The organism is Mesorhizobium sp. BHbdii (assembly GCF_053848045.1).
Genome location: NZ_JBSPKX010000004.1, coordinates 228,423 through 284,068, shown reverse-complemented (window position 1 = coordinate 284,068; position 55,646 = coordinate 228,423). Strand labels below are relative to the sequence as shown.

Below are 55,646 nucleotides of genomic sequence, written 5' to 3'. Positions count from 1 at the left end.
CGACGGCGCCGGGCCTTATCGGCTAAAACTGTCGCTGGCCGAATCCCGCCTGGTCTTCGCAGTGACGCGCGAGGACGGCGCTGCCGTGGTCACCCACATCCTGTCGCTGACGCCGCTCAGGCGCATCGTCAAGGACTATTACATGATCTGCGAAAGCTATTACGACGCCATCCGCACCTCGACCCCCAGCCAGATCGAGGCGATCGACATGGGCCGGCGCGGGCTGCACAATGAGGGCTCACAGACCTTGATGGACCGGCTGGCCGGCAAGATCGAAATCGATTTCGACACGGCGCGCCGGCTGTTCACGCTGGTCTGCGTGCTGCACTGGCGAGGCTGAACTGCCAGCCCCTCTGCCCCGCTCGATCCTGCCCCGCTCGATCCTGTTTGTCTGCGGCATGAACGCGGTGCGCTCGCCGATGGCCGAACTGCTGGCGCGCCAGGTGCTTCCGGCCACCACCTTCGTGGCGTCGGCCGGGGTGCGCGGCGGCGAACGCGACCCGTTCGTCGACGCCGTGCTGGCCGAGGACGGGCTTTCGCTGGGTGAGCGGCACCCGAGGACACTGGACGATCTCGAGGACGACTATTTCGATCTGATCGTCACACTGTCGCCGGAAGCGCATCACACCGCGCTCGAGCTTACCCGCTCGCTTGCCGTCGATGTCGAATATTGGCCGATGCCGGACCCGACTGGCGTCAGCGGCACGCGTGAGCAGATCATGGCCGCCTATCGCGAGGTGCGCGAACGGCTAAGGGCGCGAATCGGCCGCCGTTTCCTAGAGCCGGAAGCAAAAAACGGCGCTGATTAAGCGTGTTCACAAGCGCACGATTATCATATAGGTTCCGCGCAAATTCCGGCCGGGCGCTGGGAATCCCATCCAAGCAAAGGTATCGAATGCCGAAGGAAGAAGTCCTCGAGTTTCCGGGTGTCGTCACGGAATTGTTGCCCAACGCGATGTTCAGGGTGAAGCTCGAAAACGAACACGAAATCATCGCCCACACGGCCGGCCGCATGCGCAAGAACCGCATCCGCGTGCTCACCGGCGACAAGGTCCTGGTCGAGATGACACCCTACGACCTGACCAAGGGCCGCATCACGTACCGTTTCAAGTAAAATCGTCAGAGTTCGGCCGGGATCGCGATGAGCATTTTGCAGAAGCTCGTGCTTGCCTCGGGTTCGCCGCGCCGGATCGAACTGTTGCAGCAGGCCGGCATTGAGCCGGACCGCGTGCTGCCGGCCGGTGTCGACGAGACGCCGCTGCGCGCCGAGCATCCGCGTTCGCTGGCCAAGCGCCTGTCGAAGGAAAAGGCCGAGAAGGCAATGGCCTCGCTGCAGGCGGAAGAGGACTATGTGCCCAGCTTCGTGCTGGCCGCCGACACGGTGGTCGCAGTCGGCCGGCGCATCCTGCCCAAGGCCGAAACGTTCGACGACGTCGCCAATTGCCTCGGCCTGCTTTCCGGCCGTTCGCACCGGGTCTATTCCGGCATCTGCCTGATCACGCCGGGGGGCAAGCTGCGCCAGCGGCTGGTCGAGACCAGGGTGCGTTTCAAGCGGCTGCCGCGCGCCGAGATCGACGCCTATGTCGCCTCGGGAGAATGGCGCGGAAAGGCCGGCGGCTATGCCGTCCAGGGGCTGGCCGGCGCTTTCGTGGTCAAGCTTGTCGGCTCCTACACCAACGTCGTCGGCCTGCCGCTCTATGAGACGGTGGCGCTGCTGACCGGCGAGGGTTTCAAGGTTTATGCCAAATGGCAGTCAGCTCGGCCATGAGTTCGGTGCGGTCATGAGCTCGGACGACAAGGTAACGCCGCTGCGCCCCAAGCGGCCCTGCCCCGAATGCGGAAAGCCGTCGGCGCGTGAGACCTACCCGTTCTGCTCGGTGCGCTGCAAAGAGATCGACCTCAACCGCTGGCTCAAGGGCGCCTACGTCATTCCGGCCCGCGACGACGAGGACGAACCCGACAACGACCCTGCCAAATGAGGCTGTGCAGAGCAGCCTGCGGGCCTCGACCGCGTCCCATGAATCCGCCTATCGGGCAACTGTTCGTTTCCCGCTTGAAATCAACGCTTAAGCGCTGGACAGGCCGGATTCCCGTGCTATAACCCACGCGCTTTCAAGGGGCGCCTGCGGCGCTTTCGAGAAATCCGGCGTGCAGAACTGCCCGCGTGCCGGAACAGGCCCAGATAGCTCAGTTGGTAGAGCAGCGGACTGAAAATCCGCGTGTCGGTGGTTCGAATCCGCCTCTGGGCACCATTTTCCATGGCAATTGCTTAACGGTCCGACAGACGTTTCGTTGGACTTTGCCGGAAAATGCACGAGGGCGCAGATAAAATTCGACTTGGTCCAGGACACGGAAGGATAGTCGTGCCTTTTTGGAAATCGCACAAGAAATATAGCGCAGGAACGTGGGACGATCGGCTCGATGGATTATTTTCATGCGGGGTAAACTACTCCGGTAAGACGATCCTTGATGTTGGCTGCAATATGGGCATCGTCGCTTATGAAATCGCCAAACGCAGACCGGCCTACATCCACGGCGTTGACGTTCTGAAGCCTCACACCCGCGTGGCGCGTTCTATCTTTCTAGGATCGAACGTAGAAAGTCGATTTGACACCATGAGTCTTGGGAGTCGAAAGCTTCAATCTGTTCTAAATGACCGTTACGATATCGTTCTTTTTCTCGCTGTGTACCAGCATGTCCGCAGAGGGTTGGGCCAAGAGAACGCCGATCGCATCTTCACCGACATCATCAGCCGCGCACAAACCATTGTGGCGCGAGTTCCCGACGAAGACGACATCCGTCTTCAGTCTCTAATCGAGGGTGCCGGGTTCACCTTTTCTGATCGCCACAAGTCGCCACGCGGCAGTACAGTTCTGGCTTATCATCGCCACTAGGCCGGGCGGACGGCGATTACCTGCGCGACTCACGCACCAGACGCATTTCCCGCGCCTATCGGCAAAATCACGTGACCTGAGCACATCACGGCGGCTTCGCCCCGCGAAACGTCTTTGCTCGCGTCGGGCGGATGACGGATTTGATTTGCTTGGTGATCCTCTTATCCTTAGGGCAAACTGCCTGCTGGGGCTCTAGGAGGCGAAATGAGAGCACGCGCAGCAACGGTTGGAGATCTGGAAGCTCTTTTCCGTGATCTGTCCAAGCGGATATCGGACGAATACGCCGCGGCCGGCAAGGACAGCAAGATCGCCTACGACAATCTGATGATGAACTTGAAAGAAGGCCGTGCTCACGCGCTTGTCCAGGGCGAAAAGACCGTGGCGATCATTGCGTGGCACGAGCATAGCGACGCTGCTGATACGCTGTTCGCCGCACAGGAGGATTTCTTCAGTGCCGCGACCGTTCGCTTCTGCAAGCGGCACATCCGCCATATCCAGGCGCTCGCCGGCAACCTCCCCATTCATTCGCGCAGCTGGCTCCAGAGACCGGACGTCGCAAAATGGTTTCGGATAATCGGCTATGTCGAGCGAGGCCAGGAGAATGGCGCCAACCTGTTCGAACTGCCGCCGGCTCCGGCCGCATAAGAAATCCAGGCGTGTTGCAAAACGCTGCCTTTGAGTTCCGGCGGTGCCGCGCTCACGACGGTGTGCCAAAAAGGCCCGCCGCTCCATTTGCGAAGCGGCGAGGCCCCATATTTGGGGACAACTTCCGGGCTGTTGGCCCAGCATTGCCTACCGTGCAATTCAGGTGCCAGGCGACTGACCCATAATGGGTCACCGCACCGGGAAGCGCGAACCATCCTTCCGCGATCACACCACTGCCAATACCGCGCAATTCCTGTTATATTTCCTTGCGGCGGACCTGATTTCCGCCTGGCCGGCGCCCATCAGGCAACCTACCCCAACGCCCCCCCAAAGTGGCGCCGGCCAACTTCGCCGCTGACCAATCTTCGCCACCGACAACGTCGAGCACGCCGTTGCGAGGGCGAGGCCTGCGCGCGATCGTCAGGCCCGATAGTCAGGGGCAGCGGTTCGAAGCCGCCTCCAGAGCGGCGGACTTTCAACTCGGAACGCCCGGCTGCGATTCCAATCCGACAGATCGCCTGGAATGACAGGACGATCCGACATAAATCCAAAAAACCGGTAGCAAGCTGCGGCCAGAAAGTGTTGAAGACGGTGCCGATCGCATTGAACGCGGCGCGATGCAGTTGCGCTCGGCAAGGCTTGATGATTTGTTGCCGCTTCAAGGAGAATGAATGATGCGCGAGCCTGTCGGTCAAGACGAATATGGGTCGGCCAACCCCTTCGACCCGGACGACCTGACGACGTTGAACGTGATGGGTCCGGGTGTGGCCAGCAACGATTTCGAGAAATACGCGGTCGCCGTGATCATCGTGTTCGGCGCCCTCATCATTGGCGGCTTGATGGCCGCAACCCTGGCCTTGGGCCATCGCAACGGTTTCCTGTACGCGCTTGGCGGCGCCACTGCGGCGTGGATATCCGGAAATGCGCTTCTGCTCGATCGGCCGCGTATCTATGCCTTGTTCGTCGGCATCGCAGCCGTGATGCTGATTGCGTCCACCATAACGCTGGTCATCTGATGGTCTGCCGATACTTAGATGATGCCGGCCTGCGAATGGTGGTCTCCTGCGCTTCCGGTACTCGCGTACCGAAAGTACGCTCCGTTCCGGTTCTCGGAAACCACGCAGTCTGGGTCGCTTCGCGCCCGTCTTCGACTCCGGCTCGGCCTGACCTGAATCTCAACAGACCCGGGGCGCACGAAATTTAATATCCGATCGCCTCGCCGGATGCGGCGCGGCTGTCGATAGCGCCGTTGTAGCGGGCGCCGCCGCCCTTCTCGATCTCGGCCAGGCTCTTGCCGCCGACCAGGATGCCGGCCGCCTGGCCCCAGGTCGCCTCGGTGACATCGAGGTGGTAGCCCATGCCGGCAAGCAGCTTTTCGGTATCGGGCGACAGGCCGAACGGTTCGATATAGACCGTGTCTGGCAGCCACTGGTGGTGGATGCGCGGCGCGTCGATCGCCTCCTGGATGTTCATGCCATGATCGACGACATTGACGATCGCTTCAAGCGTGATGGTGATGATGCGCGAGCCGCCGGGGCTGCCGATGACCATGAACGGCTTGCCGTCTTTGGCGACGATGGTCGGGCTCATCGACGACAGCGGCGTCTTCCTCGGCTCGATCGCATTCGCATCGCCCTGTACGAGGCCGTAGAGATTGGGCACGCCCGGTTTCTGGGTGAAATCGTCCATCTCGTTGTTGAGCAGGATACCGGTGCCGTCGGCGACGACGCCGGCGCCGAACGAACCGTTCAGCGTATAGGTTACCGCGACGGCGTTGCCGTCATTGTCGACGATCGAATAATGCGTCGTCTCCTGGCTCTCACCAAAGCCCTTCGGCATCAAGTCCTGCGACACCCCGGCCCGGAACGGATCGATCTTTTCGCGGATTTCCTTCGCATAATTCTTGTCGAGCAGTTTTTCGACCGGATTGTCGACGAAGTCGGGATCGCCGAGCGCCGAGTTGCGATCGACATAGGCATGGCGCATCGCCTCGACCATGATTTTGACGGTTTCGGCGGAACCCGCGCCAAGATAGGACAGCGGATAGAATTCCAGTACGTTGAGGATCTCGCAGATGATGGCGCCGCCCGAGCTCGGTGGCGGCGAGGAGGTGATCTCATAGCCGCGGTAATTGCAGGTCACCGGCTTGAGCTCGCGGACCGCGTAGTTCTCGAAATCCGCCTTGGCCAGAATGCCGCCCTTCTCCGCGCTGGCCCTAACGATGCCGTCGGCGATCGGTCCTTTGTAGAAGGCATCTCGACCTTGCTCCGAAATCGCTGAGAGCGACGCGGCGAGATCAGCCTGAACAAGGCGCTCGCCGATGGCATAAGGCTTGCCGTCCGGCTTCAGGAAGATGGCAGCCGCGGCCGAATCGCTGGCCAGCCGTTCGGCGCCGCCTTCGAGCGAGGCGACATCGCCCTGCTCCAGCACGAAGCCGTCCTTGGCATAGCGGATGGCCGGCGCCATCAAGTCCTGCCGCGGCAGCGAGCCGTATTTTTCCCGTGCCGTTTCAAAACCGGCCACCGAGCCCGGCACGCCGACCGCGAGATAGCCGTCAAGGCTGGCGCCCTTCACCGGCTCGCCGTCCTTGTCGAGATACATGGTCTTCGTCGAGGCGAGCGGCGCCCGCTCGCGGAAATCGAGGAAGGTCGAGCGGCCGTCCTTGAAGCGGATGGTCATGAAGCCGCCACCGCCGATATTGCCGGCGTTCGGATAGACCACAGCCAGCGCATAGCCGACGGCAACCGCCGCATCGACGGCATTGCCGCCTTTCTTCAGCACCTCTACGCCGACTCGCGATGCCAGATGCTGAGCGGTCACCACCATGCCGTGCTCGCCCTTCGCCGGCTGCGGCGAGGCGGCGAAGATGGCCGTCAGCGGCACAAAGGCGAAAGTGAGGGAAAGACCGACGGCGATTAGGGTGCGGCGGGTGGGGTGCATGGCCGTTCTCCGAGGCGTTGGATGCGCCTAGAAGACCCTGTCGGAGCGGGCGAGTCTATGGCTGTGAGTGAAAATTCGGGAATGCTGTCATTCGCCGTCGGCGAAGCTGCCGATCTCCCCCTTGCGGGGAGGATCGGATGTCGCTTCGGCTTTCGACAGCGTCCAAGGCTGAAGGGAAACAAGCTTGTTTTTGCTTTGTGCCGGCGATTATGCTAGTAATTAAAGGATGGTGCTGATTTGCGCCGCGACCCGCCGTTGGCGGGTTTTTCGTTTCAGGCCGACATCAAACGATCCCGCCGCCGCCTCTCGCAACCGCCGGCCGTTCCGCCGCGACCTTCGCCCGATAGCCGGCCGCCCGGTAGGCGGCGACCGGATCGATGGCGCCGCCCGTGTTCAGCCGCGCCATGGCGAGGATCGGCTCGACATCGGTGCGATAGGCGGCTTTCAGCGTTTGCGTCGCCATCAGCGCGTCATTGGCGTCCTGATAGGCTTCCAGTGCCTTGCGATCTACCAGCAGCGCCTGCACATAGGCGCGCTGCACCTCGACCGCGGACAGCATCAGGCTTTCGATCGGATCGGTGACGTTGTGGCTCTGGTCGAGCATGTGAGCCGGATCAAAACCTTCGGCACCGGAAAGCTCGGCATCGACCAGCTCGTTGAAGACGAGGAACAGCCGGTAAGGATCGATCGAGCCGGCGTCGAGATCGTCGTCGCCATATTTCGAATCGTTGAAATGGAAGCCGCCGAGTTTCTTGAACTGGATCAGCCGCGAGACGATCATCTCGATGTTGACGTTGGGCGCGTGGTGGCCGAGGTCGACCAGGCAGAACGCCTTGTCGCCGAGTTCGGTGGCGATGATGTAGTTGGTGCCCCAATCCTGCACGACCGTCGAATAGAAGGCCGGCTCGTACATCTTGTGCTCGGTGAACAGCTTCCAGTCGTCCGGCAGTCCGGCGTAGATCTCCTTCATCGCGTCGAGATAGCGTTCGAACGCCTTGGCGAAATTGACCTGGCCGGGAAAGTTCGAGCCGTCGCCGATCCATACGGTCAGTGCCTTCGATCCCAGCGTCTTGCCAATCTCGATGCATTCGAGATTGTGCTCGACCGCCTGCCGGCGCGTTGCGGCATCGGCATGCGACAGCGAGCCGAACTTGTAGGAAAGCGCCTGGCCCTTAGCGTCAGAGAACGTGTTCGAATTCATGGCGTCGAAGCCGAGGCCGAAGCGGGAGGCGGCCTGCTTCAGCCGGTTCGGGTCGGCCTTGTCCCATGGAATGTGCAGCGAGACGGTCGGCGTCGCCTGCGTCAACTGCCGGATAACGGCGCAGTCCTCGATCTTGTCGAAAATGTCGCGCGGCTCGCCGGCGCCGGGAAAGCGGGCAAAGCGGGTGCCGCCGGTGCCGACGCCCCAGGACGGGATCGCCACGGCGAATTTTTCGACCTTGTCGCTGATAGCGTCGATGGTGATGCCGCGACGGTCAAGACGCTCACCGAGCGAGTCGTAATCGCGCTTGAGGTCGGCCTCGCGCGCGGCGTTGTCTTTTTCGACGATGTCGGCGGAGATGATTTGTTCCATCGCCCGTCTCCGCTCAGCGCGTGAACGACTGGGCATTGCCCGCGTCGACATTGACGATATTGCCGGTCGACTTGGCCGACATGTCGGACGCGAAGAAATAGATCGCCTCGGCGATGTCTTCGGGGAACACCGAACGCTTCAGCATCGAGCGCGAGCGGTAGTGCTCCTCGAGGTCGTCGGTCGACATCTTGTAGGCGGCGGCGCGCTGTTCCTTCCACTCGCCGGTCCAGATCTTGGAGCCGCGCAGCACGGCGTCGGGATTAACGACATTGACCCTGATCTGCGCTTCCGCGCCCTCCAGCGCCAGGCAACGCGCCAGATGGATCTCGGCGGCCTTGGCCGTGCAATAGGCGGCGGCGTTGGGCGATGCTGCCAGCCCGTTCTTGGAGGCGACGAAGACGACGTTGCCGCCGATCTTTTGCGCGCGGAAAAGACGGAATGCTTCCCGCGAAACCAGGAAATAGCCTGTCGACAAGATGTCCATATTCTTGTTCCACAGCGCCAGCGTCGTCTCCTCGATCGGCGCCGAGGTTGCCAGGCCGGCATTCGACACCAGTATATCGATGCCGCCGAACTCGACCGCGGTCTCGGCGAAGCCGGAGATCACCTGGTCCTCTGACGTGACATTGATGACCAGCGGCCGAACGAAATCTTTGCCATAGGCTTTCGCCAGCTCGTCATTGGCGCTGGCAAGGGCGATCTCGTCGATGTCGGCCAGCACGACGCATGCGCCTTCGCGCAGCAGCCGGTTGGCCGTCGCCCGGCCGATGCCGCCGGCGCCGCCGGTGACCAGCGCGATCTGGCCGGCTAGAGCCTTCGGCTTCGGCAGGCGCTGCAGCTTTGCCTCTTCGAGCAGCCAGTACTCGATGTCGAAGGCTTCCTGCTCGGGCAGCCCGACATAGGTCGACACCGTCGAGGCGCCGCGCATGACATTGATGGCGTTGACGTAGAATTCGCCCGATATGCGCGCCGTCGCCTTGTCGCCGGCGAAGGTGAACATGCCGACGCCGGGCATCAGATAGACCACGGCGTTCGGATCTCGCACCGGTGGCGAATCCACGTGCTTGCAGCGGTCGTAATAAGCCTGATAGCCAACACGATACTCCGCCACATCGTCGGCGAGACGGGCGATGACGGCATCGACGTCGGGATTCCCGGGATCGAATTCGATGACCAGCGGCCGGATCTTGGTGCGCAGGAAATGGTCCGGGCAGGATGTGCCGAGCGCTGCCAGTGGACGCAAATCCTTCGAATTGACGAATTCGAGCACGGCTGGCGAATCGTCGAAATGGCCAAGCTTGTGGCTTTTCTCCGAAATCAGGCCGCGGATCCTCGGCATCAGCTTTGCCGCCGCGGCGCGACGCGCTGGCGCGTCGAGCGATTTGACGACTTCGCCACCGAAGATCGGCTTGCCTTCAGACTTGCGCTCGAACCAGTCGATCGCCTGGTTGATCACCGAGATCGTCGTCTCGTAGCATTCCTTTGGGGTGTCGCCCCAGGTGAACAGGCCATGGCTTGCCAGGACGACGCCCTTGGCCTCAGGGTTCTCGAGGCAGAATTTTTCCAGCCACAGGCCGAGTTCGAAGCCCGGACGCTTCCACGGCAGCCAGCCGACCGCGTCGCCGAAGATCTCCTTGGTCAGCGCCTTCGAATCCTTGGCGGCGGCAATGGCGATGATGGCGTCGGGATGCATGTGGTCGACATGGGGCTTCGGCACGAATGCGTGCAGCGGCGTGTCGATCGAGGCCGCGCGCGGATTGAGGTTGAAGGTGCAGTGGGGCAGATAGCCGACCATTTCGTCTTCATGCTCGACGCCGCGATAAAGACCCTTCAACGCCCTGAGCTTGTCCATATAGAGCGTGGCGAAGCCGTCGAGCTTGATCGAGGCGCTGTCGCCGCCCGAGCCCTTGACCCACAGCACTTCAATGCTCTCACCGGTGAGCGGATCCTTTTGCCAGATCTTGGAAGAGGTGTTGCCGCCGCCATAGTTGGTGACGCGCTTGTCGGAGCCAAGGACATTCGAGCGATAGACGAGACGTTCCGGCTCGCTCATTGCTTGGGCTTTCGCGTCATCCCAAAGATTGGCGAGGCGCGTGCCGGAGCGCTTGTCGAGCATAGGTAATCCTCCCGTGACGTGAGACGCGCAAACGATGCGGTCAATTGCCACCGCATTGCGGGTCAGCTTTGCTCGAATGTCCACGCAAGCGGCGGCGTTGTCAATCACAAACGATCAAGATTGATCATATTGCACTGCACAATGAAATTATATGATCGGAAATGATTGACACTGCGCGTTTTGGGTGCCTAGATGCTCGACAGGGAGGAACCATGCACGAGAAAGAGCGCCACAGGATCATTTTGTCCGCCGTCCAGGAAAAGCCTGTGGTGACGGTGCAGGAGATGGTCGACCTGACGGACTCGTCCGAGGCGACGATCCGGCGCGACATCGCCGCATTGCATGTGCAAAAGCGCCTGCGCCGCGTGCGCGGCGGCGCCGAGGCGATCACGCCACCGCAGTTCATCGGCCTTGCCGGCCGGCCTTTTTCCGTCAACGAGACGATCAACGCTTCGCAGAAGCGGGCGATCGCGCGGGACGCCGTGGAACTCTGCAAGGACGGCGAGCCGATCATCATCAATGGCGGCACCACCACCTTCCAGATGGTGCATTTCCTGACCGGCCGCCGGATGCCGATCTTCACCAATTCCTTTCCGATCGCCGAGCACCTGCTCAAGCACTCCAAGAACACGGTGATGCTGTCGGGCGGCACCATCTACCGCGAGCAGAACATCATCCTGTCGCCCTTCGAGAATGACGTGACGCGCAATTTCTATGCGCGCCGCATGTTCATGGGCGCGCAAGGGCTCGGGCCACTCGGCTTGATGGAAGGCGACCCGCTGCTGATCCAGGCCGAACAGAAACTGATCGATCAGGCCGACGAACTGGTGGTGCTGGTCGACTCGTCGAAGTTCCGAAAACGCTCGAGCCTGATCCTGTGCGGCCTGTCGCGCATCGCGACCGTCATTACCGACGACGGCATCGAGGACCGCGAGGCCAAGATGTTGGAGGCCGCCGGTGTGACGCTGGTCGTCGCCCGCACAACGCTGGGCAATAAGGAAGAATCTTCGCTGCAGGCCTGAGGCCCGCAGCGGCGATGGAATGCAACACTCAAGGGAGGATATTCGATGAGCTTTCTGAAGAAACTGATGGTTACGGCGGCGTTCTCCGCCGCCATGTTTGTGAATGCCGCCTATGCCGAGAACGTCAAGATCGCACTGGTGGTGAAGTCGCTCGGCAATGGCTTCTTCGATGCCGCCAACAAGGGCGCCGAAGAGGCGGCCAAGGAACTCGGCGACGTCGATATCATCTACACCGGCCCGACCAAGGCGACCGCCGAAGCGCAGATCGAGGTGATCAATTCGCTGATCGCCCAGAAGGTCAACGCCATCGCCATTTCGGCCAATGACGCCGACGCGCTGGTGCCGGCGCTGAAGAAGGCGATGGATCGCGGCATCACCGTCATCTCGTGGGATTCAGGCGTCGCTCCGGAAGGTCGCCAGCTCCACCTCAACCCCTCGGACACCAACCTGATCGGCGAGACCATCATCAAGCTTGCCGCCGACTACCTGCCGGAAGGCGGCGACGTCGCCATCCTGTCGGCTTCGTCCACCGCGACCAACCAGAACGCCTGGATCGACGCGGCCAAGAAGGTGCTGCCGGAGAAATTTCCCAAGATCAACCTCGTCGCCACCGTTTACGGCGACGACGACTCGGCCAAGAGCACGGACGAAGCCAAGGGCCTTTTGAAGTCCTATCCGAACCTCAAAGCGATCATCGCACCGACCACGGTCGGCGTCGTTGCCGCCGCTCAGGTGGTGACCGACCAAGGCCTGATCGGCAAGGTCAACGTCACCGGCCTGGCGCTGCCGTCGGAGTTCAAGAAGTTCATCGACAACGGTGCCAGCCAAGCGGTCGCGCTGTGGAACCCGATCGACCTCGGCTACTCGGCCGTCTACCTCGCCCATGATTTGGCGGTGAAGAAGGAAGAAGCCAAGCCGGGTGCGACGCTGTCGATCGGCCGCGTCGGCAAGGTCACGCTCGACGACACCAATTCGGCTGCGATGGCTCCGCCCTTCAAGTTCGACAAGTCGAACATCGAAGAATTCTCCAAGATCTATTGATCCTGGAGCCCTTCAAGCCGGCGCGGCGGGGCAGAGGTTCCGCCGCGTCCTCAAACGGACCTGCTGCAGGGCTTGATACGACTATGGACACGACAGCCCAACTCAACCCGACGACCGAGCAGCCTTTGGCTCCGGCTCCGCGCCTGACCCTGTCCGGTATCTCGAAGAGTTTTCCCGGCGTGCGCGCGCTGCATGATGTCAGCCTGTCGCTCTATCCCGGCCAGGTGACCGCGCTGATCGGCGAAAACGGCGCCGGCAAGTCGACGCTGGTCAAGATCATGACCGGCATCTACCAGCCCGACGCGGGCACCATCAGCATAGACGGCCAGGCCGTCACCTTGCCCAGCGCTCATGCCGCCTTCGGGCACGGCATCACCGCCATCCACCAGGAAACCGTGCTGTTCGACGACCTGACGGTGGCCGAGAATATCTTTCTCGGCCATGCGCCGCGGTCGCGCTTCGGCACCATCGACTGGCGCACCATGCGCAAGAATGCCCGTGAAGTATTGAACACCATGGGTGCCGGCCACATTGACGCCGACGCGCGGCTGAAGGACCTCGGTATCGCCAACAAGCACCTCGTCGCAGTCGCCCGCGCCATGTCGATCGATGCCCAGATCGTCATCATGGACGAGCCGACCGCAGCGCTGTCGCTGAAGGAGATCGAGGAGCTCTTTTTGCTCATCGAATTCCTGAAGAGCGAAGGCAAGGCGATCCTGTTCATCAGCCACAAGTTCGACGAGATCTACCGCATTGCCGACCGCTATACGGTGTTCCGCGACGGCGAAATGGTCGGCGAAGGCCTGATCAGGGATGCCGGCCAGAGCCAGATTGTGCGCATGATGGTCGGCCGCGCCGTCGATCACATTTTTCCGCAGCGGAAGGCCGAGATCAGCGCGCCGGTGCTCACTGTCTCGGGCCTGTCGCACCCGACCGAGTTCGACGACATCGGCTTCGAGCTGCACAGAGGTGAAATCCTCGGCTTCTACGGCCTCGTCGGCGCCGGCCGCAGCGAGGTGATGCAGGCGATATCAGGCATCACCCGCACCAGCAGCGGCACAATCACGCTGGAAGGCAAGACAATCGTGCCGAAATCGGCAGCGGATTCGATCAACGCCGGCATCGTCTATGTGCCGGAAGAGCGCGGCAAGCAAGGCGTTGTGATCGGCCTGCCGATCTTCCAGAATATCTCGCTGCCCTCACTCAAGCGCACGTCCAAATCAGGCGTGTTGCGGCTGGCCGAGGAGTTCGCACTGGCCCGTTCCTACACCGAGCGGCTCGATTTGCGCGCCTCGTCGCTCAGCCAGGATGTCGGCACGCTGTCGGGCGGCAACCAGCAGAAGATCGTCATCGCCAAATGGCTGGCGACAGCCCCCAAAGTGATCATCCTCGACGAGCCGACCAAGGGCATCGACATCGGCTCCAAGGCCGCCGTGCACGGCTTCATGGCCGAGCTCGTCGCGCAAGGTCTGTCAGTGATCATGGTGTCGTCCGAACTGCCCGAAATCCTCGGCATGTCCGACCGCGTCGTCGTCATGCGGGAGGGGCGCATTGCTTCGGTCTACGACAACAAGGGGCTCGACGCGGAAACGCTGGTCAAGACGGCAGCGGGGATCGCAGCATGAAGGCTCTTCCTAGATATCGTGAAGTCTGGCTGCTCGCCGCCATCGTCGTCCTGATCGGGCTGATCTCGATGCGCTTTCCGGGCTTTGCCAATCCGGCCAATCTGCGCCAGGTGTTCAACGACACCTCGATCCTGATGATCCTGGCGCTGGGTCAGATGGTTGTCATTCTGACCCGCTCGATCGACCTGTCGATGGCGTCCAATCTCTGCTTCACCGGCATGGTAGTGGCGATGCTGAACGCCGCGCATCCGGCAATCCCGATCCCGCTGCTGATCGTCATCGCACTGTTAGTCGGACTGGTGCTCGGCGTGATCAACGGCCTGCTGGTATGGCGGCTGAACATCCCGTCAATCGTGGTGACGCTCGGCACGCTGACCATCTACCGCGGCGCCACCTTCGTCATCTCCGGCGGCGCCTGGGTCAATGCCGACCAGATGAGCCCTGAGTTCATCGGCCTGCAGCGCGCGGCCTTTCTCGGCATCCCGGTCCTGTCGTGGATCGCCATATTGGTCATCGCCTTGTTCTTCCTCGTGATGACGCGCACCGCGCTCGGCCGCTCGATCTACGCTATCGGCGTCAATCCGACGGCGTCGGTCTATGCCGGCATCGATGTCGGCCGCACCAAGTTCATCGTCTTCTGCATCTCGGGGATGGCCGCCGGTCTCTGCGGTTATCTCTGGATTTCGCGCTACGTCATCGCCTCGGTCGAGGTCGCCAATGGCTACGAGCTCAACATCATCGCCGCCTGCGTCATCGGCGGCATCTCGATCGCCGGCGGCATCGGCTCGGTCGGCGGCGCAGTGCTCGGTGCGCTGTTCCTCGGCATCATCTCCAATGCGCTGCCGGTCATCAACATCTCGCCCTTCTGGCAGATGGCGATTTCGGGCAGCGCCATCATCCTGGCCGTGGTGCTCAATGCGCGCGGCGAACGTCGGCAAGGCCGCATCATCCTCAAAAAGGCGGAAGCGGCATGACCGACACCCCAGTCCCACGCCACATTCCCGACCGGCTCGACAAGCCGCTCAACGCGGCGATCTTCTCATGGGAGGCGCTGCTGGTCGCGGTGGCGGTCGCCATCTTTGCCGTCAACAGCTTCGCCTCGCCCTATTTCCTCGACGCGTGGTCGCTGTCTGACCTGACCTTCAACTTCACCGAGAAGGCGCTGATCGCGCTTGCCATGGCGCTGCTGATCATTTCCGGCGAAATCGACCTGTCGGTCGCCGCCATCATTGCGCTGGCCTCGACGATGATGGGCATGGCGGTGCAGGCCGGCGCCGGCACGCCGGTGCTGGTGGCGATCGGCATCGTGGTCGGGCTTGGCTGCGGCGCCTTTAACGGGCTGCTCGTCACCAGGCTGGGATTGCCGTCGATCGTCGTTACCATCGGCACGATGAGCCTGTTTCGCGGCATCGCCTTCATCGTCCTCGGCGACCAGGCCTACAAGGGCTATCCCCCGAGCTTCGCCTTCTTCGGCCAAGGCTATGTCTGGTGGGTGGTGTCGTTCGAACTGACGCTGCTCCTCGTCGCGGCGGTCGTCTACTGGTTCCTACTGCACCGGACGAGCTTCGGCCGCCGCGTCTTCGCCATCGGCAACAACCCGGTTGCGGCGCAGTTTTCCGGCGTGCGCGTCGGCCGCATCAAGTTCATCCTGTTCTGCCTGACCGGCTTGATGGCCGGCATCGCCTCGGTGCTGATCACCTCGCGGCTCGGCTCGACCCGACCGTCGATCGCGCAAGGCTACGAATTGGAAGTCATCACCATGGTGGTGCTTGGTGGCGTCAGCATCCTGGGCGGCGCCGGCAGCATTCTGGGTGTCGTGCTCGCCGCCTTCATCATGGGGCTGGTGACTTTTGGCTTGGGGCTGCTCAACGTGCCAGGCATCGTCATGTCGATCTTCATCGGCCTGCTGCTGATCATCGTCATCGCGCTGCCGATCGTCTGGCGGCGGGTGCGTCGGGAGCGTTTCACCTGATGGCCGAAAAATACGCGTTCAAGATGAAGCTCAATCCGGGCATGAAGGCCGAATACAAAAGGCGCCATGACGACATCTGGCCGTCGCTGGTGGCGCTGTTGAAGCAGGCAGGCGTTTTCGACTATTCGATCCATCTCGACGAAGAGACCAACACCTTGTTCGGCGTGCTGTGGCGGCGTGACGACCACGGCATGGATGAATTGCCGAAGCACCCAGTGATACAGCGCTGGTGGGCTGAAATGGCCGACATCATGGAGACCAAGCCTGATAACGAGCCGGTGGCGGTGCCGCTGGAAACCATGTTCCATATGGAATGACACACCACGTCGCCGTCATCGATATCGGCAAGACCAATGCCAAGGTAGCGCTGGTCGATCTCGCCGACATGCGCGAAGTCGCGCTGCGCCGCATGGCGAATGCGCCCGTCGCCGACGGTCCCTACCCGCACCACGATGTCAAGCTTTTGTGGTCGTTCATCGTCGACAGCCTCGCCGGGATTAATCGCGAACAGCGCATCGACACGATATCGATCACCGCCCATGGCGCGACGGGCGTGCTGGTGGACGCTGCCGGCGAGCTGGCGCTGCCGGTGCTCGACTATGAATTCACCGGGCCCGACGCCCTTGCCCAGGACTATGACGCGATCCGTCCGGCCTTTGCCGAGACGGGTACGCCGCGCCTGCCGGTCGGCCTCAATCTCGGCGCGCAGTTCTTCTGGCAGCAGAGGAACTTCCCGGCGGAGTTCGCCGAGGCCGCCGCGATCCTGATGTATCCGCAATACTGGGCTTTTCGCCTCACCGGCGTCGCCGCCAACGAGGTGACCTCGCTCGGCTGCCACACCGATCTGTGGAACCCATGGAAAGCGGATTTTTCGTCACTCGTCGACCGGATGCAATGGCGCGGCCTGATGGCGCCGGTGCGGCCGGCCAAGGACCGCCTTGGCCCAATCTTGTCCGCCCTTGCCAAGGGAACCGGCCTCGATCCGCAGACGGCGGTGTTTTGCGGCTTGCATGATTCCAATGCCTCGCTGCTGCCGCATCTCCTGTCCGACAGACCGCCCTTCTCGGTCGTCTCGACCGGCACCTGGGTGGTGTCGATGGCCGTCGGCGGCAACAAGATCGCGCTCGATCCGGCGCGCGACACGCTGGTCAACGTCAATGCGCTCGGTGATCCGGTGCCATCGGCGCGCTTCATGGGGGGTCGCGAATTTTCACGGCTGACGGAAGGCCAATCGGAAGGCTGGAACGAAGAGGATGTCGCCACAGTGCTCGCTGGGAAGACATCCCTGCTGCCTTCGACCCAACAAGGTTCGGGGCCGTTCCCGCATCACACCGCCGCATGGCTCGACGCCGACGGCATCAACAACGGCCAGCGCTTTGCCGCCATCTCTTTCTACCTGGCGCTGATGACCGCGACCTGCCTCGATCTGATCGGTGCCGACGGTCCGATCATCGTCGAGGGCCCGTTCGCCCGCAACCGGCTTTTCACGCAGATGCTGGCTGCAGCGACGGCGCGTGCCGTCATTGCGTCCGAGGCTGCGACCGGGACCAGCATCGGCGCTGCCTTGCTAGCGTCGGACCAAAGAACGGTCCAAGGCAAAGGCGAAGGGATGGAACCGCCGGCCGACCCAGCCTGGACGGATTATGCGCGCTCATGGCGCGCGGCGGTCGACGCGCGGGGCTGATCACAAAATCCGCTTGCCGAAAGCCGACATGACGAAGTTGACGGTGTCTATCGCAATCCGCGGTTCCAAACCTTCTGTCAGGCCGGAAACATCTATCGACAACAGCCCGCCGGACAGCGCGATGGCCTCCATCGCCTGATGCGTTTCGCGCACCGTGATGCCGCCGGAGCCGGCCGCCCAGCCGGCGAATTCGGTCACCTCAGGCGAATAGCTGACATGGAAGCCTTGCGTGCCGGAGGTGGCGATGCGGATCGCCTCGTGCATCAGGTCGCGCATGCCCATGGCGTCGATGTCGGTCATGGTGAAGGCGGAGACGCGCGAATCCTTCAGCACCCGGGCTTCGGCCGGATCGGCATGGCGCAGCCCGACGATGACGACGTTTTCCGGCGACAATTGCGGCTGCAGCGCGCCGGGCTTGTGATCGAGTCCGAGCGCGCGCGCCAGCACCGAACGTTCCGGCAGGTCGATGCCGTCTTCGTCCTCGGGCATCAGCGCGGCGATGGAATCGATCCAGATCAGGCCAAACGAGTGTGTCGCCCGCGCGGTCATCGTCAGCGCCTTGTGGGCGATGCGCCGGTCACTCCCGGCGGTGAGTCGGACCAGGCCGGATGGCGGCCGGTCGATATCGGCCAGCTCGACGACATCGAAATTCATCGCCTCCAGCCGGGCGCCGGTCGCTTCCCTGGCGAGGATGCCGGCGGCCGCTGGTTCGGCTGTGATCTGCACCATCTTGCGGCCGGAGAAATCCTCGACATCGTGCATCGGGGCCTTTTCGACATATTCCGAGGTCATCGCCAACAGCATGGCGCCATAGCTAATGCGGAAGGCGACACGGTCGCCGACGGCGGGTGGCGGGTCGGCGTCGGTTACATCGAGGAGCAGATGATCGCTGGAGGCGCCGAGCACCCGCACGCCCTTGGCAACCGGCGTCAAACCTTCGATCAAAACGTCCTCGCGGCCGATATTGGCGATGGCGCGCAACCTGTCGCCCTCATCGGGAAACACCGGCTGGTTGCCGAAAGCGTCGTAGCCGGATTGGCCGATCGGCCGCGACGGCTTCAGCTTGACCTCGATGATGTCGCTGGTCAGGCGGCAGGCATCGGGTTCCAGTTCGGCCCACGGCGTCTCGCGGAAGGTTTCGACGCCACCCTGCAGGATTGCTTCGCCGACCCGCAGATTGCTGATGCCGGCGGGCAGCCGGCCTTCGAGCAGCAGCGTCAGCGACGATGACGCCCCGCCTGATATCCAGTCGAGCCTTGCGCCGGACAGACGCTCGGCCTTGTAGGCATGGGCGACAAGTTGCCCGAGGTTTTCCTCCGTCGGCATGATGGCGCCGAAGCAGCCGAGATTGGTGCCGATGCCGGCGATGCGCACGCCCTTGAGTGCCAGTATCTGCTCGACAGTGGGCACGAGATCGTTCGGCCAGATGCCTTCCCTGAGGTCGCCAAGATCGATCATCAGCATGATGTCGTGGACGCGGCCCATGCGCGCGGCGATACGCGACAGCTCGCGGATGGTGGCGAGTTCGGATTGCAGGCTGATGTCGACGGTGCGGACCACCTCCTCGACGCGCGCCATCGGCGGGCTGCGCAGCAGCATAATCGGCGCATTGATGCCGCTGTCGCGCAGGCGGCGGATGTTTTCGAAGCGCGATTCAGCGATGCCGGCGACGCCGCCACGGAGCATGGCTCGCGCCACCTGCGGCATGCCGCAAGTTCCCTTGGTGACGCCGAAGACCTTGATGCCGGACAGGGCGCAGCGGTCGACGATCGTGCGTGCAATGCGCTCGATGCGGCCAAGGTCGATGGCGACTTGCGGTCCGGACATGATCTAGCCTTTGTAGACCAGCCCTTGCGGGTCGATCTCCGGCTTGCGGCCGGCGACCACATCGGCAAGGAATCTTCCGGAACCGCAGGCCATTGTCCAGCCGACATGGCCGTGGCCGGTATCGAGGTACAGATTCCTGTAGCGCGCTTGGCCGATGACCGGCACCGAGCTTGGCATCATCGGCCGCAAGCCGGCCCAGAGCTCGGCCTTGTTCTCGTCGAAGGCACCCGGGAACAGATCGTTGCCAGTCCTGAACATGGCGGCGAAATCGCTCGGCTTGTGGGTGCGGTCGAAGCCGGTGAACTCGGCTGTCGAAGCGAGCCGCAGCCGGTTGCCGAGCCTGGAATAGCCGATGAGCTGATCCTCGTCGGCGCCGCCCATGGTCGGCCCCTTGCTCTCGTCCTCCAGTTGCACGGTCGCGGTGTAGCCCTTGACCGGATAGACCGGCAGATCGAGGCCGTAGCGGCGGCCGAGCAGGCCGCTTTCAGGTCCCATTGATATGACCACGGCGTCGCCGGCGACCGGACCGGCCGAGGTCATCACCGCGCGCACCCGATCGCCTTCGATGTCGAGGCCTTCGACCGTCGTGCCGTAGAGGAATTGCACGCCGAGTTTCTGGGCGGCATAGGCAGCGAGGTTCTGCGTGAATTGGCTGGAGTCGCCGGTCTGGTCGATCGGAGAATAGACGCCGCCGGCGATCTTATCCTTGGCCCCGGCAAGCCCCGGCTCTAGCTCGACCAGCCGGTCGCGGCCGACGATCTCGATCGGCAGACCGTGCTCGGCGAGATAGCGGTAATTGTCGGTGCCGGTATCAAGACTCTGCTGCGAGCGGAAGAAATAGAGAATGCCCTTCTTGCGCTCGTCATAGTGAATGCCGGTGTCGGCAGAGATGGCGTTGATGCAGTCGCGCGAATAGAGCGCCAGGCGCAGCTTGATATCGGTGTTGGCGCGCAGGCGCGCTCGCGTGCACTGGCGCAGGAAGCGCAGGCTCCAGGCGAAGAAATAAGGATCGAAGCGCAGCCGCACCTTGATGCCGAGATCGTGGTTGTAAAGCGCGCGCAGGAACGTCTTCAGCGCAGCGGGCGAGGCCCAGGCGGTGGCGTCGCCCGGCGACACCAGCCCGGCATTCGATTGGCTGGTGCCGCGCGCCGCCATCGGATGGCGCTCGATGACGGTCACCTCGTGGCCGTCGCTCGCCAGATAATAGGCGGCCGCCGTGCCGACCACACCGGCTCCGAGCACCAATATTCTCATGCCGCCCCCCAAAGTCACACGCGGCCAAATGCGCCTACGCTGCGCCGCGCAGCTCCTTCAATAGCGCTTCTGCGTGGAGCTTTCGAGCTAAGAACTTTGGTCTCAGCCCCGCGACGAATTCTTGCCGGTCAGAATGCGCTCCCAGGCCAGCGCGTCGGCGACGATCAGGTCGAGGTCGTCGCGCTGCGGCGTCCAGCCGAGTTCGCGGCGCGCCAGCTCCGAATTAGCGACTACCGCTGCGGCGTCGCCCGGACGGCGCTCGCCCATCCGCACCTCGAAATCATGACCAAAGACGCGCCGCACGCTGTCGATCACCTCGAGCACCGAATAGCCGTGGCTGTAGCCGCAATTGGCGACGAGACTTGTCCCGCCGGCGCGCAGGCGTTCCAGCGCCAGCCGATGAGCCACCGCCAGATCGCTGACATGGATATAGTCGCGCATGCAGGTGCCGTCTGGCGTCGGATAGTCGGTGCCGAACACCTGCATAAGGGGTCGCTTGCCGAGCGCCGTCTCGCAGGCGACCTTGATCAGATGCGTGGCGCCAGGCGTCGACTGGCCGGTGCGGCCCTTCGGGTCGGCGCCGGCGACGTTGAAGTAGCGCAGCGCCGTATAGCGCAAACCATAGGCAATTGCGGCGTCGCGCAGCATCCATTCGCTCATCAGCTTGGACAGGCCGTAGGGCGATTCCGGTGCAAGGCGGGCATCTTCACGCACCGGCTCCAGCCCAGCGCCGCCATAGACGGCGGCGGTCGAGGAGAAGATGAAATTGGGCACGCCTTCGCGCACTGCGGTCTCGATCAGCGTGCGCGTCTTGCAGGTGTTGTTCTCGTAATAACCGAGCGGGTCGGCAACCGATTCGGGAACCACGATGGAGCCGGCAAAATGGATGATCGCGTCGACCTTGTTGTCGCGGATGATCGAGCCGACCAGCTCCTTGTCGGCGACATCGCCGACAACGAGCTTTGCCTCCGGCGCCACCGCCCACTCGAAACCGGTCGAAAGCCGGTCGAGGACGACAACGCTGTCGCCCGCATCCAGCAGCTCCCAGACCATATGGCTGCCGATATAGCCGGCGCCGCCTGTCACCAAAACCGTCATCCGCGTCCTCGCTGCTCAAGATTTATCGGAAACTGTCTCAACACCTTACTGGAAAGCCTGCCGCTAGGTCATTAGTAGCATTAGTGCCTGCGGTAACCAGTCTCATCGGCGCGTGGCATAGTCCTGAAACAAAATTCATGCACATCAAGGGAATAGGCCATGATCCGTGGTCGTTAGGAACAGGCTTGGGGCGTGGCATTTTGACCAAAAAGGCCAAGTGGACGTCGAATAGGGCAATGATTATGATCCCACGCAAAACTGGGATGCCGAAATGAACTATCAGCGTTTCTTCGAAGACGCGATCGACCAGCTCCATGCAGAGCGTCGCTACCGCATCTTCGCCGACCTCGAGCGCATCGTGGGGAAATTCCCACGCGCCATCTGGCGCGCCAACGGCCGCGCCCACGAAATCACTGTCTGGTGCTCCAACGACTATCTCGGCATGGGCCAGCATCCAGACGTCATCGCTGCGCTGCAGAACGCCGCCGGCAAGATGGGATCTGGCGCCGGTGGCACCCGCAACATCTCCGGCACCAGCAATCCGCTGGTCGAGCTCGAACTGGAACTGGCCGACCTGCACGACAAGGAAGCCGCACTCGTCTTCACCTCGGGCTTTGTCTCCAACGAAGCCTCGATCTCGACCATTGCACGGCTTCTGCCCAACTGCCTGATTGTCTCGGACGAGTTGAACCACGCCTCGATGATCGAGGGCGTGCGGCGTTCGGGCGCCGAGAAGAAGATCTTTCGTCACAACGACGTTGCGCATCTTGAAAGCCTGCTGCAGGCGGCGGGCCGCGAACGCGCCAAGCTGATTGTCTTCGAGAGCGTCTATTCGATGGATGGTGACATCGCGCCGATCAAGCAGATCGTCGATCTTGCCGAGCGCTACAACGCCATGACCTATATCGACGAGGTCCATGCCGTCGGGATGTACGGAGCGCGCGGCGGCGGCATCACCGAGCGCGAAGGGCTGGCAGACCGTATCGACATCATCGAAGGCACGCTGGCCAAGGCGTTCGGCACGCTCGGCGGCTATATCACCGGCACAAATGCGGTGATCGATGCCGTGCGCTCCTATGCGCCGGGCTTCATTTTCACCACGGCGCTGCCGCCGGCCATCGCCGCCGCGGCGACCACGTCGATCCGCCATCTGAAGCGCTCGCAGTCCGAACGCGACGCGCAGCAGCGCCAGGCGACGCGGACCAAGCAGGTTCTTACCGCCGCCGGCCTGCCGGTGATGGACTCCGCTACCCACATCGTGCCGCTGCTCGTCGGCGATCCCGAGCTCTGCAAGATGGCCAGCGACCGCCTGCTCGGCGTCCACGGCATCTACATCCAGCCGATCAACTACCCGACCGTGCCGCGCGGCACCGAACGGCTGCGCATTACACCGACGCCGTTCCATTCGGATCACCTGATCGCGGAACTTCAGGATGCGCTGGTTGAGACTTGGGATGCTTTGGGTATCTCTTACGGTTCTGCGGGCCGGCCTTCGGTGAGGGAAAGCGACCGCGTCATTCCGTTGCTGGTGCCGAAGTCCGGCGGCTGATCCCCGAGTTTCAACTCGGGATCGAAGGCAACTCACATACTCGTCATCCACTTCGCCAGCCGGTGCGCCGCATCCTCGAGCTGGTCGAGGCGGCGGTGGAAACACAGCCTGAGGAAGGCTTCGCCGCCGGGACCGAATGCGGTTCCGGGCGCCAAACCGACATTGGCGCGGTCGACGATGTCGAAGGCGGCGGCGCGTGAATCGGTGATGCCGTCGACTGCGAAGAACAGATAAAACGCGCCTTGCGGCACGGTGAAGCGCGCCCTGTCGGTCGCAGCCAGGATACCGCAGACCAGGTCACGCGCCGCCCTCGCCCGCTCCACCTGCTCAACGATGAAGGCGTCACCCTCATCGAGGGCGACGACCGCGCCGCGCTGCATGAACTGGGCAACGCCTGAGGTCGAATACTGGACCAGGTTTTCGAATACCTGCTGCAGCGAGGGATGGCTCTTGATCCAGCCGACCCGCCAGCCGGTCATCGCCCAGTTCTTGGAAAAACTGTTGACGAACAGGATGCGATCCTCGTCGGCCATGATGTCGATGAAGGAGGGCGCGCGACTATCGCCGTAGTGGAACAGCGAATAGATCTCGTCGGCGATGATCCACAGCCCCCTTTCGCGGGAAAGATCGAGGATCGCCTGCAGCGTCTCCCTGTCGGCGATCCAGCCGGTCGGGTTGGACGGTGTGTTGACGAACAGCGCCTTTGTCCTTGGCGTGATCGCCGCCTCGATCTTGCCGATGTCGCAGGACCAGCCATTGCCGGACTGGTCGAGCGTGACAGCGACCGGGACGACGCCTGCCACGCCGGCGGCTGCGGCGAAATTCGGCCAGGCCGGCGACAGATAGACGACCTCGTCCCCTTTCCCGGCGACGGCATCGAGCGCCAGCTGGATAGCGTGCATGCCCGAGCCGGTGACGATGAATTCTTCCTCGGCGAAGCTCTTGCCGAAATGCCTGACGTAATAGCGGGCGAGCGCCTGCCGCAGCTCGGGGATGCCTTTCTGCCAGGTATAGAAGGTCTCGCCGCCGGCGAGCGCCCGGGCAGCGGCATCGGTGATGAAGGGGGGCGTCGGCAGATCGCCCTCGCCGGCCCAGAGCGGGATCATGCCGTCGCGGTCGCGGCCGCGGTTCATAACGGCGACAATGCCGCTTTCCGGCGCGGCCCGGGCCTCGGCGCGCAAATTCTCGATCAGGGTCATGGATAGATCCGTTTTCGTCTTCTGGACTGCTAGCGCGTTTTGCGACAGGCGAAAACAGAAAACCCCGGCCGAAATCGACCGGGGTTTTGGTCCAGGGAATCTGTCTTCGGGCTATTTCCTGGCAAGGAGATCGCGAATTTCGGTGAGCAGCGCAACATCGGCCGGCGGAGCGGCCGCAGGCACAGCTGGCTTCTCACGCTCCAGACGCTTGCGCAGATTGTTCACGACCTTGACCATCAGGAAGATGATGAAGGCGAGGATGATGAAATTCAGCGCGACGGTGATGAAACTGCCATAGGCGAAGACTGCGCCCTGCTTCTTGGCCTCCGCCAGCGATGTGGCGTTGACGGCTGAGGACAAGGGCAGGAAATAGTTGTTGAAGTCGAGTCCGCCGAAAATCGCCCCGATTATCGGCATGATAATGTCATTGACCAGTGAATCGACGATCTTGCTGAAGGCAGCGCCGATAATGACGGCGACCGCCAGGTCCATGACGTTACCCCGGGAAATGAATTCCTGGAATTCTTTCAGCATTCGACCCTCCTTGTTCTGACGGGCCAGGCCGCCGTCCTCGCCCGCTCGTTGGCTCCACTGGCACAATAGCAAAAACCTGCGGTTGCAGCATGGACAAAACACCGTTTCCGCCGGCAAAATTCCCGAAGCCGCAGCTATCCTGCGCCGAAAGCCGCGATGGACTTGATCGCCAAGCTGTGATTGCGTCTCGGCAGGCCGGATGCAAAACGGGCAAGGGAGGATTATCGGGCCGTGCAGGGCTGGTTCATCGTCATCATCGCGATCGCCTATGTGACGTTGCTGTTCGTCATCGCCAGCCTCGGCGACCGGCGCTCAACGACATCCGGGCCTGACCGGGCCCGACCCTTCATCTATGCGCTCAGCCTGGCGATCTATTGCACCTCCTGGACGTTCTTCGGTTCGGTCGGCCTTTCCTCCGAGCGCGGCCTTGAATTCCTCGGCATCTATATCGGCCCAGTGCTGGTGTTCGTGTTCGGCTTTCCGCTGCTTCGGCGCATCGTCAGGCTGGCCAAGACAGAGAAGATCACTTCGATTGCCGACTTCCTCGGCGCCCGCTACGGCAAGAGTTTTGCCGTAGCAGCGATTGCCACGCTGATCGCGACGATCGGCGCGGTGCCTTATATGGCGCTGCAGCTGAAGGCGATTTCCGGCTCGGTCAGCCTGATGGTCGAGCATTACACCGGCTCGCCACCTTCCTTCGATCCCTTCGTCAGCGACATCTCGCTGGTCGTCGCCATGCTGCTTGCGCTGTTTGCGGTTCTGTTCGGCACGCGCCATGCCGACGCCACCGAGCACCAGGATGGTCTGGTGCTGGCGGTAGCGGTGGAAACCGTGGTCAAGCTCGCCGCCTTCCTGGCGATCGGCCTGATGGTCACCTTCCTGGTCTTCGGCGGCCCGGGCGATATGGTCGACAAGCTCGCCGAGAATACGCAAGTGCGGCAGGCGATGGGCTACAGCACGTCGCTCGCCACCTGGCTGGTACTGACATGTTTGAGCGGTTTCGCCATCATCATGCTGCCGCGACAGTTCTACGTCACCATCGTCGAGAACCGCAGCGAGGCCGAGCTGCGCACCGCCACATGGGTGTTTCCGCTCTATCTGGTGGCGATCAACCTTTTCGTGCTGCCGATTGCGCTCGCCGGCCTTGCGCTGGTCGGCACCAGGACCAGCAGCGACCTCTATGTCCTGTCGCTGCCGCTGCTCAGCGGTCACGATGTGTTGGCCATGGCGGCGTTCATCGGCGGCCTGTCGGCAGCGACCGCGATGGTGATCGTCGAAAGCGTCGCGCTGTCGATCATGATCTCCAACGACCTCGTCATCCCGCTGTTCGTGCGTCGCCTGCTCAAGACCACGACGTCCGAGAACGAAGACTGGTCAGCGCTCATCCTCAACGTGCGACGGGCGGCGATCTTCATCATGCTGTTCATCGCCTTCCTCTACTATCGCGAGAGCACCGACAACGCGCGGCTCTCCTCTATCGGCCTGATGTCCTTCGCCGCGATCGCGCAGTTCGCGCCGGCGTTGATCGGCGGACTGATCTGGCGGGGCGCCAATGGCAGGGGGGCGGCACTCGGCATGGTCGCCGGCATCGTCGTGTGGAGCTATACGCTGCTGCTTCCTTCGCTCGCCGCGTCCGATACCGGCATCGTCGTGCACGGCCTGTTCGGTTTCGAAGCGCTGCGGCCGCAAGCGCTGTTCGGCACCGTCGCCGAGCCGCTGAACCACGGTGTCCTGTGGAGCCTGTCGGTCAACACGCTGTTCTTCGTGTTCGGCTCGCTGTCGCGCGCGTCGGTGCCGCTGGAGCGCATCCAGGCATCGATTTTCGTGCCGCGCGAGGCGAGCCCGATGCCGAGCCTGCGCCGCTTCCGCACCACCGTTACCGTCAACGACCTGAAGGACACCATCGCGCGTTACCTCGGCGTCGAACGCACCGAACGATCCTTTCAGTCGTTCGAAAAGAGCAACGGCGCTTCGCTGCACGGCAACGAGCAGGCCAGCATGGACGTCATCCGCTTCTCCGAGCAGCTTCTGGCAAGTGCCGTCGGTTCCTCCTCGGCGCGGCTGATTCTGTCGCTGCTGCTGCGCCGCAACGACCGCGAAGCCAAGGACGCCTTCCGCCTGCTCGACGACGCCACCGAGGCGCTGCAGCACAACCGTGACCTGCTGCAGATCGCGCTCGACCAGATGGAACAGGGGATCACCGTCTTCGACAGGGATTTCAGGCTGATCTGCTGGAACCGCCAATATCGGGCGCTGTTCGACCTGCCCGACGAAATGGGCCAGGTCGGCGTCTCGCTCGATCGCATCCTGCGCCACCTTGCCGAGCGTGGCGACATTCCGGCAGACCAGCGGATAACAATGCTCAACCGTCTCACCAGTTTCGTCAGCCCGTGGCAGATGGAGCTGAAGACCAGCGGCCGGATCCTGGAATTGCGCTCCAACCCGATGCCGGACGGCGGCATCGTCGCCACCTATGCCGACATCTCCGGACGCGTCGAGCAGGATCTGGCGCTGAAGCGCGCCAATGAAACGCTCGAACAGCGCGTCAAGAACCGCACCGTCGAACTGACCCGCGTCAACGAGGAGCTGGCCCAGGCGCAGATGCTGGCGGAGGAGGCCAATCTCGGTAAGACGCGCTTCCTCGCGGCCGCCGGCCATGACATCCTGCAACCGCTGAACGCTGCTCGTCTTTATTGCTCGTCGCTGATCGAAAAGGCCGGCAAGGGACCTGCGGGCAAGGCTGCGATCAACATCGAATCCTCGCTGGAATCGGTCGAGACTATTCTCGGTGCGGTGCTCGACATTTCTCGTCTCGACGCTGGTGCGATGAAACCGGACGATACGGCCTTCAGCCTGGACGGACTGCTGCGCCAGATCGGCAACGACTTTCAGCCGCTTGCCGCCGAGAAGAAACTCAGCCTGACGATCATGCCATCGTCGCTCAGCGTGACGACTGACCGCAATCTGTTGCGCCGCCTGATCCAAAATCTCGTATCCAATGCCATCAAATACACCCGCCATGGCCGCGTCCTGGTCGGTGTGCGGCGTCGCGGAGAACTGGCCGAGATCCAGGTGATCGATACCGGCATCGGCATTGCCGCCGACAAGCTGAACACGGTCTTTCACGAATTCACCCGGCTCGACGAGGGTGCGCGCGAAGCTGACGGCCTCGGGCTCGGCCTTTCCATCGTCGACCGCATCGCTCGGGTCTTGCGCCTCGAACTCCGGATCTTTTCAAGCCCGGGCAAGGGCACGCGCTTTTCCGTCATCCTGCCGGTCGCGGCAGTGCAGCCGCGGCGCGAGGTCGAGGCGAAGGCGCCGGTCCGCACTGCTGCTTCGCTTGTCGGGCTCCGAGTGCTCTGTATCGACAACGACGCCCGCATCCTCGACGGCATGCGGCTGCTGCTCGAAGGCTGGGGCTGCAGCGTCGACACGTTTGCCGGCTCGGGGGATCTCGAGGGGTCCGTCATGCATCGCCCCGACATCGTGCTTGCCGACTACCATCTCGACGGCGAGACCGGCCTTGACGCCATCGTCAAACTGCGTGCGATCCACGGCCAGGACATGCCGGCCGTGCTGGTCACGGCCGACCGCTCGAGCGAGGTGCGCGCCACCGCTGGCAGGCTCGACGTGCCGGTGATCAATAAGCCCCTCAAACCAGCGGTGCTGCGCTCGATGATGGCGAGGGTCAGGCCGCTGGCGTCCGCGGCCGAGTAACGGTCATAATCTGTTGACCAGGATGCTAGAGCGGGATGCGTTCAATTGAACGGGCATCCCGTTCTATCTATCTGTTTGAGCCGCATTTATGCAACGTCAAGTGATTCCACTTGGCTGCAAAATGCTCTAGCTCAGCTGGCTGCCTGCAGCGGGTCGCTGCCGATCTTGGAGAGCAGGATCACCGCCTGGGTGCGGCTGTCGACGCCAAGCTTCTGCAAAATGGCCGAGACATGCGCCTTGATCGTCGCTTCGGAGACACCGAGTTCGTAGGCGATCTGCTTGTTGAGCAGCCCTTCGCCCAGCATGCCGAGCACGCGCGTCTGCTGCGGCGTCAGCGTCTGCAGCCGCTTGATCAGATCGGATATCTCGGGATCGCGCTCGACGCCGAGATCGATGCCCGTGGGCGCGGCGATGTCGCCGGCAAGCACCGACTGCACGGCGCTGCGGATTTCCTCCATGCTGGCCGATTTGGAGATGAAACCCGAAGCGCCGAGATCAAGCGCGCGCCGGATGGTCACCGGATCGTCATGCGCCGACACCACCATCATCGGCACCGTCGGGTGGATGCCGCGCAGCGAGATCAGACCGGAAAGGCCGCTCGCGCCCGGCATGGACAGGTCGAGCAGCACCAGATCGACGTCCTCATTGGCCACGACCAGCGCCTTGGCGCTTTCGAAATCGCCGGCCTCGTGAATGCCGGCGACATTGCCGATGCCGGCAAGCGCCTCTCTCAGCGCGCCGCGAAAAAGCGGATGATCGTCAGCGATGACGAAAGTGTAGCCTGACGGCACATGGCCCTCCCCGAATCCCACTGATTGTCTGCTTCTTACGGGATCAGTCGAACGATTATGCGGCGATATCAGCCGTTTTCAAGCGGCAAGCCTATGCGCCGGGTTCCCACGGTGAATGGTGCTCAGGTTTTTTGTGAATTGGGCTTGGCGCCATCCTCGCCGCTGTCCTTTTCCATGTCCTTGACGATACCCATGAAGCTGCGCAGGAAGCGCTCCATGTAGCTCATCGTCTTGTTGAAATCCTCCTCGCTGGGCAATGTCGACTCAAAGCGGGCGGCAAGCGAGTTCTCGAGCTTGACGACGCGCTGGTCGAGCGCCTTTACCGAATTCTGCAGCCGGTCGATCTCGTCCTGGAAGGCGGCGCGTTCATCGGCCGCCATCTTGCAGACGAGCTGGCCGGAACGCTCCTCGCAGATCGACATCGCACCGGTCTGCGTGTCCATGCGGACATAGCCGGTGGCCGACTTTTCCAGCCGGTATCGGTCGGCTTCCTCAGAAAAGGCCGATGCCGCGACAAGCGAGACGAGCGCTGCGGGAATCAAGACGTGCTGCGGACGCATATTGTCCTCCATGGGCCAGTAAGCGCAATTTATCGCATGTTTGCGCCGGAAATGGGGAAGAATCCTTAGCCTTTGCCTTAACGCAGATTTTTGTCGGAAAACCGTGTGACACTTTTCCGGAAACCTGCTTGCCTCTTCCCCGTATGGTTGGTTCGGACTATAGCGCAACCATGTCTCAGATTATCTACAAGATAGTACCTGAAGCGTTGTGGCGCGAGGCCGAAAGAAATGGCCGCTTCACCGGCGCGCCGATCGATGTCGCCGACGGTTTCATCCATTTTTCCACCGCTGGCCAGGCCCGGGAAACGGCGGCAAAACACTTTGCCGGCCAGACCGGGCTGCTGCTGGTCGCCATCGATGGCGCCAAACTGGGTGATTTGCTGAAATACGAGGTCTCGCGCGGCGGTGCGCTGTTCCCGCATCTTTACGGCCCGCTCGACCTCAAGGCCGTTGTCTGGGTGCAACCGTTGCCGCTCGGCACCGATGGCCTGCACCAATTCCCAACGCTGGAGGCCGAATGAACGTGCTCGACCGGCTCGGCCAGAGATTCCTGTTCGCATTCGATCCGGAAGCAGCCCACGGCCTGTCGATCGCCGCGCTGAAATGCGGGTTGCCGATAGCCGGGAGACCCGTGCGCGACGACAGGCTGAAAGTCAGCGTCTGCGGCATCGACTTCCCCAATCCGCTCGGCATGGCTGCCGGCTACGACAAGAACGCCGAGGTTGCCGATGCGCTGCTTGGCCTCGGCTTCGGCTTTGCCGAGGTCGGCACGATCACGCCGCGGCCGCAGGCCGGCAACCCGAAGCCGCGCATTTTCCGGCTGACATCGGACGAAGCGGTGATCAACCGGCTGGGCTTCAACAATGAGGGTCACCAGGCTGCCGAAGAACGGCTTGCTGCCCGCAAGGGCCGCGCCGGCATCGTCGGCGTCAATATCGGTGCCAACAAAGACAGCACCGACCGCGTCAGTGACTATGAACGCGGCGTTGTCAGGTTTGCGCCATACGCCAGCTACCTGACGGTCAACGTCTCCTCGCCGAACACGCCGGGTCTGCGCAACATGCAGGCCCGTGAACAGCTTGGCGAGCTCCTGTCGCGCGTCATGGCCGCACGTACGGCAGCAGCAGCGCAGCCGCCCGTCTTCCTCAAGATCGCGCCGGACCTGGCCGAGGCCGAGCTGGAGGATATCGCCGCCGAGGTTACCGAGAAGGCAATAGACGGCCTCATCGTCTCCAACACCACCATCGCGCGGCCGGGGCTGCGCAGCGCCGATCTTGCCGGCGAGACCGGTGGGCTTTCGGGAAAACCGTTGTTCGAGCGCTCGACCATCGTGCTGGCAAAGATGCGCAAACTGCTTGGCCCGGACCGCGCCATCATCGGCGTCGGCGGCGTCGATTCCATTGAGACGGCGCTGGAAAAGATCCGCGCCGGCGCCGATCTCGTCCAGCTCTACACCGGCATGATCTATGCTGGGCCGGCACTACCGGGCCGCATTCTTGGCGGGATGGTCCGGTTCGCGGACATGCAACGGCTCAAGTCGCTGCGCGAATTGCGCGATACCAGCCTCGATCAATGGGCGTCGAAGCCGCTCTAACCCGAAGCCGCTCTAAAACGCAGTCCGCATCCGCACGCGCAAAATGGCAAGCAGGCTGAAGCCGCGCACCAGCAGGAAGACGTGCAGCGCCGCCCACAGGCCGTGATTGCCGAAGGCCGGCGCCAGGATGAGCAAGGCCGCGCTGAAGACAAGGAACGACAAAAGCATCATGTTACGCATGTCGTGCGACCAGGTCGCGCCGATGAAGACGCCATCCATCTGAAACGCCAGCACGCCGCTGAGCGCGGTGAACGCCGCCCAGGCCAGATAGTTGTCGGCAACGGCGCGAACATCTTGTGACGTCGTGATCAGGGCGACCAGATCAGTACCGCCCAGCAAAAGGACGAGCGTCGCCGCGGCCGCCAGCCCGAAGCCCCAGAACAGGGTCAGCCGCACCGCCTGCCGGAATTGCATCGCGGCACGCGCGCCCACGGCACGCCCGGCGAGCTGTTCGGCCGCCGTGGCGAAACCGTCGAGGAAATAGCCGGCGATGAGGAAGAAGTTCATCAGCACCGCGTTGGCGGCCAACGTCACCGTGCCGAATTGCGCGCCCTGGCGAGTGAACAGTGCGAAAGCGGCGAGCAGCGAAAACGACCGGATCATGATGTCACGGTTGAGCGACATCATGCGCAGGAATGCCGACAGGTCGAGGATGCGATGGCGCGGCAGCCGGGGCGCTGCCCAGAAACGCCGGCCGATGATCGCCAGGCCAAGCAGCATGGCGACGAATTCACCGGTGACAGTCGCCCAGGCGACACCGGCGACGCCCCAGCCGAGTTCCAGCCCCAGCAGGATGCAGAGCGCAATGTTGATGCCGTTCAGCACCAATTGCAGCATCAGTCCCAGCCCGCCCTCGCCGCGCCCCAGCACATAGCCGAGGATGGCGTAGTTGATCAGCGAGAACGGTGCGGCGAGCAATCTGATGCGGATATAGACTACCATCGCCTCGCTGACGCGCGCCTCGGCGCTCATGAACCATTGTCCGGCGATGGCGACCAGTGGCGCAAGGGCGGCAAGCACAATGCCGGCGACGACCGCGATCAGCACGGCGCGCCAGAACACCGCCTGTTCCTCCAGTTCGTCGCCGCGTCCGAGCGCCTGGGCGACGAGGCCTGTGGTGCCGGAACGCAGGAAATTGAAGGAGGTGAAGACGACGTCGAAGACCAGGGCGCCCGCCGCCAGACCACCGAGAAGGGCAGCGTCGCCCAACTGCCCGACCACGGCCGTGTCGACGACGCCGAGCAGCGGCGTCGTCAGATAGGCAAGCGTCATCGGCACCGCGATGGCGAGCACCGAGCGGTTGGTGACGACGAAAGACCGGCCGTTGGCCGCTGCTGATACCTGATCCAGGACCCGCTTCCCATCGTGGCTTGATCGAACAGCCGATGTGGCCCAGATTCCGGACGCCGCGCAACCGCTCATCCCGCCACGGCCAACCGAAACCCGCCTCTGGCGCACCCGCCGTAAACCACCCAAATGCCCCTGCAGATCGTTCATCATCACGACTACGACGCCGGCTTCGCAGTCAACCATCGCTTCCCCATGAGCAAATACAAGCTGCTGATGGAAGCCTTGGGCGCGCGCGGACTGACCGGCCCCGCCGCTCTCAACGTGCCCAAACCGGCGCCGGCATCATGGCTGAAGCTTGCCCATGCCGCCGGTTATGTCGACCAGGTGCTGGCCTGCGAAGTGCCTGAAAAAATCGAGCGCGAGATCGGCTTTCCGGTGGGCCCGCGCGTCTCGCTCAGGGCGCAGCTCGCAACGGGCGGCACCGTGCTGGCAGCGCGGCTGGCGTTGCTGAACGGCATCGCCTGCAATACCGCCGGCGGCAGCCATCATGCGCGGCGCGCGCAAGGCGCCGGCTTCTGCACCTTCAACGATATTGCCGTGGCTTCACTGGTGCTGCTTGCCGAAGCTGCCGCCGGCAACATCCTGATCGTCGATCTCGACGTGCATCAGGGCGACGGCACGGCGGATATTGTTGGCCAGGAGCGGCGCGTGTTCACCTTTTCCATGCATGGCGACCGCAACTATCCGACGCGAAAGATCGCTTCCGACCTCGACATCGCTCTGCCCGATGGCACCGGCGATGCGGCCTATCTCGAAAGTTTGGGCGGCGTCCTGCCGGAACTCACCGCCAAGGCGCGCTGGGACATCGTTTTCTACAATGCCGGGGTCGACGTTCATGCCGAGGACCGGCTTGGCAGGTTGTCACTGTCGAACGAGGGGCTGCGCGCCCGCGACGACATGGTGATCCGTCATTTCCGCGCGCTCGGCATCCCGGTCTGCGGCGTTATCGGCGGCGGCTATTCGACTGATGTGGCGGCCCTCGCCGCGCGCCATTCCATCCTGTTCGAAGTGGCGTCAGGGTTCGCCTGACGACCTTCTAGGATTTCCCTGCCGAACCACAGGTCAGCGGAGCAAAAGCCGGTCCACTTTTGCTACACCGACCTTCGGCTCGGGGCCATGCTCTATTTCCGATAGCTGGCGATCCTGAGCAGGATGAAGGCCGGAATGACAATCGCCGCGCCCAGCAAGATATAGCCGAGAAAACGGTCAATGGCGCGAAAGCCCAGATTCCAGAGATCGACGAAGAAATTCCGGACACCGTAGAGCACATCCATCGGCGACCAGCCGAATGCGTTCATGACTAGGCCGACGAGGAACGATACCACCAGCAGCTTCAGGAACACCCGGAGCGGCGAATCGCCGAGAAAGCGCGTCAGTGCGGACAAGGCGTGTCTCCAGATTCGGTTGCCCCGATTCGGGCACAGGTCCAGAAATACGCACTTGCCGCGCTGGCATCAAGGCGGGTCGCTGGCTCAGTTGCTCCGCATGGCGGGTTGGCCGGATTGTCTGCTCGCCAACTTATGTTGCAACGCCGGCTCCCTTGCCATGACGGAGTAACAGTCGGATGGCTGGAAGACACGAGTGCACGCTTAACGATTGCCCGAAGGCCGGCTTGCGTGGTAACGAGGCTACTGCGCGGGTATGATGTAATGGTAGCTTGTCAGCTTCCCAAGCTGAACGCGCGGGTTCGATTCCCGCTACCCGCTCCACCTGCCCTGCAAGGAATTGAGGTTGCTGATGATCTGCGAGCGGTAGACGTCGAACTTGGCCTCGTAAAACCAGTCGTCACCTTGGGGCGGCTTGGCTACCAAGGTAGGCATCATCGGCGGAACGAAGTCGAGCCTGCCGGCGCCGGCACTCACAGGGCCCATATGATCGGGTCTAAGTCGCCGGCACATATGAACTGGATAGAACATAACGGGATTCTAATAAGAGGCGGCAACAAAAGATGCTGATCCGCGTTGCTAGTCAAAAGGGACCGCGATGTTTGGCAAAGACCTCTTGGTTCGCATGCTTGACCGCCGCGACGCCCTGCCGCCAGACGAAATCGCGCTTATTGAGGCTCTTCCAGTCCGGCCGGTGACTTTCGGACCAGATGAGGAGATCGTCAGGGAGGGTTCCCGCCCCGCCGAAAGCTGTCTTGTCGCGAATGGTTTCGCAGTTCGAAACCAGGCTATTCGGGAAGGAAAGCGTCAAATAACGGCAATTCACGTGCCGGGAGACTTTGTCGATCTGCATAGTTTACTGCTAAAAGTGATGGATCACAGCGTGAGCGCGCTGGGTTCGTGCGATGTTGTTTTCATTCGACACAAAGACCTGCTCACAGCAATGGGTGGAAGTCCACATCTCACCCGGATGCTCTGGCTTTCGACGACTATCGATGCCTCAATCCAAAGGACTTGGATAACCTGCCTCGGGCGTCGCTCCGCCAAACAGCATCTCGCACATATAATCTGCGAGTTGTATGTCCGGTTAGAGATAGTTGGATTGGCCTCTGACCAGACGTTCGCGATTCCACTGACCCAGGCGGAATTGGGCGACGTGCTTGGTCTATCAGTAGTTCACGTGAACCGGACGCTGCAGGAACTTCGTGCGAAGGACCTGGTTAGCTGGAAAGACAGGAGGATTGTTATCCTGGATTTCCAGCGATTGGCCTTACTGGCCGACTTTGATACGACCTACCTAAATCTCTTCCATGAACCGCGGTGACCGCGTCGGCCAGGACGCGTCAACGCGCTAATGCGGCATCAAGATTTCTCGTCAACTAAACAATGTGAATGAGCCCTCGCGCCGGATCGAGTACGGCTGGGTTCAATTGACACGGTTGACGTCAAAGAAGGATTGCACATGCGTGAACTCGACAATCTCATCGAACATTACGTAAATATTCGCAGGCGGCGCCACAGTTTCATATCGACGGGCCTCGCTGTTAAGGCGCTCAAACAGATTGTTCCGGCATGTTCGGTCTCTGATTCCGACCTAGCGAACATGATTGCCAATCGTGCAATAGACTACAACCTTCCTGTGAGCTTTGACCTTAATGAGAGCTAGACGCGGTGCTTTATTATACTAGCCTAACCTGAGCCCTTGAAATCCGATGCGCAGAGGCGGGCCAATCTCCGCACGGCCGGCTGGGTCCGCGTCTCGGCACACGGCGCGTAGGAACTTCCAAGAGAGTTCACCGGGCTCCCCGGCTGTTTCACTATCGCTAATTTAGCTGGAAGTGATGGAACTTGTTTGCCCCCGGCAAGTTCGTTAGGCAATGGAGGAGATTGCCACCATGAACAGTGTCATTTATCTCATCGGCCTTGTCGTCGTCGTGCTTGCGATCCTCTCCTTCCTCGGATTCCATTAGGAGAATACCATGCAGCGCGAAGACGATCAGGGCCGTAAGCCGGCCGATTTCGAAACAGCCAAAAGCGAACTGTCCGAGCGGTTCCAGCAGGAAACGCAGACCGCGACAGAGGCGCTACAGGACGCTCGCGACGAACTCACCAGGAAGGCGGGCGACTACGCTGCTGAAGCCAAACAGGCGTTGTTCGACAAGGCCGAGGGAACACAGCGCGATATCAGCTCCAACCTAAAGGCCTTTAGCGGAGCATTGCGAGCAGCAAGCGAGCATCTGGCCAATAATGATCAACGGACCGCTTCGAAGTTCACCCTCGATGCCGCCGGCTCACTTGAGCGCCTTTCATCTTCGTTGAAGGACAAACCATTCGAAGATGTTCTTGGCGAGATGCGGTCGTTCGGCCGCGAAAATTCAGGGGCGCTGATCGCCGGTTCAGTATTGGCAGGCTTGGCACTGGGGCGGTTTATCAAGAGCTCGCCACCATCTGCCCGTACCGAAGCACAGGGTCGATCGGGAACAGATCGGCCTTCCGAAACGATTTCGAACTCGGATGAGTCCGCTACGCGGTCGGCTGAGCCAGCTGACACGACGCCGTCCCGCTTCAACCAGCCCAGAGACGACAGGGCCGGCGATGACTTGGCCGGTGAAGATTTGGCCGGTGACGACTGGGCCGGCGCAAGCCTGGAGCGGAACCCATGACCAACAATCAGGAAAGTCGCGGCCTCGCAACCCTCGTCAGCGATCTGGCACAGCAGGTCACAACCCTGCTTCAAACCGAAAGTAGGCTGTTGCGGGCCGAAATGTCGGAAAAAATCAGCAAGGCCGGCGCAGGCGCAGCCGAGGTTCTGGCCGGTGCCATATGCCTTCTCGCGGCCTTGATGGTGCTTTTGCAAGCACTCGTAATCGCCTTGGCGAGTGCCGGCCTGGGAGCGGGATGGTCCTCGCTGCTGGTCGGGATCGTCGTCGCGGTACTGGGAATCATTCTCTTGCGCTCTGGCACGAAAAGCATGGCTCCTTCCGAGCTGACGCCCGATCGCACACAAGACCAACTCAAGCGCGACGCGCGCGTGATCAAGGATCAAATAAGATGAGCGACAAATCCGCAGCCGAGCTCGAGCGCGATGCCGACATCGCCCGGGCGAAAGTAGCAGACACCGCCGATTCGATCCGCAGCAAGATGACACCGGGTCAATTGATCGACGAATTTACCGGAATGTTCGCCGGCGGCGAGGGATCCGCCATGCTTGGCAACCTCAAGTCGCAAGTTAGGGACAACCCGTTGCCGCTGACATTGATTGGAGCCGGCCTGGCCTGGCTGATGCTCGGCAACGGCCCGTCGGCAACCAACTCAGCTGCCGCTGGCTATCGGAGAGGCATGGCTTCTGACGCTTTCTCCGATCTCCGCGGCGATGATTTTAGCGAGGGTAGCGAAGGGCCCGGAATCGGGGCGATGCTCTCAGATACCGCCGGTTCGGTTACATCAGCAGCAAGTAGCGCCGCCGAAGCTGCAGCAAACGCCGCAACGGGCGCCAAGGAGAGGATGACAAACACCGCCGGCCGGCTCGGCTCAAGCGCCAGCGAGATAGCGGCTCGGACGCGCCAATCGGCACAAGACCTCTTCGAGCGCGAGCCGTTGGCTATCGCCGTAGTCGGCCTTGCGCTGGGCACTGCCATCGGGGTGATGCTGCCCCACACAGCCACAGAGGACGAGCAACTTGGCGCCTATCGCGACAAAATTCGCGACAGCGCGGCGGAGGTTTTCGAAACGGGCCTGGAGCAAGCAAAGCAAGTTGCCGCCGAGGCCTACGAAACAGTCAAGGAAGAGGCCGACCGGCAAGGCTCGGGTGGAGATACCGACACGTTAGCAGGCAAGGTCGGCAAAGTTGTGGAATCGACCGCAAAGCGAACCGAGGAAGCCGTTCGCGATCGTTTGCCGGGCTCGTCGGACGGGTCTTCTACCGCCTGATGGCATCGCCACCGGCCTGAATGACGGGCCTGGTCCATAGGACTCTGATGTTCAATGGATCTGGAACTTCCGACCCAATCCCTTTCGACTTGGGATGTCGGAGGTCCACAAATTCTCTGCGACTTTCCTCAGGAATGGCTTGCGGAACAGGTCTGCTGGCCAGTCCGCTTTGCTACGGAGCAAGCTCGTCGACGGTGTGGGCGGTCTCGTTCTTGAATTCGACTTTCGTGCCCGGCTGCACCATCGAGCCGAGATCTTCGGCATCCCAATTGGTCAGTCGGATGCAGCCATGTGAGAAGGTCGTGCCGATCTTGCCCGGTTCGGGCGTGCCGTGGATGCCGTAGCTTTCGATGGAGAGATCGATCCAGGCCGATCCCACCGGATTGTTCGGCCCGGCAGCGATGGTGAAGGGCCGCTTGGTCTTGACTCCCTTGAAAGCGAAGTCCGGATCATAGTGATAGGTTGGGTTGCGCACCACGCGCTTGACCTCCGCCACGCCGCTTGGCGCCGGGTTTTCATCGCTTCCAATCGAGGCCGGGTAGACTGCAAGCCATTTGCCGGAAGGGTCGAGCACGCGCACCAGGCGAGCGCCCTTGTCGACCTCAATGCCGGCAACGCCAGCGGGAGGATCGCCCCGGCCAAGATCAGGCACCACCAAGGTCGTGCCGGCCTTCCTGAAGCCGATGCCCGGATTGAGCATCCTGAGCAACTGTTCGCTGATATGGAAGCGCTCCGCCAGCCTCTCCGCCGCGCTGCGATAGCCGAGCCGCCGCAGACGGGCCATCCTCTCCATGCGAGCCGGAATACGCCTGGTGAAGGGTCCGCGCACATCCTTGCGCGTTACCTCATAGGTGACCAGCACCGGGTCGGTGGAGGTTGCCATGAGCTTGCTCCAGGTCTCCGGGGTGAGCTTGCCATCGGGAGGGAGTCCGTTCGCCGCCTGAAAGGCGCCGACTGCCTTGGCGAAGTTCGCTGAAAGGTTACCGTCAATCAGCCCAGGCGAGAAGCGGGCGCGATCCAAGAGAATCTGCGCCTTCAGCACGGTCGGATCGACACCCTTCGGTTCGCCGGCGGCGAACTGGGCCTGATTGACGGTGGTTAGGTCGAGCTTGGCCGCCCCCGTCCCGCCGCATGCCAGGGCAAGCGTCGCGGCGAAGACGAGGAGAAACCTGATCATCGATAGCCTCGCTGGGACTGCAACAAGAGCCCGCCTCTATGACGCGGCATGGCCCTGTGTGGTTCCTTCGCTCCAGCGATATTCTGAATTGAAGCGACATGACGCAGCGCCGTGTAGCTGCGATAGCTGTCCAAGGATTGGCGATGGATTGCTTGATTTAACGCCGTCAGCCTACCTCTCTCAAAATAAAGTCGTGCAGCATCTTGGCCGCCGGCGACAGCACGCGATTTTTTACGGTGATCAGACTGTAAGGCCTGACCTCGATGTCGAATTCGGTCTGGACGACGTCGATGGCGCCGGCCAGCCCCTCGGGGTTTTGGATGAATTTCGCCACCTGGATCGACACCGGCGCGATGGCGTCCGACTGCGCGACCATGACCAGGGTCAGCAGCAGCGAACTGGTGTTGAGGATGCGGTCCGGCAGCGCGATGTTGCGGTTCAGGAAATTGCTTTCCATCGCCTGGCGCAACGGCGAGCCGCCCGACTGGAAAACCCAGTCGTAGGCGGCGGTCTCCTCCAGCCGCACGGCTTTGCCCTTAGCAAGCGCGTGGCCGCGGCGCACGATCAGGCAGGCTTTTTCGACACCGATGACGCGGGCCTCGAACAGCCGTGGATTGAGATCGTCGGGGATGCGCGCGATGATGAAATCGTGACGCGTGGCGATCAGCTCGCGCGCCAGCACATTGGAGGTCTCGACCTGCATGGTGATCTCGATGCGCGGATAGATGCGCCGGATTTCGCGGATCGCCGGCACGGCGAGCTCGATCGCAGGGGCCGTCACCGCGCCGAGGAATACCGAGCCGCCCTTGCCCGCCTTGAGCTCGGATATTTCGCGGTCGACTTCACGCATCTCAAGCAGGATCGAACGTGCGCGCCTCGCCAATGCCTTGCCATAGGGGGTCAGCGTGATGCCGCGCGGCAGCCTTTCGCACAGCTTGACATCGAGCACCGCCTCCATCTCGGCGATCATGCGCGAGGCGGCGGGCTGCGAAATGTTCATGACCTGGGCTGCCGCGCTGACCCGGCCATGGTCATCGAGGGCTGCGATCATACGCATGTGGCGCAGGCTGAGGCCGCTGCGCAGCAGGGTTTCTCCGTCGCCGGGGGGTTCTTCGTAACTGGCTGAAAGTCCACCAGGATTCCGCAGCGCTGCCATGGTCGTTGTTTGCTCCCCACTCATCGCCGGCCGGCAATCCGGCCAGGTCTTCGTCGGCTTTCAATATATCAGTTTCGGTATAGCAACCATCAAAGATCGCATTTGACAGTTATGGCAAAGAGCCACACCCTTTGCGCGTCCTGAGGCTTGACCGTCGCCAGCGAGAAAAATCGCATCGACTGGAACCAGAGTCTCAGGGCCGATTGGGAGGATACCGGAGATCGATATGGCGGCAGCGGCGCGTTTTGGCGCCCCTGCACGATCGCGCGGCCCACGAAACCCAGGGTGCGCGTCCATCAACAAGGGAGAGTTAATGTGAAGATCATCAAGACCCTGGCCGCCGTCGCGGCCCTTAGCATCGCGGCCATGACGGTCCCGGCGCAGGCAGGCGAAGGCCTCATCGGCGTGCTGATGCCCACCAAGACCTCGCAGCGCTGGATCAACGACGGCGACGCCGTCAAGTCCCAGCTCGAGGCTCTGGGCTACACTGTCGATCTGCAGTATGCGCAGGACGATATCCCCAATCAGCTCAGCCAGCTGGAAAACGAAATCACCAAGGGCCCGAAGGCACTGATCATCGCCTCGATCGACGGCACCACGATGTCGGACGCGCTGCAGAAGGCGGCTGACGCCGGCGTCGTCGTCGTCGCCTATGACCGGCTGATCAAGAAGACCCCGAATGTCGACTACTACACCACGTTCGACAATTTCGGCGTCGGCGTCATCCAGGCCAAATCGCTGCTCAAGGGCCTTGGCTATCCGGAAAACAAGGGTCCATTCAACATCGAGCTGTTCGGCGGTTCGCCGGACGACAACAACGCCTTCTTCTTCTACGACGGCGCGATGTCCGTTCTGCAGCCACTGATCGACGACAAGACCCTCGTGGTGAAGTCCGGCCAGATGGGCATGGACAAGGTCGGCACGCTTCGCTGGCTGGCGGCGACCGCCCAGGCCCGCATGGACAATCTGCTGTCCGCCAACTACTCGGATGGCAGCCGCGTCGATGGCGTGCTCTCGCCGTATGACGGTCTGTCGCGCGGCATCATCGCCTCGTTGCGCGCAGTCGGTTACGGCACGGCCGATCAGCCCTGGCCAATTGTCACCGGCCAGGACGCCGAAACCGCTTCGGTCAAGGCGATCATCGCCGGCGAGCAGTACTCGACGGTGTTCAAGGACACCCGCGAACTCGCCAAGGCGACGGTCGAGCTCGTCGACAAGGTGCTCTCGGGCGGCAAGCCGGAAGGCCTCGACACCACGACCTACAACAACGACGTCAAGGTCGTCCCCTCGATCCTGCTGACGCCGCATGAGGTAGACAAGTCGAACTACCAGGCCCTGGTGGTCGATTCCGGCTACATCAAGGCCGAAGAGCTGAAGTAACGGCAGTTGTAAACCCGGGGTCCTGCGTAACGCAGGGCCCCTTTTCGTTAGCGAGCGACCCCGGTATTGTTTCGGGACCTCGGAGGAGTGGTATTCCTGATGGCCTCGACGATTTTGGAGATGCGTGACATCACCAAGACGTTTCCCGGCGTCAAGGCGCTGTCGAATGTCAACCTAAGCGTCGAGGAAGGCGAGATTCACGCCGTTGTCGGCGAGAACGGCGCCGGCAAGTCGACGTTGATGAAGGTGCTGTCGGGCGTGTATCCATCCGGCACTTATGACGGCGAAATCATCTATCGCGGCGATGAGTGCCATTTCAAGGGCATTCATGACAGCGAGCGCCGGGGCATCGTCATCATCCACCAGGAACTCGCGCTGGTTCCGATGCTGTCGATCGCCGAAAACATCTTTCTCGGCAACGAGCATGCCAGATACGGTGTCATTGACTGGAACGCCAACGAGACGCGCACCAGCGCTCTGCTCAAGAAGGTGGGCCTTAAGGAAGACCCCAAGACGCTGATCACCAATATCGGCGTCGGCAAGCAGCAACTGGTCGAGATCGCCAAGGCGCTCAGCAAGGAAGTGCAGCTGCTGATCCTCGACGAACCGACGGCGAGCCTGTCCGAAAAGGACAGCCAGGCGCTGCTCGACCTGCTGCTGGAATTCAAGCGGCATGGCATCACCTCGATCCTGATCTCGCACAAGCTCAACGAGGTCAACCGGGTCGCCGACAAGGTGACGATCATCCGCGACGGGCGGACCATCGAGACGCTGGCCAAGAAAGACATTTCGGAAGACCGCATCATCACCTCGATGGTCGGCCGCTCGCTAGACGACCGTTATCCGTCGCGCGAGCCCGAGATCGGTGAGATCGTGCTCCAGGTGAGGAACTGGTCGGTCTATCACCCGATCCATGCCGAGCGGCAAGTGATCAAAGGCATCGACATCGACGTCCGCAAGGGCGAGGTGGTGGGTATCGCCGGGCTGATGGGCGCCGGACGCACCGAATTCGCGATGAGCCTGTTCGGCCGCTCCTATGGCCGCCGCATCACGGGCGAGGTGCTGCTCAAGGGCAAGCCCATCGATGTCTCCTCTGTCAGCAAGGCAGTGGAACACGGCATCGCTTACGTCACCGAGGACCGCAAGACCTACGGTCTCAACCTGATCGATCATATCAAGCACAACATCACGCTGGCCAATCTTCCCGGCGTGTCGCGCCATAGCGTGATCGACGACATGCGCGAGCTGGCCGTCGCCAACGACTACAAGGCCAAAACCAACATCCGCTCGTCCAGCGTTTATCAGATGACCGGCAATCTATCGGGCGGCAATCAACAGAAGGTGGTGCTGTCGAAGTGGCTGTTCGCCAATCCGGAGGTGCTGATCCTCGACGAGCCGACGCGCGGCATCGACGTCGGCGCCAAGTATGAAATATACACGATCATCGCGCGTCTCGCCTCGGAGGGTAAGGCGATCATCGTCATCTCGTCGGAGATGCCCGAACTGCTCGGCATCACCGACCGCATCTATGTCATGAACGAAGGACGTATCGTCGGCGAAATGGCGGCGAGCGACGCCAGCCAGGAAAAGATCATGCGCGCCATCGTTCGCGGAGAAGGAAAAGCATCATGAGCACCGAAAGCGCTCCCGTCCCGAAAAGCGGCGTCGCCGAAGATGTGCAGCAGGGGCCGCGCGTTGCCGTCTCGGCGCTGGTCACCAACCTGCGCGAATACGGCCTGATCCTGGCGCTTATCGCCATCATGGTATTCTTCCAGTACACGACGTCCGGAACGCTGTTCAAGCCGGTGAACTTGAGTAACCTGGTGCAGCAGAACAGCTTCATCATCGTGATGGCGCTGGGCATGCTGCTGGTGATCGTCTCCGGCCATATCGATCTCAGCGTCGGGTCCGTCGCCGGTTTCATCGGCGCGCTGGCGGCGATGATGATGGTCATCTGGCCTCTCGGCCCTTTCAGCAATCCGCTGGTGGTGTCGATCATCTGCCTGATCATCGGCGGCGCGATCGGCGCGGGACAAGGCTACTGGATCGCCTATCACCGAATACCGAGCTTCATCGTCACGCTGGCGGGGATGCTGATCTTCCGCGGCATCTGCCAAGCGCTGCTGGGTGGCGGGTCCTCCGTGGGGCCGCTTCCAGCCGGCTTCAAGGCGCTCAGTTCCGGCTTCATCCCGGACGTGATCGGCTCGTTGACGCTGATCCCGCCGGTCGTGAACGCCGCCGGCAAGACCATCGTCGGCAGCGGACTGACGCTGCACATGACGACGATCGTGATCGGCCTCGTTGCCGTGCTCGCCTATGCCTATTTCGGGCTCAGGGCACGGCGCAGCCGCGAGCGGCATGGTTACGAAGCCGAACCCTTCACGCTGTTCGTCGTCAAGACCCTGGTGACCAGCGCTCTGGCGCTTTTTCTGGTCTACCAATTCGCCACCTACAGAGGTCTGCCAATCGTTCTCGTAGTGATGGGCGTGCTGATCGCGCTGTTCGTCTTCGTCACCAAACGCATGACGGTCGGCCGCCGTATCTACGCAATGGGCGGCAATGCCAAGGCGGCTCAGCTATCGGGTATCAAGACCGAGCGGCTGACCCTGATGGTGTTCATCAATATGGGCGTGCTCTCGGCGCTCGGCGGGCTGATCATTGCGGCGCGGCTTGGCCAGGCGGTGCCGGCGGCCGGCCTCGGCAGCGAGCTCGACGTCATCGCCGCTGTGTTCATCGGCGGCGCTTCGGCGATGGGCGGCGTCGGTCAAGTTATAGGCGCGGTGGTGGGCGGTTTCATCATGGGCGTCATGAACAACGGCATGTCGATCATGGGCGTCAATGTCGATTGGCAACAGGTGGTCAAAGGCCTGGTGCTGCTCGGCGCCGTGGTCTTCGACGTCTACAACAAGAACAAGGCTTAAGGGCGAGGGGACTCATGCATGTCGCCAAACTTGTGCAGCGTGTTGGGACAACGGCATGCATGAAAACAAGGATTAAAGCGGGCCGCCTTTCAAACGCGGCGCGCTTTTAGGAGGCACGGGTCACATCGCGGCGCTGCCGGGCGGCGCAAAGAAGTCCTCCAAGGGGACCGGGCCCGCGAGCGCCATCCGGACGAAGAGTTCACCAGTGGCGCGGATACCATCCGAGCCGCGCTGGTCAAGGTTTGCCAACCCGGCAGCCAGGCCAAAGGCAATTGAGAGAGGGTACATCATGCTGATCTCCCAGATCCTCGACGAGGCAGAGACCATCCGCGTCATTGCCCGCAACGGTGGCAAGACCCGGATCATCAATGGCGCCCGCAGCGTCTATTCGCTGGCGATGGAGGCCGCGCGCACCGGCACCGGACTTGTCGCCCTCATCGAGCGCAAAGGCTTCGGTGAAGCGGTCGACCTCGATGCCGCATACAAGAAGGGGCGGCTGTTATCGCCGATCAACCATCCCGACCCGGCGCATCTCCATCTCACCGGCACCGGGCTGACGCATCTCGGCTCCGCCGCGACCCGCGATGCCATGCACAAGAAACTCGATGCCGATCGCGAAGAGCAGCTCACCGATTCCATGAAGATGTTCCGCATGGGGCTGGAGGGCGGCAAGCCCGCCAAGGGCCAGACGGGCGTGCAGCCAGAATGGTTCTACAAGGGCAACGGCACCATGGCGGTGGCGCCCGGCGCGGCACTTCTGTCGCCCGCCTTCGCCCAGGATGCCGGCGAGGAGCCGGAAGTCGCCGGCATCTATGTCATCGGCGACGACGGCGTCCCGTTCCGCGTCGGCTTCACACTGTCAAACGAGTTTTCCGACCATGTCACCGAGCGCGTGAACTATCTTTTCCTCGCGCATTCCAAGCTGCGCAACGCTTCGTTCGGGCCGGAGATCCTGATCGGCGACCTGCCCTCAGACGTCAGGGGTACCTCGCGCATCCTCCGCGACGGCAAGCTGCTGTGGGAAAAGCCGTTCCTGTCGGGCGAGGCGAACATGTCGCACACCATCGCCAATCTCGAACATCACCACTTCAAATATTCGGCCTTCCGCCAGCCGGGCGACGTTCATGTGCACATGTTCGGCACGGCGACACTGTCCTTCGCCGACGGCGTCAGGACCGAAGCCGGCGACGTGTTCGAGATCGAGGCCAAGGATTTTGGCCTGCCGCTGCGTAACCCGCTTGAAATCGAGCAACCGGTGACGGTGGCGGTGAAGGCGCTTTGATTGTGTGATCTCCCCCCTTGAGGGGGAGATGTCGCCGAAGGTGACAGAGGGGGTCGTCTCACATAAAGCGCGAACGCCGTCTTCCGTGGCGGAACGGCGTTGGCACTTTACGCGCAGCGACCCCCTCTGGCCTGCCGGCCATCTCCCCCTCAAGGGGGGAGATTGGCAGCCTCAATAAATATCGAAATCGAAATATTTGGCCTGGATCTTCTTGTAGGTGCCATCTGCGACGATCGCATCGATCGCGGCGTTGAGCTTCTCGCGCAGCGCATTGTCTTCCTTGCGCACGGCGATACCGGCTTCGGTCTCGGTGCCCTTGACGTCGCCGACCATCTTGCAGCAGCCGTCGCTCGACTTCTTCATCCAGTCCATCAGCACGAATTTGTCTGAAAGGACGGCATCGAGACGGCCGTTCATCAGGTCGGCGACCGCCTCCTCCTGGGTCGGATAGAGCTTCGCCTCGGCGCCGGCCTTGCTGTAGACATCCTGGGCATAGTCGGCCTGGGTGGTCGAAGCCTGGGCGCCGACTGTCTTGCCGGCGAGTGCGGCGGGTTCGGTCGAGGCAATATCGCTGTCCTTCATGGCCACCAGCGAAAGCGGCGTCGTATAGTATTTGTTGGTGAAGGAGACCTGCTTTTTGCGCTCCTCGGTAATGCTCATGGACGCGATGATGGCGTCGAACTTTCTGGCCTGGAGCGCCGGGATCATGCCGTCCCAGTCCTGCGTGACAAGTTCGCATTCGACCTTCATCTGAGCGCAAAGCGCATTGGCAATGTCGATGTCGAAGCCGGTGAGCTTGCCATCCGCGGTGATGGTGTTGAACGGCGGATAGGCGCCTTCGGTGGCGATCTTCAACTTTTCCTGTGCTTGCGCCGACAAGGACCCGGCAGCCATCACCAGCATGGCAGCTGTTGCTGCCGATGCGATCCATCTTGAAATCTGCATTTCTTTGTTCCCTTGGTTCAACCACCTTGATGGTTAGGCACAGCCAAGCACGGCCCGCAAGGTCAGGCAAGCACAGTCTGGTTGATCGGGGATCAGCGCGCGGCGCGGAAATGTTTGGACAGTTTCAGGCCCTGTGCCTGATAGTTCGAGCCGAGATCTGTGCCGTAGAGCGCCTGCGGCCGCTTCAGCATGTGCTCGTAGACCAGCCGTCCGACGATCTGGCCGTGGTCGAGGATGAACGGCACTTCGTGGCTGCGCACTTCGAGCACAGCTCTGCTGCCGGTGCCGCCGGCCGCCGAATGGCCGAAGCCCGGATCAAAGAAACCGGCATAGTGGACACGGAATTCGCCAACCAGCGGATCGAAGGGCGTCATTTCGGCGGCATAGAGCGGCGGCACATGCACCGCCTCCTGGCTGACGAGGATATAGAATTCATCGGGATCGAGCACCAGTTCGCCGCCGCCGCTCTTGTAGAGCGGCTCCCAGAAATCGACGACATCCTGTGCGGCGCGCTTGTCAACATCGACCAGGCCGGTGTGGTGCTTGCCGCGGTAGCCGACCAGCCCGTCCTTGTCGCCATCGAGGTCGATCGACAGTGCGATGCCGCCGCCGGAAATGTTGGGCGGCTCGGTGGCGACGAGCGTCTCGGCACGATGCAATTCGTGCAGCTCGCTTTCCGACAAAAGCGCATTGCCGGTGCGGAACCTGATCTGCGACAGCCGCGAGCCGGCACGGACGACGATCGGAAAGGTCCGCGGGCTGACTTCCAGATAGAGCGGGCCGTTGTAGCCGGCAGCGATCTTGTCGAACTCGTGGCCGCGATCGGTCATCACGCGGGTGAAGATGTCGAGCCGTCCGGTCGAGCTCTTCGGGTTGGCCGAGGCCGAAACGTTTGCCGGAAGCGCCAGGCTCTCGAGCAGCGGCACGATATAGACGCAGCCCGTCTCCAGCACCGCACCGTCGGCGAGATTGATTTCGTGCAGCTTCAGGCGGTCGAGTTTTTCAGCAACCCTGTGGTTCGGGCCGGGCAGGAAGGAGGCGCGCACCCGCCAGGCCTTGTCGCCAAGCCTAAGGTCGAGGCTGGCCGGCTGGACCTGGTCGGCATCGAGCGCGCGCGGCGATTTCAGCGCGCCCGACTGGAACAGCGCGGAAATATCCTGATCGGGAAGAATGCCTGTCTGCCGCAAAGTCTGGCTCCGCTCGAAGGCCGGGCGTGGTCTCGTTTTGTCGCAGGTTCCTGCCGCGGAACCCGCTGGTACAAACCTCTTAATCATGCCGGCAATTGACGCAAGCGCGGTGCGGGTCTAAAGGGTCGTTATCCCGTGGTGATTTGGCCGGTCGGCTTGCAGCCACGTTAAACAAGTCGCTAAAGGACCGTCGGCCGAAAGGCCATATGGACCGGTTGCGACTTTCGCGGCCGGTTTTTTTGTATTTGGGCCATTTTTGGTGTTTGGAACAAGGTGATGACGAGCAACAAGCGCAACTGGAAGCCTCAGACCGCACTCGTGCATGCGGGAACGCTGCGTTCCGGCTTCGGCGAAACCTCCGAGGCGATGTATCTCACGCAAGGCTATGTCTACGATACGGCGCAGGCGGCGGAAGCCCGCTTCAAGGGCGAGGAACCGGGCTTCATCTATTCGCGCTATGCCAATCCGACGGTCGACATGTTCGAGAAGCGCATGTGTGCGCTGGAAGGTGCCGAAGATGCTCGCGCCACCGCATCCGGCATGGCGGCGGTGACAGCGGCGTTGCTGTGCAGCGCCAAGGCCGGCGACCACATCGTGGCGGCGCGCGCGCTGTTCGGCTCCTGCCGCTGGGTGGTCGAGACGCTGGCGCCGAAATACGGCATCGAGGCGACGCTGGTCGATGGCACCGAAATCGCCAATTGGGAAAAGGCGGTCAGGCCCAACACGAAGCTGTTCTTCCTTGAAAGCCCGACCAATCCGACGCTGGAAGTCGTCGACATTGCAGCCGTCGCCTCGCTTGCCGATTCGATCGGCGCGCGGCTGATCGTCGACAATGTCTTTGCCACGCCCTTGCAGCAGAAGCCGTTGCAGCTCGGCGCCCATATCGTCGTCTATTCGGCGACCAAGCACATCGACGGCCAGGGGCGCTGCCTCGGCGGCGTCATCCTGTCGGACAAGAAATGGATCGACGAGAACCTGCACGATTATTTCCGCCACACCGGTCCCAGCCTGTCGCCGTTCAACGCCTGGACGCTGCTGAAGGGCCTGGAAACGCTGCCGCTGCGCGTGCGGCAGCAGACGGAAAGTGCCGGCCGGATCGCGGACTTCCTCGCCGAGCGGCCGGAAATCGCCCGCGTCATCTATCCCGGCCGCGCCGATCACCCGCAAGCGGCGATCGTCAAGAAGCAGATGTCGGGCGGCTCGACGCTGATCTGCCTCGACGTCAAGGGCGGCAAGCAGGCGGCCTTCGCCTTCCAGAACGCGCTCGATATCGTGCTGATCTCTAACAATCTTGGTGACGCCAAGAGCCTGATCACCCATCCGGCGACGACGACACACAAGAATCTGAGCGACGAGGCGCGCGCCGAACTCGGCATCGGGCCAGGCACGCTCAGGCTGTCCGTCGGCCTGGAGGACACCGACGACCTGCTCGAAGACATCGAGCAGGCCCTGAAAGCCGCCAGATAGGTATATGCACTGGGCGGTGTCGCTCGAATCGTCAAAATCAGGCGCGGTCAGGCGCCCGACGGGGTCTCTTCCAATTCCGCAACGGCGCTGGTGTGGATGGTCATCGTGTTGCCACGCCAGTCGACTGCACCGCTGAGCCAGCCACGCGCCCAGACAATCGGCAGGATGCAATCGCGCGCCATCATCGCCGGGATCATGCGCAGCGACAGGTGCCAGCCCTTGGCCGAGGCGAGAGCGCATTCCGGGAGGTAGGCGACTACCAGCACAGCGAGGGCGGTCGCCGACAGGCTGAAGCCGGCGCCTGCTGCCGCAACCAACGCAAGCACCAGCGGCGGCGCCGCTCCGATCAGGATCTCGGGCGCGAAGAACAGTGGGAAGGTGACGCGACGCAGGCGTGCCCAGCGGGCCTGGCGCGACCAGATTTCGCCGAGCCTGCGAAAACCGAGCGGCTGCTCAAAGGGCGACGCGACGAGATTGACGCGCAGTCCAAGCCCGTTGACCAGCTTGGTCGCGGCCGCATCCTCGGCGATCTCGGCGGCAAGCGCACGGATGCCGCCATTGGCGTCGAGCATGGGCTTGTCCCACAACATGCTCTTGCCTTGGGCAAAGCCAAGGCCGAGCGCCTCGCCGGTATATTGCCAGCGCGCCTGCAGCGTGTTGAGGAAAGCGCATTCGACCTCCGCCCAGAACCCGTCCGGCCGCGAGCCGATCGGCGTCGAGCAGACAAGGCCGGTGTCCGGCCGCCATGCCGCCATCAGATGCTGGACATAATCCCTCGGCATCAGAACGTTGGAATCGGCAAGGATGACCCAGCGGTGGCGCGCCGCCTCCCAGCCCTTCACGCAATTGTTGAGTTTCGGATTGCCGCTGATGCGGTCGTCGCCGACGAGCAGCCGGGCCGGCACGGCCGGAAAACGGGCAATCGCATCGGTGACCGGCCTGACCACCGGGTCGTCGGCATGGGCGACGCAGAAGATGAGCTCATAGCGCGGCCAGTCGAGAGAGAAGGCGCGCTCGAGCGTCTCCTCGGCAAACGGCTCGACGCCGCGCGACGGCACGATGATCGACACCGGAGGCGCCTTGCCGGCTGGCGGCGCGATCCTGCCAGGCCGCTTCAGCTTCAACGAAGCGAACAGGATGCTGGCGAGATTGGCGAGAAGCAGAGCTGTGGAAAGCAAGGCGGCTGTGACTGTCAGTTCCATCGATATCTGGTCACTCCAGAAAAGCCGGCCGCATGATAGCCGTTTTTCAACAGTTCGACAGAATGCTGAATCGCCCGGCCCTGCACACCATCATTGTCATGTGTCACTTAAATGACATTGTTCTTCGGCACCTGCGCGCAAACGAGTCGGGCAACGACGGGTAGCGCCCTGTTGACCAAACTGCGGAGAGCGTCGAAAGTTCCGTCTGCATATTGTGGAGTAGTCTATGTACAGCGCCGTTACGCGCAACATCGAAGTACAGGTCAGGCCGTTCTATCTGGAAGATCGCTCCGACCCGTCGGAGAACCGCTATGTCTGGGGCTACCAGGTGACCATCGACAACCAGTCGGATGAATTCGTACAACTTCTGTCACGCTATTGGCACATCACCGACGGCACCGGCCGGGTCGAGGAAGTGCGCGGCGCCGGCGTTGTCGGCGACCAGCCCGAACTTAACCCCGGCGACAGTTATCAATATACGTCTGGCTGCCCGCTCTCGACGCCGTCCGGCATCATGGTCGGCCACTATACGATGCGCAACAAGCGAGGCGAGACGTTCGACGTCGCCATCCCCGCGTTTTCGCTCGACCTGCCGGGCACGCGGCGCACCGTCAACTGACCAGCTAGACCTGATCCATCCCGATAGAATCGGGATGGGCTCTAACTCTTAGACCAGGACCTTTTCCGAACCGAAGGTCAGCGAAGCAAAAAACGCCTTCCACTTTTCGATGCGCGGACCTTCGGTCGGGATCATGGTCTACTGCGCCGCAGCAAACTCCGCCGGATCGAAGTCATATTGCTTCGAGCAGAATTCGCAGGCGACATGAATGCCGCCATCCTCGGTGCTGTCCCTGATCTCGTCGGCTGAGAAACCTTCGAGTATGCCGCGGATCTTCTCCCTGGAGCATGAGCACTCGTCGGCTACCGGTACGCCGCCGAAGACGCGGACGCCGTGCTCGTGGAACAGCCGGTAAAGCAACCGCTCGGCGCCGATCGTCGGGTCGATCAGTTCCGTCGGCTCGATGGTGCCAAGCAATGCCAGCAGTTCCTGCCAGGAATTGTCGGCCGGATCATGGATCTCATCGCGCGGATCGCCGTCGCCGCCTGGAAGGTCGGGCACGCGCATGCGTTCCGCCGATTGCGGCAGGAATTGCGCAAGGATGCCACCGGCACGCCATTGCTCGCGGGCACCGCCGACACCGGGCGTCAACAGCTTGGCCACCGAGAGTCTGAGGTCGGTCGGGATCTGTTCCGACTGGCGAAAATAGGTGCGCGCGGCCTCCTCCAGTGTCTCGCCGTCGAGCTGGACGATGCCCTGATAGCGCTGCGTGTGGGCACCCTGGTCGATGGTCAGCGCCAGGACACCGCTGCCGAGCAGCGTCTGCTGCGAGGTCTCGCCGGCAGATGTCAGTGCCTCCAGCCGGTCGGCGTCGAAGCGCGCATAGGCGCGCAGCGCCTGCGGCGTGGAAAAATCCGCCACCAGCATATCGACCGGCCCGTCCGTGCGGGTCTGCAGGATGAACTTGCCTTCGAACTTGAGCGAGGTGCCGAGCAGCACTGTCAGCACGCAAGCTTCCGCCAGCAAGCGCGCGACCGGCTGGGGGTAGTCATGACGGCTGAGGATCGCGTCGAGCATCGGCCCGAGCTGGACGGTGCGGCCGCGCACGTCGAGCGGGCCGACCTCGAAGGGCACGACATGATCGTCGCCGGCGTAGCCGAATTCGCCGAGTTTGGGTTGATGTTCAGCCAATTGATGAGTTTCCAACATGACAAAGCTCCGGGGCGCGGCCATGCCGCCCTCCGGGGCGCATGCGTCGAAACGCGCTCGATTTGCGTGATGCGGCTGAGATAGGCATCACGTACTTCCGGATCAAGGCGGTCCGGATCAAGCGCCCAGACACCAGGCCAAAACCGCCTTCTGGGCGTGGAGCCGGTTCTCGGCCTCATCGAACACCACCGAATGTGGCCCGTCGATGACCTCGTCGGTGACCTCCTCACCGCGATGCGCCGGCAGGCAGTGCATGAACAATGCGTCGGGCTTTGCCTTCGCCATCAGCGCCGCATTGACCTGATAGGGTGAGAAGACGTTGTGGCCGCGAGCACGGTGCTCCTGGCCCATCGACACCCAGCAGTCGGTGACGACGCAGTCGGCCTCGTGGACCGCCTCCTCGGGCGAGCGGGTGAAGTTCAACTTGCCGCCATGCGCCATCGACCAGTCGACATGCTTCTGCGCCGGCTCGCTGCCTTCCGGCACGGCTACGTTGAGATTGAAGCGGAACCGCGCCGAGGCCTCCAGCAGCGAATGCAGCACGTTGTTGCCGTCGCCGGTCCAGGCGATGGTCTTGCCGGCGACCGGACCGCGATGCTCCTCGAAAGTCATGATGTCGGCCATCAGCTGACACGGATGGGTATCGTCGGTCAGCCCGTTGATGACGGGAACGGTGGCGTTCTCGGTCAGCTCCAGCAGCCGGTCATGCGATGTGGTTCGGATCATGATCGCATCGACATAGCGCGACAGCACCTTGGCCGTGTCGGCGATGGTTTCGGAGCGGCCGAGCTGCATCTCGGTGCCGGTCAGCATGATGGTCTCGCCGCCGAGTTGGCGCATGCCGACGTCGAAGGACACGCGCGTGCGCGTCGACGGCTTGTCGAAGATCATCGCCAGCACCTTACCTTCGAGCGGTTTTGTCCGCTCGCCAGCCTTGAGCCTTGCCTTTCGCACGACGGCATCGTCCAGCATGAAGCGCAGATCGCCCTCGGAAACGGCGGAAAGATCGGTGAAATGGCGAAGGCTCATTTGGGGTCTTTCGACTGTTACTTCGCGGCAGCCGCGGCTATGGCATCGGCCAGGCCTCTGGCGCCGGCGCGGATGCGGTCGAGCGCTTCATGGATCTCGGCGTCGGAGACGGTGAGCGGCGGCAGCAGGCGAAGGACGTTGTCACCGGCCGGAACCGCCAGCAGATGCTGGTCGCGCAACGCCATATTCACCTTGGTGTTGGGTGCGGCGCATTTCAGGCCGAGCATCAAGCCGGTGCCCCTGATGTCTTCGATGATATCAGGAAATTCGTCGGCGACACCCGCCAGCCCCTGCTTTAGCAGCAGCGCCTTGCGCTGGACATCCTCCAGGAAGCCCTCCTCCAGCACCACGTCGAGCACGGCGTTGCCGACCGCCATCGCCAGCGGATTGCCGCCGAAAGTGGTGCCGTGCACGCCGGCGGTCATGCCGACGGCCGCCTCGTCGGTGGCGAGGCAGGCGCCCACCGGGAAGCCGCCGCCGATGCCCTTGGCAACCGCCATGATGTCGGGCGTGACGCCAGCCCATTCATGCGCGAACAATTTTCCGGTGCGGCCGATGCCGCACTGGACCTCGTCGAAGATCAGGAGCAGGCCATGCTGTTCGCAGAGCTGCCTCAGCCGCTTCAGCGACTGCGTCGGCACCGGGCGGATGCCACCCTCGCCCTGCACAGGCTCGATCAGTATCGCGGCGGTCTCGGGGGTGATCGCCTTTTCGGCGGCGTCGATGTCGCCGAAGCCGACCTGGTCGAAACCTTCGACCTTGGGTCCGAAGCCTTCCAAGTATTTATACTGGCCGCCGGCGGCGATGGTCGCCAGCGTGCGGCCATGAAAGGCGCCTTCGAAGGTGATGATGCGAAAGCGCTCGGGATGGCCCTTGACGAAGTGGTAGCGCCGCGCCGTCTTGATGGCGCATTCCAGCGCCTCGGCGCCGGAATTGGTGAAGAACACCTTGTCGGCGAAGGTGGCGTCGGCCAGCCGCTCGCCCAGACGGCTCTGCCCCGGAATCTCGTAGAGGTTGGAGACGTGCCAGACCTTGGCCGCCTGCTCGGTGAGTGCCGAGACTAAATGCGGATGGCTGTGGCCCAGCGAATTCACGGCGACACCGCCGCCAAAATCGAGATATCGCTCGCCCTTGTCGGTGACCAGCCAAGTGCCTTCCCCATGGTCGAAGGCCAGGGGTGCGCGGGTAAAGGTCTCGAAAAGCGCCGAACCGCTCATTATATGCGTCTCCGGAACCGGAAAATCAAAAAGCCGCCAAAGCGGCGGCCTTTGCGGCTTATCGTGTTTTTCGGCCATGAAGTCAACGAAAACGTCGCGCAAGGACGCGCGGCAAGCTCTCCAGCGAGACGCCGGCTCATCAGCGACCGGGCAAGTTGGGGAAAACCGAAAAAACCGATTCGTGTTGGCCCTCGGACTCTTGTCACCGAGTCAGCGCATAAGGTAATTGTAGTCGAGAAATAACTAGATTTCGTGCGGCGGACCTAATCACCCGATATATGTGGTGCCTGCCCGGCGGAAGCCGGATCGTGGAAGGATTCCGATCGCCGCACATTTCAGCAGGAGCGCGGTCTCATGAATTGGACTGACGAGCGGGTCGAACTTCTTAGAAAATTGTGGTCGGAGGGACTGAGCGCCAGCCAGATCGCCGCACAGCTCGGGGGCGTCAGCCGCAATGCCGTCATCGGCAAGGTGCATCGGCTGAAATTGTCGGGCCGCGGACGCTCGATCGCCACGCCGGCACGCCAGAAAAAGAGCGTGCAAGGATCGAGCGTCCAGAAATCGGTGTCGCGGGCGGCGAGCACTGCGCGGCATATCACCACGTCGATCGGCGCG

General features: G+C 62.4%; 54 protein-coding genes, 2 tRNA genes and 1 riboswitch (2 of these 57 cut by a window edge). Of the genes, 34 read left to right on the top strand and 22 right to left on the bottom strand.

What is annotated here, in order from left to right; translation table 11 throughout:
- The 9 genes from ACWTU8_RS22000 to ACWTU8_RS21960 form a co-directional block, all read left to right on the top strand.
- Window positions 1-340, top strand: the 3' portion of a protein-coding gene (locus ACWTU8_RS22000) for a UPF0262 family protein (RefSeq protein WP_029348511.1). Its footprint begins 146 nt before the window's first position; the window shows 340 of its 486 coding nt (coding positions 147-486); its start codon lies off the left edge, out of view; the stop codon is at window positions 338-340.
- Window position 341: 1 nt separating this feature from the next.
- Complete coding sequence (locus ACWTU8_RS21995) at window positions 342-809, top strand: arsenate-mycothiol transferase ArsC (protein ID WP_455850022.1); 468 nt, start codon at window positions 342-344, stop codon at window positions 807-809.
- Between the two features lie 86 nt (window positions 810-895).
- Entirely contained in the window at window positions 896-1,114 is a 219-nt protein-coding gene (gene infA / locus ACWTU8_RS21990; RefSeq protein ID WP_006200926.1) for a translation initiation factor IF-1, read from the top strand.
- A 27-nt stretch (window positions 1,115-1,141) separates the two neighbouring features.
- Window positions 1,142-1,768 carry a Maf-like protein gene (locus ACWTU8_RS21985; protein WP_455849814.1) on the top strand — a complete coding sequence of 209 codons (627 nt, stop codon included), beginning with the start codon at window positions 1,142-1,144 and terminating at the stop codon, window positions 1,766-1,768.
- A gap of 13 nt (window positions 1,769-1,781) precedes the next feature.
- On the top strand, window positions 1,782-1,979 hold the full coding sequence (gene yacG / locus ACWTU8_RS21980) for a DNA gyrase inhibitor YacG (protein ID WP_029348517.1): 198 nt from the start codon (window positions 1,782-1,784) through the stop codon (window positions 1,977-1,979).
- Between the two features lie 197 nt (window positions 1,980-2,176).
- A tRNA-Phe gene (locus ACWTU8_RS21975) sits at window positions 2,177-2,252 on the top strand.
- Window positions 2,253-2,309: 57 nt separating this feature from the next.
- Window positions 2,310-2,894, top strand: coding sequence for a class I SAM-dependent methyltransferase (locus ACWTU8_RS21970; RefSeq protein WP_455849813.1), 585 nt, complete (start codon window positions 2,310-2,312; stop codon window positions 2,892-2,894).
- A 204-nt stretch (window positions 2,895-3,098) separates the two neighbouring features.
- Entirely contained in the window at window positions 3,099-3,539 is a 441-nt protein-coding gene (locus ACWTU8_RS21965; protein ID WP_029356736.1) for a hypothetical protein, read from the top strand.
- Between the two features lie 671 nt (window positions 3,540-4,210).
- Complete coding sequence (locus ACWTU8_RS21960) at window positions 4,211-4,555, top strand: hypothetical protein (protein ID WP_036267505.1); 345 nt, start codon at window positions 4,211-4,213, stop codon at window positions 4,553-4,555.
- 184 nt (window positions 4,556-4,739) lie between these two features.
- Here ACWTU8_RS21960 and ggt read toward each other — a convergent pair whose 3' ends face one another.
- From ggt to ACWTU8_RS21945, 3 genes are all read right to left on the bottom strand, one after another.
- Window positions 4,740-6,479, bottom strand: coding sequence for a gamma-glutamyltransferase (ggt, locus tag ACWTU8_RS21955; protein WP_455849812.1), 1,740 nt, complete (start codon window positions 6,477-6,479; stop codon window positions 4,740-4,742).
- A gap of 283 nt (window positions 6,480-6,762) precedes the next feature.
- A complete protein-coding gene (gene rhaI, locus ACWTU8_RS21950; RefSeq protein WP_455849811.1) occupies window positions 6,763-8,052 on the bottom strand; it encodes an L-rhamnose catabolism isomerase in 1,290 nt (429 codons plus the stop codon).
- 13 nt (window positions 8,053-8,065) lie between these two features.
- Window positions 8,066-10,168 (bottom strand): bifunctional rhamnulose-1-phosphate aldolase/short-chain dehydrogenase, encoded by a 2,103-nt coding sequence (locus tag ACWTU8_RS21945; protein WP_455849810.1) that lies wholly within the window; start codon window positions 10,166-10,168, stop codon window positions 8,066-8,068.
- A gap of 212 nt (window positions 10,169-10,380) precedes the next feature.
- On the opposite strand from ACWTU8_RS21945, the gene ACWTU8_RS21940 reads away from it, so the two are divergent.
- From ACWTU8_RS21940 to ACWTU8_RS21910, 7 genes are all read left to right on the top strand, one after another.
- Complete coding sequence (locus ACWTU8_RS21940) at window positions 10,381-11,190, top strand: DeoR/GlpR family DNA-binding transcription regulator (RefSeq protein WP_128342161.1); 810 nt, start codon at window positions 10,381-10,383, stop codon at window positions 11,188-11,190.
- Between the two features lie 45 nt (window positions 11,191-11,235).
- Entirely contained in the window at window positions 11,236-12,231 is a 996-nt protein-coding gene (gene rhaS / locus ACWTU8_RS21935) for a rhamnose ABC transporter substrate-binding protein (protein ID WP_029356748.1), read from the top strand.
- 83 nt (window positions 12,232-12,314) lie between these two features.
- Window positions 12,315-13,856 carry a sugar ABC transporter ATP-binding protein gene (locus ACWTU8_RS21930; RefSeq protein WP_455849809.1) on the top strand — a complete coding sequence of 514 codons (1,542 nt, stop codon included), beginning with the start codon at window positions 12,315-12,317 and terminating at the stop codon, window positions 13,854-13,856.
- A complete protein-coding gene (locus tag ACWTU8_RS21925) occupies window positions 13,853-14,830 on the top strand; it encodes an ABC transporter permease (RefSeq protein ID WP_455849808.1) in 978 nt (325 codons plus the stop codon). The genes ACWTU8_RS21930 and ACWTU8_RS21925 overlap by 4 nt, the downstream gene beginning before the upstream one ends.
- Complete coding sequence (locus tag ACWTU8_RS21920; protein ID WP_455849807.1) at window positions 14,827-15,828, top strand: ABC transporter permease; 1,002 nt, start codon at window positions 14,827-14,829, stop codon at window positions 15,826-15,828. The genes ACWTU8_RS21925 and ACWTU8_RS21920 overlap by 4 nt, the downstream gene beginning before the upstream one ends.
- Window positions 15,828-16,145 carry an L-rhamnose mutarotase gene (gene rhaM, locus ACWTU8_RS21915; protein ID WP_455849806.1) on the top strand — a complete coding sequence of 106 codons (318 nt, stop codon included), beginning with the start codon at window positions 15,828-15,830 and terminating at the stop codon, window positions 16,143-16,145. Before ACWTU8_RS21920 ends, rhaM begins: the two co-directional genes overlap by 1 nt.
- Complete coding sequence (locus ACWTU8_RS21910) at window positions 16,142-17,512, top strand: FGGY-family carbohydrate kinase (RefSeq protein WP_455849805.1); 1,371 nt, start codon at window positions 16,142-16,144, stop codon at window positions 17,510-17,512. The genes rhaM and ACWTU8_RS21910 overlap by 4 nt, the downstream gene beginning before the upstream one ends.
- Here ACWTU8_RS21910 and ACWTU8_RS21905 read toward each other — a convergent pair whose 3' ends face one another.
- The 3 genes from ACWTU8_RS21905 to galE form a co-directional block, all read right to left on the bottom strand.
- Window positions 17,513-19,339: an alanine racemase gene (locus ACWTU8_RS21905; protein ID WP_455849804.1), complete on the bottom strand. Its 1,827-nt coding sequence runs from the start codon at window positions 19,337-19,339 to the stop codon at window positions 17,513-17,515. It abuts the gene before it with no gap.
- A 3-nt stretch (window positions 19,340-19,342) separates the two neighbouring features.
- Window positions 19,343-20,593, bottom strand: a complete 1,251-nt coding sequence (locus tag ACWTU8_RS21900; RefSeq protein WP_455849803.1) for a D-amino acid dehydrogenase — start codon at window positions 20,591-20,593, stop codon at window positions 19,343-19,345.
- A 102-nt stretch (window positions 20,594-20,695) separates the two neighbouring features.
- Window positions 20,696-21,691, bottom strand: a complete 996-nt coding sequence (gene galE, locus ACWTU8_RS21895; protein WP_287088322.1) for a UDP-glucose 4-epimerase GalE — start codon at window positions 21,689-21,691, stop codon at window positions 20,696-20,698.
- Between the two features lie 271 nt (window positions 21,692-21,962).
- Here galE and hemA point away from each other — a divergent pair, with 271 nt between their 5' ends.
- A complete protein-coding gene (gene hemA, locus ACWTU8_RS21890) occupies window positions 21,963-23,240 on the top strand; it encodes a 5-aminolevulinate synthase (RefSeq protein ID WP_455849802.1) in 1,278 nt (425 codons plus the stop codon).
- Between the two features lie 32 nt (window positions 23,241-23,272).
- Here hemA and ACWTU8_RS21885 read toward each other — a convergent pair whose 3' ends face one another.
- Together ACWTU8_RS21885 and mscL are read right to left on the bottom strand one after the other, a co-directional pair.
- Window positions 23,273-24,439, bottom strand: coding sequence for a pyridoxal phosphate-dependent aminotransferase (locus ACWTU8_RS21885; RefSeq protein WP_455849801.1), 1,167 nt, complete (start codon window positions 24,437-24,439; stop codon window positions 23,273-23,275).
- 111 nt (window positions 24,440-24,550) lie between these two features.
- Window positions 24,551-24,973 (bottom strand): large conductance mechanosensitive channel protein MscL, encoded by a 423-nt coding sequence (mscL, locus tag ACWTU8_RS21880; protein ID WP_455849800.1) that lies wholly within the window; start codon window positions 24,971-24,973, stop codon window positions 24,551-24,553.
- A gap of 231 nt (window positions 24,974-25,204) precedes the next feature.
- Here mscL and ACWTU8_RS21875 point away from each other — a divergent pair, with 231 nt between their 5' ends.
- Entirely contained in the window at window positions 25,205-28,690 is a 3,486-nt protein-coding gene (locus ACWTU8_RS21875) for a PAS domain-containing hybrid sensor histidine kinase/response regulator (RefSeq protein ID WP_455849799.1), read from the top strand.
- 131 nt (window positions 28,691-28,821) lie between these two features.
- On the opposite strand, the gene ACWTU8_RS21870 is transcribed toward ACWTU8_RS21875, so the two are convergent.
- Complete coding sequence (locus ACWTU8_RS21870) at window positions 28,822-29,481, bottom strand: response regulator transcription factor (protein ID WP_127209508.1); 660 nt, start codon at window positions 29,479-29,481, stop codon at window positions 28,822-28,824.
- 122 nt (window positions 29,482-29,603) lie between these two features.
- On the bottom strand, window positions 29,604-30,041 hold the full coding sequence (locus ACWTU8_RS21865) for a hypothetical protein (protein ID WP_029356777.1): 438 nt from the start codon (window positions 30,039-30,041) through the stop codon (window positions 29,604-29,606).
- 170 nt (window positions 30,042-30,211) lie between these two features.
- Here ACWTU8_RS21865 and ACWTU8_RS21860 point away from each other — a divergent pair, with 170 nt between their 5' ends.
- Together ACWTU8_RS21860 and ACWTU8_RS21855 are read left to right on the top strand one after the other, a co-directional pair.
- Complete coding sequence (locus ACWTU8_RS21860; protein WP_455849798.1) at window positions 30,212-30,562, top strand: DUF952 domain-containing protein; 351 nt, start codon at window positions 30,212-30,214, stop codon at window positions 30,560-30,562.
- Entirely contained in the window at window positions 30,559-31,635 is a 1,077-nt protein-coding gene (locus ACWTU8_RS21855; protein WP_455849797.1) for a quinone-dependent dihydroorotate dehydrogenase, read from the top strand. The genes ACWTU8_RS21860 and ACWTU8_RS21855 overlap by 4 nt, the downstream gene beginning before the upstream one ends.
- A 12-nt stretch (window positions 31,636-31,647) precedes the next feature.
- Here ACWTU8_RS21855 and ACWTU8_RS21850 read toward each other — a convergent pair whose 3' ends face one another.
- Window positions 31,648-33,168 (bottom strand): MATE family efflux transporter, encoded by a 1,521-nt coding sequence (locus tag ACWTU8_RS21850; RefSeq protein WP_455849796.1) that lies wholly within the window; start codon window positions 33,166-33,168, stop codon window positions 31,648-31,650.
- Here ACWTU8_RS21850 and ACWTU8_RS21845 point away from each other — a divergent pair.
- Entirely contained in the window at window positions 33,112-34,014 is a 903-nt protein-coding gene (locus tag ACWTU8_RS21845; RefSeq protein WP_455849795.1) for a histone deacetylase family protein, read from the top strand. The two genes, ACWTU8_RS21850 and ACWTU8_RS21845, sit on opposite strands and share 57 nt — an antisense overlap.
- A 92-nt stretch (window positions 34,015-34,106) precedes the next feature.
- Here ACWTU8_RS21845 and ACWTU8_RS21840 read toward each other — a convergent pair whose 3' ends face one another.
- Window positions 34,107-34,370, bottom strand: coding sequence for a DUF6460 domain-containing protein (locus ACWTU8_RS21840; protein ID WP_455849794.1), 264 nt, complete (start codon window positions 34,368-34,370; stop codon window positions 34,107-34,109).
- Window positions 34,371-34,620: 250 nt separating this feature from the next.
- On the opposite strand from ACWTU8_RS21840, the gene ACWTU8_RS21835 reads away from it, so the two are divergent.
- Window positions 34,621-34,694: transfer RNA gene (locus ACWTU8_RS21835), tRNA-Gly, on the top strand.
- Here ACWTU8_RS21835 and ACWTU8_RS21830 read toward each other — a convergent pair.
- Entirely contained in the window at window positions 34,683-34,856 is a 174-nt protein-coding gene (locus tag ACWTU8_RS21830; protein WP_455849793.1) for a hypothetical protein, read from the bottom strand. The genes ACWTU8_RS21835 and ACWTU8_RS21830 overlap by 12 nt on opposite strands.
- Window positions 34,857-34,968: 112 nt before the next feature.
- Here ACWTU8_RS21830 and ACWTU8_RS21825 point away from each other — a divergent pair, with 112 nt between their 5' ends.
- The 5 genes from ACWTU8_RS21825 (at window position 34,969) to ACWTU8_RS21805 (ending at window position 38,300) form a co-directional block, all read left to right on the top strand.
- Window positions 34,969-35,694 carry a Crp/Fnr family transcriptional regulator gene (locus tag ACWTU8_RS21825; protein WP_029356809.1) on the top strand — a complete coding sequence of 242 codons (726 nt, stop codon included), beginning with the start codon at window positions 34,969-34,971 and terminating at the stop codon, window positions 35,692-35,694.
- Window positions 35,695-35,832: 138 nt separating this feature from the next.
- Window positions 35,833-36,036: a hypothetical protein gene (locus ACWTU8_RS21820; RefSeq protein ID WP_095517063.1), complete on the top strand. Its 204-nt coding sequence runs from the start codon at window positions 35,833-35,835 to the stop codon at window positions 36,034-36,036.
- 313 nt (window positions 36,037-36,349) lie between these two features.
- Window positions 36,350-37,033 carry a hypothetical protein gene (locus ACWTU8_RS21815; protein ID WP_455849792.1) on the top strand — a complete coding sequence of 228 codons (684 nt, stop codon included), beginning with the start codon at window positions 36,350-36,352 and terminating at the stop codon, window positions 37,031-37,033.
- Window positions 37,030-37,425 (top strand): phage holin family protein, encoded by a 396-nt coding sequence (locus ACWTU8_RS21810; RefSeq protein WP_065005831.1) that lies wholly within the window; start codon window positions 37,030-37,032, stop codon window positions 37,423-37,425. Before ACWTU8_RS21815 ends, ACWTU8_RS21810 begins: the two co-directional genes overlap by 4 nt.
- Window positions 37,422-38,300, top strand: a complete 879-nt coding sequence (locus ACWTU8_RS21805; RefSeq protein WP_455849791.1) for a hypothetical protein — start codon at window positions 37,422-37,424, stop codon at window positions 38,298-38,300. Before ACWTU8_RS21810 ends, ACWTU8_RS21805 begins: the two co-directional genes overlap by 4 nt.
- A 172-nt stretch (window positions 38,301-38,472) precedes the next feature.
- Here ACWTU8_RS21805 and ACWTU8_RS21800 read toward each other — a convergent pair whose 3' ends face one another.
- On the bottom strand, window positions 38,473-39,477 hold the full coding sequence (locus tag ACWTU8_RS21800) for a L,D-transpeptidase family protein (RefSeq protein WP_455849790.1): 1,005 nt from the start codon (window positions 39,475-39,477) through the stop codon (window positions 38,473-38,475).
- A gap of 166 nt (window positions 39,478-39,643) precedes the next feature.
- Complete coding sequence (locus ACWTU8_RS21795) at window positions 39,644-40,633, bottom strand: LysR family transcriptional regulator (RefSeq protein ID WP_029356814.1); 990 nt, start codon at window positions 40,631-40,633, stop codon at window positions 39,644-39,646.
- Between the two features lie 315 nt (window positions 40,634-40,948).
- Between ACWTU8_RS21795 and chvE the strand changes: the two genes are divergently transcribed.
- From chvE to mmsB, 3 genes are all read left to right on the top strand, one after another.
- A complete protein-coding gene (chvE, locus tag ACWTU8_RS21790; protein ID WP_029356817.1) occupies window positions 40,949-42,013 on the top strand; it encodes a multiple monosaccharide ABC transporter substrate-binding protein in 1,065 nt (354 codons plus the stop codon).
- Window positions 42,014-42,112: 99 nt separating this feature from the next.
- Window positions 42,113-43,645, top strand: a complete 1,533-nt coding sequence (gene mmsA, locus ACWTU8_RS21785) for a multiple monosaccharide ABC transporter ATP-binding protein (protein ID WP_029356820.1) — start codon at window positions 42,113-42,115, stop codon at window positions 43,643-43,645.
- Window positions 43,642-44,934, top strand: coding sequence for a multiple monosaccharide ABC transporter permease (mmsB, locus tag ACWTU8_RS21780; protein ID WP_029356823.1), 1,293 nt, complete (start codon window positions 43,642-43,644; stop codon window positions 44,932-44,934). The genes mmsA and mmsB overlap by 4 nt, the downstream gene beginning before the upstream one ends.
- 120 nt (window positions 44,935-45,054) lie before the next feature.
- Here mmsB and ACWTU8_RS21775 read toward each other — a convergent pair whose 3' ends face one another.
- Window positions 45,055-45,225 (bottom strand): hypothetical protein, encoded by a 171-nt coding sequence (locus ACWTU8_RS21775; RefSeq protein WP_455849789.1) that lies wholly within the window; start codon window positions 45,223-45,225, stop codon window positions 45,055-45,057.
- Here ACWTU8_RS21775 and araD1 point away from each other — a divergent pair.
- Window positions 45,224-46,216: an AraD1 family protein gene (gene araD1 / locus ACWTU8_RS21770; RefSeq protein ID WP_455849788.1), complete on the top strand. Its 993-nt coding sequence runs from the start codon at window positions 45,224-45,226 to the stop codon at window positions 46,214-46,216. The genes ACWTU8_RS21775 and araD1 overlap by 2 nt on opposite strands.
- A 171-nt stretch (window positions 46,217-46,387) precedes the next feature.
- On the opposite strand, the gene ACWTU8_RS21765 is transcribed toward araD1, so the two are convergent.
- The gene (locus ACWTU8_RS21765; protein ID WP_455849787.1) at window positions 46,388-47,161 is read right to left on the bottom strand and encodes an ABC transporter substrate-binding protein; all 774 of its coding nucleotides are present in this window, start codon (window positions 47,159-47,161) and stop codon (window positions 46,388-46,390) included.
- Between the two features lie 92 nt (window positions 47,162-47,253).
- A complete protein-coding gene (locus ACWTU8_RS21760; protein ID WP_455849786.1) occupies window positions 47,254-48,348 on the bottom strand; it encodes a 2'-deoxycytidine 5'-triphosphate deaminase in 1,095 nt (364 codons plus the stop codon).
- Between the two features lie 125 nt (window positions 48,349-48,473).
- A riboswitch (SAM riboswitch) is annotated at window positions 48,474-48,551 on the top strand.
- A 73-nt stretch (window positions 48,552-48,624) separates the two neighbouring features.
- On the opposite strand from ACWTU8_RS21760, the gene ACWTU8_RS21755 reads away from it, so the two are divergent.
- Window positions 48,625-49,815, top strand: a complete 1,191-nt coding sequence (locus ACWTU8_RS21755; RefSeq protein ID WP_455849785.1) for an O-succinylhomoserine sulfhydrylase — start codon at window positions 48,625-48,627, stop codon at window positions 49,813-49,815.
- Between the two features lie 47 nt (window positions 49,816-49,862).
- Here ACWTU8_RS21755 and ACWTU8_RS21750 read toward each other — a convergent pair whose 3' ends face one another.
- Window positions 49,863-51,017, bottom strand: a complete 1,155-nt coding sequence (locus ACWTU8_RS21750) for a ceramide glucosyltransferase (protein WP_455849784.1) — start codon at window positions 51,015-51,017, stop codon at window positions 49,863-49,865.
- Between the two features lie 226 nt (window positions 51,018-51,243).
- Between ACWTU8_RS21750 and apaG the strand changes: the two genes are divergently transcribed.
- On the top strand, window positions 51,244-51,636 hold the full coding sequence (gene apaG, locus ACWTU8_RS21745; RefSeq protein WP_065005838.1) for a Co2+/Mg2+ efflux protein ApaG: 393 nt from the start codon (window positions 51,244-51,246) through the stop codon (window positions 51,634-51,636).
- 138 nt (window positions 51,637-51,774) lie between these two features.
- On the opposite strand, the gene ACWTU8_RS21740 is transcribed toward apaG, so the two are convergent.
- From ACWTU8_RS21740 to ACWTU8_RS21730, 3 genes are all read right to left on the bottom strand, one after another.
- Complete coding sequence (locus tag ACWTU8_RS21740) at window positions 51,775-52,809, bottom strand: Hsp33 family molecular chaperone (protein WP_455849783.1); 1,035 nt, start codon at window positions 52,807-52,809, stop codon at window positions 51,775-51,777.
- A 93-nt stretch (window positions 52,810-52,902) separates the two neighbouring features.
- Window positions 52,903-53,814 (bottom strand): ornithine carbamoyltransferase, encoded by a 912-nt coding sequence (gene argF, locus ACWTU8_RS21735; protein WP_029356835.1) that lies wholly within the window; start codon window positions 53,812-53,814, stop codon window positions 52,903-52,905.
- Between the two features lie 17 nt (window positions 53,815-53,831).
- Window positions 53,832-55,031, bottom strand: coding sequence for an acetylornithine transaminase (locus tag ACWTU8_RS21730; protein ID WP_455849782.1), 1,200 nt, complete (start codon window positions 55,029-55,031; stop codon window positions 53,832-53,834).
- Between the two features lie 354 nt (window positions 55,032-55,385).
- On the opposite strand from ACWTU8_RS21730, the gene ACWTU8_RS21725 reads away from it, so the two are divergent.
- Window positions 55,386-55,646: the 5' portion of a GcrA family cell cycle regulator gene (locus ACWTU8_RS21725; RefSeq protein WP_455849781.1), read on the top strand. 258 nt of this gene lie beyond the right edge of the window; 261 of the gene's 519 nt are visible here — the first part of the coding sequence; its start codon is at window positions 55,386-55,388; its stop codon lies off the right edge, out of view.

What these genes read in the sequence shown, in the direction of transcription:
- ACWTU8_RS21740 (WP_455849783.1), bottom strand. Translation starts at nt 52,809, where the DNA reads ATGGCCGCGCCCCGGAGCTTTGTCATGTTGGAAACTCATCAATTGGCT.
- ACWTU8_RS21850 (WP_455849796.1), bottom strand. Translation starts at nt 33,168, where the DNA reads ATGGTTGACTGCGAAGCCGGCGTCGTAGTCGTGATGATGAACGATCTG.
- rhaS (WP_029356748.1), top strand. Translation starts at nt 11,236, where the DNA reads ATGAGCTTTCTGAAGAAACTGATGGTTACGGCGGCGTTCTCCGCCGCC.
- mscL (WP_455849800.1), bottom strand. Translation starts at nt 24,973, where the DNA reads ATGCTGAAAGAATTCCAGGAATTCATTTCCCGGGGTAACGTCATGGAC.
- ACWTU8_RS21985 (WP_455849814.1), top strand. Translation starts at nt 1,142, where the DNA reads ATGAGCATTTTGCAGAAGCTCGTGCTTGCCTCGGGTTCGCCGCGCCGG.
- ACWTU8_RS21845 (WP_455849795.1), top strand. Translation starts at nt 33,112, where the DNA reads ATGCCCCTGCAGATCGTTCATCATCACGACTACGACGCCGGCTTCGCA.
- ACWTU8_RS21805 (WP_455849791.1), top strand. Translation starts at nt 37,422, where the DNA reads ATGAGCGACAAATCCGCAGCCGAGCTCGAGCGCGATGCCGACATCGCC.
- ggt (WP_455849812.1), bottom strand. Translation starts at nt 6,479, where the DNA reads ATGCACCCCACCCGCCGCACCCTAATCGCCGTCGGTCTTTCCCTCACT.
- rhaM (WP_455849806.1), top strand. Translation starts at nt 15,828, where the DNA reads ATGGCCGAAAAATACGCGTTCAAGATGAAGCTCAATCCGGGCATGAAG.
- ACWTU8_RS21795 (WP_029356814.1), bottom strand. Translation starts at nt 40,633, where the DNA reads ATGGCAGCGCTGCGGAATCCTGGTGGACTTTCAGCCAGTTACGAAGAA.
- ACWTU8_RS21925 (WP_455849808.1), top strand. Translation starts at nt 13,853, where the DNA reads ATGAAGGCTCTTCCTAGATATCGTGAAGTCTGGCTGCTCGCCGCCATC.
- ACWTU8_RS21885 (WP_455849801.1), bottom strand. Translation starts at nt 24,439, where the DNA reads ATGACCCTGATCGAGAATTTGCGCGCCGAGGCCCGGGCCGCGCCGGAA.
- ACWTU8_RS21755 (WP_455849785.1), top strand. Translation starts at nt 48,625, where the DNA reads ATGACGAGCAACAAGCGCAACTGGAAGCCTCAGACCGCACTCGTGCAT.
- ACWTU8_RS21855 (WP_455849797.1), top strand. Translation starts at nt 30,559, where the DNA reads ATGAACGTGCTCGACCGGCTCGGCCAGAGATTCCTGTTCGCATTCGAT.
- yacG (WP_029348517.1), top strand. Translation starts at nt 1,782, where the DNA reads ATGAGCTCGGACGACAAGGTAACGCCGCTGCGCCCCAAGCGGCCCTGC.
- ACWTU8_RS21820 (WP_095517063.1), top strand. Translation starts at nt 35,833, where the DNA reads ATGCGTGAACTCGACAATCTCATCGAACATTACGTAAATATTCGCAGG.
- hemA (WP_455849802.1), top strand. Translation starts at nt 21,963, where the DNA reads ATGAACTATCAGCGTTTCTTCGAAGACGCGATCGACCAGCTCCATGCA.
- ACWTU8_RS21965 (WP_029356736.1), top strand. Translation starts at nt 3,099, where the DNA reads ATGAGAGCACGCGCAGCAACGGTTGGAGATCTGGAAGCTCTTTTCCGT.
- argF (WP_029356835.1), bottom strand. Translation starts at nt 53,814, where the DNA reads ATGAGCCTTCGCCATTTCACCGATCTTTCCGCCGTTTCCGAGGGCGAT.
- ACWTU8_RS21940 (WP_128342161.1), top strand. Translation starts at nt 10,381, where the DNA reads ATGCACGAGAAAGAGCGCCACAGGATCATTTTGTCCGCCGTCCAGGAA.
- ACWTU8_RS21960 (WP_036267505.1), top strand. Translation starts at nt 4,211, where the DNA reads ATGATGCGCGAGCCTGTCGGTCAAGACGAATATGGGTCGGCCAACCCC.
- ACWTU8_RS21910 (WP_455849805.1), top strand. Translation starts at nt 16,142, where the DNA reads ATGACACACCACGTCGCCGTCATCGATATCGGCAAGACCAATGCCAAG.
- ACWTU8_RS21920 (WP_455849807.1), top strand. Translation starts at nt 14,827, where the DNA reads ATGACCGACACCCCAGTCCCACGCCACATTCCCGACCGGCTCGACAAG.
- mmsA (WP_029356820.1), top strand. Translation starts at nt 42,113, where the DNA reads ATGGCCTCGACGATTTTGGAGATGCGTGACATCACCAAGACGTTTCCC.
- ACWTU8_RS21775 (WP_455849789.1), bottom strand. Translation starts at nt 45,225, where the DNA reads ATGATGTACCCTCTCTCAATTGCCTTTGGCCTGGCTGCCGGGTTGGCA.
- ACWTU8_RS21905 (WP_455849804.1), bottom strand. Translation starts at nt 19,339, where the DNA reads ATGTCCGGACCGCAAGTCGCCATCGACCTTGGCCGCATCGAGCGCATT.
- ACWTU8_RS21800 (WP_455849790.1), bottom strand. Translation starts at nt 39,477, where the DNA reads ATGATCAGGTTTCTCCTCGTCTTCGCCGCGACGCTTGCCCTGGCATGC.
- apaG (WP_065005838.1), top strand. Translation starts at nt 51,244, where the DNA reads ATGTACAGCGCCGTTACGCGCAACATCGAAGTACAGGTCAGGCCGTTC.
- mmsB (WP_029356823.1), top strand. Translation starts at nt 43,642, where the DNA reads ATGAGCACCGAAAGCGCTCCCGTCCCGAAAAGCGGCGTCGCCGAAGAT.
- ACWTU8_RS21860 (WP_455849798.1), top strand. Translation starts at nt 30,212, where the DNA reads ATGTCTCAGATTATCTACAAGATAGTACCTGAAGCGTTGTGGCGCGAG.
- ACWTU8_RS21825 (WP_029356809.1), top strand. Translation starts at nt 34,969, where the DNA reads ATGTTTGGCAAAGACCTCTTGGTTCGCATGCTTGACCGCCGCGACGCC.
- galE (WP_287088322.1), bottom strand. Translation starts at nt 21,691, where the DNA reads ATGACGGTTTTGGTGACAGGCGGCGCCGGCTATATCGGCAGCCATATG.
- ACWTU8_RS21765 (WP_455849787.1), bottom strand. Translation starts at nt 47,161, where the DNA reads ATGCAGATTTCAAGATGGATCGCATCGGCAGCAACAGCTGCCATGCTG.
- ACWTU8_RS21865 (WP_029356777.1), bottom strand. Translation starts at nt 30,041, where the DNA reads ATGCGTCCGCAGCACGTCTTGATTCCCGCAGCGCTCGTCTCGCTTGTC.
- ACWTU8_RS21900 (WP_455849803.1), bottom strand. Translation starts at nt 20,593, where the DNA reads ATGAGAATATTGGTGCTCGGAGCCGGTGTGGTCGGCACGGCGGCCGCC.
- araD1 (WP_455849788.1), top strand. Translation starts at nt 45,224, where the DNA reads ATGCTGATCTCCCAGATCCTCGACGAGGCAGAGACCATCCGCGTCATT.
- ACWTU8_RS21810 (WP_065005831.1), top strand. Translation starts at nt 37,030, where the DNA reads ATGACCAACAATCAGGAAAGTCGCGGCCTCGCAACCCTCGTCAGCGAT.
- ACWTU8_RS21930 (WP_455849809.1), top strand. Translation starts at nt 12,315, where the DNA reads ATGGACACGACAGCCCAACTCAACCCGACGACCGAGCAGCCTTTGGCT.
- ACWTU8_RS21945 (WP_455849810.1), bottom strand. Translation starts at nt 10,168, where the DNA reads ATGCTCGACAAGCGCTCCGGCACGCGCCTCGCCAATCTTTGGGATGAC.
- infA (WP_006200926.1), top strand. Translation starts at nt 896, where the DNA reads ATGCCGAAGGAAGAAGTCCTCGAGTTTCCGGGTGTCGTCACGGAATTG.
- rhaI (WP_455849811.1), bottom strand. Translation starts at nt 8,052, where the DNA reads ATGGAACAAATCATCTCCGCCGACATCGTCGAAAAAGACAACGCCGCG.
- ACWTU8_RS21815 (WP_455849792.1), top strand. Translation starts at nt 36,350, where the DNA reads ATGCAGCGCGAAGACGATCAGGGCCGTAAGCCGGCCGATTTCGAAACA.
- ACWTU8_RS21970 (WP_455849813.1), top strand. Translation starts at nt 2,310, where the DNA reads ATGCACGAGGGCGCAGATAAAATTCGACTTGGTCCAGGACACGGAAGG.
- ACWTU8_RS21830 (WP_455849793.1), bottom strand. Translation starts at nt 34,856, where the DNA reads ATGGGCCCTGTGAGTGCCGGCGCCGGCAGGCTCGACTTCGTTCCGCCG.
- ACWTU8_RS21730 (WP_455849782.1), bottom strand. Translation starts at nt 55,031, where the DNA reads ATGAGCGGTTCGGCGCTTTTCGAGACCTTTACCCGCGCACCCCTGGCC.
- ACWTU8_RS21750 (WP_455849784.1), bottom strand. Translation starts at nt 51,017, where the DNA reads ATGGAACTGACAGTCACAGCCGCCTTGCTTTCCACAGCTCTGCTTCTC.